General features: G+C 58.0%; 48 protein-coding genes, 2 tRNA genes and 3 rRNA genes (2 of these 53 only partly in view). 29 read left to right on the top strand and 24 right to left on the bottom strand.

The features are described 5' to 3' along the window. From ggt to B9H00_RS14875, 5 genes are all read left to right on the top strand, one after another. Positions 1-1,228, top strand: the 3' portion of a protein-coding gene (gene ggt / locus B9H00_RS14895) for a gamma-glutamyltransferase (protein WP_086901312.1). The gene continues 491 nt to the left of window position 1, outside the view; 1,228 of the gene's 1,719 nt are visible here — the last part of the coding sequence; its start codon lies beyond the left edge, outside the window; its stop codon occupies positions 1,226-1,228. A gap of 180 nt (positions 1,229-1,408) precedes the next feature. Beyond that, positions 1,409-2,428, top strand: coding sequence for a thiosulfate ABC transporter substrate-binding protein CysP (gene cysP / locus B9H00_RS14890; RefSeq protein ID WP_086901311.1), 1,020 nt, complete (start codon positions 1,409-1,411; stop codon positions 2,426-2,428). Then, positions 2,428-3,264: a sulfate ABC transporter permease subunit CysT gene (gene cysT / locus B9H00_RS14885; RefSeq protein WP_086620255.1), complete on the top strand. Its 837-nt coding sequence runs from the start codon at positions 2,428-2,430 to the stop codon at positions 3,262-3,264. Before cysP ends, cysT begins: the two co-directional genes overlap by 1 nt. Before the next feature lies 1 nt (position 3,265). Then, positions 3,266-4,093, top strand: a complete 828-nt coding sequence (gene cysW / locus B9H00_RS14880) for a sulfate ABC transporter permease subunit CysW (RefSeq protein WP_086620256.1) — start codon at positions 3,266-3,268, stop codon at positions 4,091-4,093. After that, positions 4,090-5,148 (top strand): sulfate/molybdate ABC transporter ATP-binding protein, encoded by a 1,059-nt coding sequence (locus B9H00_RS14875; protein WP_086901310.1) that lies wholly within the window; start codon positions 4,090-4,092, stop codon positions 5,146-5,148. The genes cysW and B9H00_RS14875 overlap by 4 nt, the downstream gene beginning before the upstream one ends. 79 nt (positions 5,149-5,227) lie before the next feature. On the opposite strand, the gene B9H00_RS14870 is transcribed toward B9H00_RS14875, so the two are convergent. The 3 genes from B9H00_RS14870 to B9H00_RS14860 all read right to left on the bottom strand — a co-directional run bounded on the left by B9H00_RS14870 (position 5,228) and on the right by B9H00_RS14860 (position 7,042). Continuing rightward, positions 5,228-5,902: a class I SAM-dependent methyltransferase gene (locus B9H00_RS14870; RefSeq protein WP_086901309.1), complete on the bottom strand. Its 675-nt coding sequence runs from the start codon at positions 5,900-5,902 to the stop codon at positions 5,228-5,230. A gap of 2 nt (positions 5,903-5,904) precedes the next feature. Further along, on the bottom strand, positions 5,905-6,516 hold the full coding sequence (locus B9H00_RS14865) for a TIGR04211 family SH3 domain-containing protein (RefSeq protein WP_086901308.1): 612 nt from the start codon (positions 6,514-6,516) through the stop codon (positions 5,905-5,907). Between the two features lie 199 nt (positions 6,517-6,715). Further along, on the bottom strand, positions 6,716-7,042 hold the full coding sequence (locus B9H00_RS14860) for a DUF1820 family protein (protein ID WP_086620260.1): 327 nt from the start codon (positions 7,040-7,042) through the stop codon (positions 6,716-6,718). A gap of 329 nt (positions 7,043-7,371) precedes the next feature. Between B9H00_RS14860 and miaB the strand changes: the two genes are divergently transcribed. From miaB to B9H00_RS14825, 7 genes are all read left to right on the top strand, one after another. Then, on the top strand, positions 7,372-8,721 hold the full coding sequence (gene miaB / locus B9H00_RS14855; protein ID WP_086901307.1) for a tRNA (N6-isopentenyl adenosine(37)-C2)-methylthiotransferase MiaB: 1,350 nt from the start codon (positions 7,372-7,374) through the stop codon (positions 8,719-8,721). 170 nt (positions 8,722-8,891) lie between these two features. After that, complete coding sequence (locus B9H00_RS14850) at positions 8,892-9,893, top strand: PhoH family protein (RefSeq protein WP_086901306.1); 1,002 nt, start codon at positions 8,892-8,894, stop codon at positions 9,891-9,893. Then, the gene (gene ybeY / locus B9H00_RS14845; RefSeq protein ID WP_086901305.1) at positions 9,890-10,417 is read left to right on the top strand and encodes an rRNA maturation RNase YbeY; all 528 of its coding nucleotides are present in this window, start codon (positions 9,890-9,892) and stop codon (positions 10,415-10,417) included. The genes B9H00_RS14850 and ybeY overlap by 4 nt, the downstream gene beginning before the upstream one ends. Beyond that, the gene (locus tag B9H00_RS14840; protein WP_086901304.1) at positions 10,414-11,307 is read left to right on the top strand and encodes an HlyC/CorC family transporter; all 894 of its coding nucleotides are present in this window, start codon (positions 10,414-10,416) and stop codon (positions 11,305-11,307) included. The genes ybeY and B9H00_RS14840 overlap by 4 nt, the downstream gene beginning before the upstream one ends. Before the next feature lie 94 nt (positions 11,308-11,401). Then, entirely contained in the window at positions 11,402-12,889 is a 1,488-nt protein-coding gene (gene lnt, locus B9H00_RS14835) for an apolipoprotein N-acyltransferase (protein WP_086901303.1), read from the top strand. A 29-nt stretch (positions 12,890-12,918) separates the two neighbouring features. Beyond that, complete coding sequence (locus B9H00_RS14830; protein WP_086901302.1) at positions 12,919-13,662, top strand: YdcF family protein; 744 nt, start codon at positions 12,919-12,921, stop codon at positions 13,660-13,662. A 221-nt stretch (positions 13,663-13,883) separates the two neighbouring features. Beyond that, positions 13,884-15,200 carry an MFS transporter gene (locus B9H00_RS14825; protein WP_086901301.1) on the top strand — a complete coding sequence of 439 codons (1,317 nt, stop codon included), beginning with the start codon at positions 13,884-13,886 and terminating at the stop codon, positions 15,198-15,200. A 4-nt stretch (positions 15,201-15,204) separates the two neighbouring features. On the opposite strand, the gene B9H00_RS14820 is transcribed toward B9H00_RS14825, so the two are convergent. Continuing rightward, a complete protein-coding gene (locus B9H00_RS14820; RefSeq protein ID WP_086901300.1) occupies positions 15,205-15,795 on the bottom strand; it encodes a zinc ribbon-containing protein in 591 nt (196 codons plus the stop codon). Between the two features lie 263 nt (positions 15,796-16,058). Here B9H00_RS14820 and leuS point away from each other — a divergent pair, with 263 nt between their 5' ends. The 6 genes from leuS (at position 16,059) to B9H00_RS14790 (ending at position 22,623) form a co-directional block, all read left to right on the top strand. Then, entirely contained in the window at positions 16,059-18,650 is a 2,592-nt protein-coding gene (leuS, locus tag B9H00_RS14815; protein WP_086901299.1) for a leucine--tRNA ligase, read from the top strand. 92 nt (positions 18,651-18,742) lie between these two features. Next, a complete protein-coding gene (locus B9H00_RS14810; RefSeq protein ID WP_086901298.1) occupies positions 18,743-19,288 on the top strand; it encodes an LPS-assembly lipoprotein LptE in 546 nt (181 codons plus the stop codon). Between the two features lie 13 nt (positions 19,289-19,301). Next, positions 19,302-20,375, top strand: a complete 1,074-nt coding sequence (gene holA, locus B9H00_RS14805; RefSeq protein ID WP_086901297.1) for a DNA polymerase III subunit delta — start codon at positions 19,302-19,304, stop codon at positions 20,373-20,375. A 6-nt stretch (positions 20,376-20,381) separates the two neighbouring features. Further along, positions 20,382-21,485, top strand: a complete 1,104-nt coding sequence (locus B9H00_RS14800; protein WP_086901296.1) for a DUF5924 family protein — start codon at positions 20,382-20,384, stop codon at positions 21,483-21,485. An 88-nt stretch (positions 21,486-21,573) separates the two neighbouring features. Then, positions 21,574-22,026, top strand: a complete 453-nt coding sequence (gene slyA / locus B9H00_RS14795) for a transcriptional regulator SlyA (protein WP_086901295.1) — start codon at positions 21,574-21,576, stop codon at positions 22,024-22,026. Between the two features lie 138 nt (positions 22,027-22,164). Next, positions 22,165-22,623: a universal stress protein gene (locus B9H00_RS14790; RefSeq protein WP_086901294.1), complete on the top strand. Its 459-nt coding sequence runs from the start codon at positions 22,165-22,167 to the stop codon at positions 22,621-22,623. Between the two features lie 140 nt (positions 22,624-22,763). On the opposite strand, the gene B9H00_RS14785 is transcribed toward B9H00_RS14790, so the two are convergent. Next, a complete protein-coding gene (locus B9H00_RS14785) occupies positions 22,764-24,683 on the bottom strand; it encodes an ATP-binding cassette domain-containing protein (RefSeq protein ID WP_086901921.1) in 1,920 nt (639 codons plus the stop codon). Between the two features lie 124 nt (positions 24,684-24,807). On the opposite strand from B9H00_RS14785, the gene B9H00_RS14780 reads away from it, so the two are divergent. Both B9H00_RS14780 and B9H00_RS14775 read left to right on the top strand, forming a co-directional pair. Next, complete coding sequence (locus B9H00_RS14780) at positions 24,808-25,659, top strand: TatD family hydrolase (RefSeq protein ID WP_236944302.1); 852 nt, start codon at positions 24,808-24,810, stop codon at positions 25,657-25,659. Between the two features lie 35 nt (positions 25,660-25,694). Further along, positions 25,695-26,210: a hypothetical protein gene (locus B9H00_RS14775; RefSeq protein ID WP_086901293.1), complete on the top strand. Its 516-nt coding sequence runs from the start codon at positions 25,695-25,697 to the stop codon at positions 26,208-26,210. Positions 26,211-26,227: 17 nt separating this feature from the next. Here the strand turns inward: B9H00_RS14775 and B9H00_RS14770 are convergent, their stop codons facing one another. Further along, positions 26,228-26,809, bottom strand: coding sequence for an elongation factor P hydroxylase (locus B9H00_RS14770; RefSeq protein ID WP_086901292.1), 582 nt, complete (start codon positions 26,807-26,809; stop codon positions 26,228-26,230). Positions 26,810-26,973: 164 nt separating this feature from the next. Here B9H00_RS14770 and B9H00_RS14765 point away from each other — a divergent pair, with 164 nt between their 5' ends. Both B9H00_RS14765 and B9H00_RS14760 read left to right on the top strand, forming a co-directional pair. Continuing rightward, positions 26,974-28,353, top strand: coding sequence for an MATE family efflux transporter (locus tag B9H00_RS14765; RefSeq protein WP_086901919.1), 1,380 nt, complete (start codon positions 26,974-26,976; stop codon positions 28,351-28,353). Between the two features lie 172 nt (positions 28,354-28,525). Further along, a complete protein-coding gene (locus B9H00_RS14760; RefSeq protein ID WP_086901291.1) occupies positions 28,526-29,218 on the top strand; it encodes a hypothetical protein in 693 nt (230 codons plus the stop codon). A gap of 2 nt (positions 29,219-29,220) precedes the next feature. On the opposite strand, the gene tusA is transcribed toward B9H00_RS14760, so the two are convergent. The 8 genes from tusA to B9H00_RS14720 all read right to left on the bottom strand — a co-directional run bounded on the left by tusA (position 29,221) and on the right by B9H00_RS14720 (position 37,168). After that, a complete protein-coding gene (gene tusA, locus B9H00_RS14755; protein ID WP_086901290.1) occupies positions 29,221-29,469 on the bottom strand; it encodes a sulfurtransferase TusA in 249 nt (82 codons plus the stop codon). A gap of 32 nt (positions 29,470-29,501) precedes the next feature. After that, positions 29,502-30,584 carry a 23S rRNA (cytidine(2498)-2'-O)-methyltransferase RlmM gene (gene rlmM / locus B9H00_RS14750; RefSeq protein ID WP_086901289.1) on the bottom strand — a complete coding sequence of 361 codons (1,083 nt, stop codon included), beginning with the start codon at positions 30,582-30,584 and terminating at the stop codon, positions 29,502-29,504. A gap of 190 nt (positions 30,585-30,774) precedes the next feature. After that, positions 30,775-30,890 (bottom strand): 5S ribosomal RNA (gene rrf / locus B9H00_RS14745). A gap of 101 nt (positions 30,891-30,991) precedes the next feature. Continuing rightward, positions 30,992-33,884, bottom strand: a 23S ribosomal RNA gene (locus B9H00_RS14740). A 275-nt stretch (positions 33,885-34,159) separates the two neighbouring features. After that, positions 34,160-34,235, bottom strand: a tRNA-Ala gene (locus B9H00_RS14735). A gap of 7 nt (positions 34,236-34,242) precedes the next feature. After that, positions 34,243-34,319, bottom strand: a tRNA-Ile gene (locus B9H00_RS14730). A gap of 68 nt (positions 34,320-34,387) precedes the next feature. Beyond that, a 16S ribosomal RNA gene (locus B9H00_RS14725) occupies positions 34,388-35,927 on the bottom strand. Together the 16S, 23S and 5S rRNA genes with 2 tRNA genes alongside form the textbook arrangement of a ribosomal RNA operon. A 488-nt stretch (positions 35,928-36,415) precedes the next feature. Continuing rightward, positions 36,416-37,168, bottom strand: a complete 753-nt coding sequence (locus B9H00_RS14720; RefSeq protein ID WP_086901288.1) for a GntR family transcriptional regulator — start codon at positions 37,166-37,168, stop codon at positions 36,416-36,418. Positions 37,169-37,329: 161 nt separating this feature from the next. Between B9H00_RS14720 and pabB the strand changes: the two genes are divergently transcribed. The 4 genes from pabB (at position 37,330) to B9H00_RS14700 (ending at position 41,398) form a co-directional block, all read left to right on the top strand. Then, complete coding sequence (pabB, locus tag B9H00_RS14715) at positions 37,330-38,697, top strand: aminodeoxychorismate synthase component I (protein ID WP_086901287.1); 1,368 nt, start codon at positions 37,330-37,332, stop codon at positions 38,695-38,697. Between the two features lie 110 nt (positions 38,698-38,807). Continuing rightward, the gene (locus B9H00_RS14710) at positions 38,808-39,872 is read left to right on the top strand and encodes a FecCD family ABC transporter permease (protein ID WP_086901286.1); all 1,065 of its coding nucleotides are present in this window, start codon (positions 38,808-38,810) and stop codon (positions 39,870-39,872) included. Next, a complete protein-coding gene (locus tag B9H00_RS14705) occupies positions 39,869-40,675 on the top strand; it encodes an ABC transporter ATP-binding protein (protein ID WP_086901285.1) in 807 nt (268 codons plus the stop codon). Before B9H00_RS14710 ends, B9H00_RS14705 begins: the two co-directional genes overlap by 4 nt. 102 nt (positions 40,676-40,777) lie before the next feature. Then, entirely contained in the window at positions 40,778-41,398 is a 621-nt protein-coding gene (locus B9H00_RS14700; protein ID WP_086901284.1) for a phosphoadenosine phosphosulfate reductase domain-containing protein, read from the top strand. A gap of 87 nt (positions 41,399-41,485) precedes the next feature. Here the strand turns inward: B9H00_RS14700 and cysB are convergent, their stop codons facing one another. Continuing rightward, positions 41,486-42,457, bottom strand: coding sequence for an HTH-type transcriptional regulator CysB (cysB, locus tag B9H00_RS14695; RefSeq protein ID WP_086901283.1), 972 nt, complete (start codon positions 42,455-42,457; stop codon positions 41,486-41,488). 169 nt (positions 42,458-42,626) lie between these two features. Between cysB and B9H00_RS14690 the strand changes: the two genes are divergently transcribed. Then, on the top strand, positions 42,627-43,406 hold the full coding sequence (locus tag B9H00_RS14690; protein WP_322788251.1) for a sulfite exporter TauE/SafE family protein: 780 nt from the start codon (positions 42,627-42,629) through the stop codon (positions 43,404-43,406). A 124-nt stretch (positions 43,407-43,530) separates the two neighbouring features. After that, the gene (trxA, locus tag B9H00_RS14685; RefSeq protein WP_086901282.1) at positions 43,531-43,854 is read left to right on the top strand and encodes a thioredoxin; all 324 of its coding nucleotides are present in this window, start codon (positions 43,531-43,533) and stop codon (positions 43,852-43,854) included. Positions 43,855-43,930: 76 nt separating this feature from the next. Here trxA and B9H00_RS14680 read toward each other — a convergent pair whose 3' ends face one another. The 7 genes from B9H00_RS14680 to B9H00_RS14650 all read right to left on the bottom strand — a co-directional run bounded on the left by B9H00_RS14680 (position 43,931) and on the right by B9H00_RS14650 (position 54,741). After that, the gene (locus tag B9H00_RS14680) at positions 43,931-45,016 is read right to left on the bottom strand and encodes an AI-2E family transporter (protein WP_086901281.1); all 1,086 of its coding nucleotides are present in this window, start codon (positions 45,014-45,016) and stop codon (positions 43,931-43,933) included. Between the two features lie 63 nt (positions 45,017-45,079). Next, positions 45,080-46,279, bottom strand: coding sequence for a Bcr/CflA family multidrug efflux MFS transporter (locus B9H00_RS14675; protein ID WP_086901280.1), 1,200 nt, complete (start codon positions 46,277-46,279; stop codon positions 45,080-45,082). Between the two features lie 63 nt (positions 46,280-46,342). Further along, positions 46,343-46,834 (bottom strand): STAS domain-containing protein, encoded by a 492-nt coding sequence (locus tag B9H00_RS14670; protein ID WP_086901917.1) that lies wholly within the window; start codon positions 46,832-46,834, stop codon positions 46,343-46,345. Next, positions 46,827-47,969, bottom strand: coding sequence for a PP2C family protein-serine/threonine phosphatase (locus tag B9H00_RS14665; RefSeq protein ID WP_086901279.1), 1,143 nt, complete (start codon positions 47,967-47,969; stop codon positions 46,827-46,829). The genes B9H00_RS14670 and B9H00_RS14665 overlap by 8 nt, the downstream gene beginning before the upstream one ends. 32 nt (positions 47,970-48,001) lie before the next feature. Then, positions 48,002-48,742 (bottom strand): MlaA family lipoprotein, encoded by a 741-nt coding sequence (locus B9H00_RS14660; protein WP_086901278.1) that lies wholly within the window; start codon positions 48,740-48,742, stop codon positions 48,002-48,004. Between the two features lie 183 nt (positions 48,743-48,925). Continuing rightward, a complete protein-coding gene (gene hrpA / locus B9H00_RS14655) occupies positions 48,926-52,909 on the bottom strand; it encodes an ATP-dependent RNA helicase HrpA (protein ID WP_086901277.1) in 3,984 nt (1,327 codons plus the stop codon). Between the two features lie 149 nt (positions 52,910-53,058). Then, positions 53,059-54,741 (bottom strand): AMP-binding protein, encoded by a 1,683-nt coding sequence (locus tag B9H00_RS14650; RefSeq protein WP_086901276.1) that lies wholly within the window; start codon positions 54,739-54,741, stop codon positions 53,059-53,061. A 186-nt stretch (positions 54,742-54,927) separates the two neighbouring features. Between B9H00_RS14650 and cysK the strand changes: the two genes are divergently transcribed. Continuing rightward, the gene (gene cysK / locus B9H00_RS14645) at positions 54,928-55,896 is read left to right on the top strand and encodes a cysteine synthase A (RefSeq protein ID WP_086901275.1); all 969 of its coding nucleotides are present in this window, start codon (positions 54,928-54,930) and stop codon (positions 55,894-55,896) included. A 90-nt stretch (positions 55,897-55,986) separates the two neighbouring features. Here cysK and B9H00_RS14640 read toward each other — a convergent pair whose 3' ends face one another. Together B9H00_RS14640 and B9H00_RS14635 are read right to left on the bottom strand one after the other, a co-directional pair. Beyond that, on the bottom strand, positions 55,987-56,775 hold the full coding sequence (locus B9H00_RS14640; RefSeq protein ID WP_086901274.1) for a class II glutamine amidotransferase: 789 nt from the start codon (positions 56,773-56,775) through the stop codon (positions 55,987-55,989). Then, on the bottom strand, positions 56,768-57,671 hold the 3' portion of the coding sequence (locus tag B9H00_RS14635; RefSeq protein WP_086901273.1) for a VWA domain-containing protein. 878 nt of this gene lie beyond the right edge of the window; only the last 904 of its 1,782 coding nucleotides appear in the window; the start codon falls outside the window, past its right edge; it ends in the stop codon at positions 56,768-56,770. The genes B9H00_RS14640 and B9H00_RS14635 overlap by 8 nt, the downstream gene beginning before the upstream one ends.

Below are 57,671 nucleotides of genomic sequence, written 5' to 3'. Positions count from 1 at the left end.
GCCGGCCATTCGACTGGCACACGACGGCTTCGCCATTCCAAAGCGTTTTGCCGATGGCCTGAATGGCAGTCGCGAGCAGCTGGAAAAAAACGAGGGCACGCGCCGTTTGTTCTACAAGGCCGATGGCAGTGACTGGCGTACCGGAGAGGTTTTTAAACAACCCGAGCTTGCAGCGACGCTGTCCCGCATTGCTCAAAACGGCCCGCGCGAATTCTATGAAGGCGAGACGGCCGACCATCTGATCGACACCATCAAGGCGCATGGCGGCATCATGACTCGACAGGACCTGGCTGATTATCGGGCTATCGAGCGTGCCCCGGTTCATGGCAGCTATCGAGGATATGACATTTACGCGATGGCGCCTCCCTCCTCCGGCGGCGTCCACATCGTGCAGATTTTGAACATGCTGGAAAACGATGACCTCACCGCCACGGGCTTTGGCTCCGCTGCCACCATGCACCTGATGAGCGAGGCGATGCGTCGCGCCTATGCCGACCGCTCAAAATACCTGGGTGATCCCGACTTTTTCGATGTCCCGGTCAATGCGCTGACGTCCAGGGCCTATGCCCATGAGCTTCGTCAGCAGATTTCTCTCGATCGAGCGACACCGTCAGAGGCCATCGGTCCGGGCAACATTACGCCCTATGAATCGAATGAAACCACGCACTACTCGGTCGCCGATGACTCGGGACTGGCGGTATCCAACACCTATACCCTCAACTTCAGCTACGGCTCCGGTATCGCCGTGGATGAAGCCGGCTTTCTGCTCAACAACGAAATGGATGATTTTTCGGCCAAACCGGGCGTCCCCAATGCCTACGGGCTGATTGGTGGCGAAGCCAATGCCGTGGAACCCGGCAAGCGCATGCTCTCCTCCATGACGCCGACCATCGTCAAACACGAAGGCAAAAACTTTCTGGTCACCGGCAGCCCCGGCGGTTCCCGCATCATTACCACCACACTTGGCGTCATCACCAATGTGATCGATCACGGCATGAACATTCAGTCGGCCGTCAGCGCACCGCGCTTTCACGATCAATGGCTACCCGATGAGCTGCGCATTGAAGACGGCTTTAGTCCGGATACCGTGCGCATTCTGGAAAACATGGGCCATCACGTGGTTCAGAAATCGGCCATGGGCGCCAGCCAGTCGATTCTGATCAACGACAACGGCTTTCATGGCGGTGCCGACCCACGCCGTGAAACGTCCTCGGCCCTCGGACTGTAATCCATACGGTGAGAGAGGGAATGCCTTCTCTCACCGACTAAACCCTAACCCCGGCTTAAAGAACAAAATGGCATAACCAGACAGATTGTCATTCCCTCAGGTTTTGTTTAGCCTCTACTCAATGCCAGACCCACTGGCTTTCGATAATAATCCTGCCGATCAGATGCCGGGGAACACGATATGTCCGTACGCTCGACCCTTTTACGTCGCGTGGTTGCCACCGCTGCGCTCAGCATGGCGCTGGCCAGCCCGCAGGCCTTCAGCGCCGACCGCGAGCTGCTCAACGCCTCCTATGATATTGCGCGAGAACTCTTTGCCGAGCTCAACCCGCAGTTCGTTGAACACTGGCAGGATGAGCACGGGGAGTCGGTCGAGATCAAGCAGACCCATGCCGGCTCTTCGACCCAGGCACGCGCCATTCTGCAGGGGCTTCGCGCTGATGTCGTCACCTTCAACCAGGTGACCGATGTCGATGTCCTGGCACAAAAGGGCCAACTAATTCCGACGGACTGGCAGTCAAGGCTGCCCAACTACAGCTCACCCTACTACTCGACCATGGCGTTTCTAGTCAGAAAGGGAAATCCGAAGGATATCCATGGCTGGTCGGACCTGGCCGGCGATGATGTGGCACTGGTCTTCCCCAACCCCAAGACGTCAGGCAACGGACGCTACACTTATCTGGCCGCCTGGGCGGCAAGCAATCACGACAATGGCGGTGATGACGCGGCTACCCGTGATTACATGAAAAAAATGCTGGCCAATGTCGAGGTCTTTGACACTGGCGGACGCGGCGCCACGACTACCTTTGCCGAGCGTGGCATTGGCGATGTTCTGATCACGTTTGAATCGGAAGCCAACAACATCCGCAATCAGTATGGCCCGGATGACTACGAGGTGGTGGTACCGCCGGTAGATGTCATGGCGGAATTCCCGGTCACCTGGATCGACAAGAACGTCGAACGCAACGGTACCGAGGATCTGGCCAAAGGCTATCTGGAATATCTCTACTCGCCTGAAGCGCAGCGCACGCTGGCGCAGTACTACTACCGCGTCAACAATGACGAGATCAGCGAGGAGTTTGCCGATCGCTTCCCGCAGACCACGCTGCTGCGCATCGAGGATGCCTTCGGAAGCTGGGAAAATGTGATGCAGACACATTTCGCCAGCGGGGGTGAACTCGACCAGCTGCAGCGACGTTAATGCGTGCCCGTGCTGCCCGGGTCCTGCCGGGCTTTTCGCTGTCGCTGGGTGTGACCCTGCTGTTCGTGTCGTTGATTCTGCTGCTGCCGATGACCAGCCTCATCGGCCAGCTGTCAACGCTGTCATGGTCGCAGTACTGGGCGGCCATCACCGACCCGCGTCTGATCGCAAGCTATCGGGTCACGATTCTGGCAGCACTGGCCGCCTCGCTGTTCAATGCGCTGTTCGGGCTTTTGATGGCCTGGGTACTGGCACGCTACACGTTTCCGGGCAAGCGCATCCTTGATGCGCTGATGGATCTGCCCTTCGCCCTGCCCACGGCCGTGGCCGGCATTACCCTGGCCACGCTCTACTCCCGCAATGGCGCCGTAGGCAGCCTGCTTGAACCGCTGGGGATCGAGGTCGCCTATACCTGGCTCGGGATTGCACTCGCCATGGCCTTTACCAGCGTGCCCTTTGTGGTGCGCACCGTACAGCCGGTACTTGAAGACCTGCCCGGTCAGGCCGATGAGGCCGCGCTGACGCTGGGGGCCAGCAACCTGTATGCCTTCCGCCGGGTCATCCTGCCCCACATCTGGCCGGCCGTGGTGACCGGCACCGGGCTCTCCTTCGCCCGATCGCTGGGCGAGTTCGGCGCGGTCATCTTTATTGCCGGTAACATGCCCTATCGCACCGAAGTGGTCTCTCTGATGATGGCCACCCGCCTTGAAGAGTATGACTACGCAGGCGCCGCCGCCATCGCCTCGCTGGTGATGCTGGTCTCCCTGCTGCTGTTGCTGGCCATCAATCTCTGGCAGGGGCGTTTTTATCGTCGTCTGCATGGCGGGAGGCACTGACATGAAGCGCATTGGTGATGGCACGGCCACACGCGTGGGACTGATCGGGCTTGCCGTGGTCTTGACGACGCTGTTTCTGGTCATACCGCTGGCCGGCATTTTCTACCAGGCGTTTGCCGAAGGTCTGGCGCCCTTCTGGCAGAACCTGACCAGCAGCTTTACCAGAGAAGCGATCGGACTGACGCTTCTGATCGCACTTTTGACCGTGCCGATCAACCTGATTTTCGGCATTTTTCTGGCCTGGCTGGTCACCCGTTTTGCTTTCCCCGGCCGGCGACTGCTGCAAACGCTGATCGATATTCCCTTTGCGGTATCCCCGGTCGTGGCAGGTCTGCTTTATCTACTGCTATACGGCCGTACCGGCTGGCTGGGCAGCATGCTGTCCGAACACGACGTGCAACTGATGTTTGCTTGGCCCGGCATGGTGCTGGTGACCGTTTTTGTCACCTGTCCGTTCGTGGCACGTGAACTGATTCCGCTAATGCAGGCACAGGGCAGTGCCGAAGAAGAGGCCGGCGTCACGCTGGGCGCCAGCGGCTGGACCCTGTTTAGACGCATCACCCTGCCCAATATTCGCTGGGCACTGGTGTACGGCGTCATTCTGACCAACGCCCGCGCCATCGGTGAGTTCGGCGCCGTCTCGGTGGTTTCGGGCAGCATTCGTGGCGAGACCATCAATCTGCCGTTGCAGGTGGAGCTTTTGTATCAGGATTACAACACGGTGGGCGCCTTCACCAGCGCTGCACTGCTGGCGGCACTTGCCATCGTGACGCTGATCATCAAGGCCGTGCTTGAGTGGCATACCCATCGTCGGGAGAAAACAGCATGAGCATTACCATAAGCGATGTCTCCAGACGTTTTGGCAGCACGACGGCCCTGCATCCGCTGTCACTGGAGATCAACCAGGGAGAAATGGTCGGGTTACTGGGGCCGTCAGGCTCCGGCAAGACCACGCTTTTGCGCATTATTGCCGGCCTCGAAGCCCCGGACAGTGGCTCGATTCATTTCGGTAATCGGGAGGTGACCCACGTCCATGTGCGCAAGCGCCGGGTCGGGTTTGTCTTTCAGCACTACGCACTTTTTCGTCACATGAGCGTGTTTGAAAACGTGGCTTTCGGGCTACGAGCACGACCGGCCAGCGAGCGGCCTTCCAATGCCGAGATTCGCGACCGGGTACAGCACCTGCTTGAGCGCGTTCGCCTGGACACCCTGGCCAAACGTCTGCCGGCACAGCTTTCCGGCGGGCAGCAGCAGCGAGTCGCTCTGGCCCGCGCGCTGGCCGTCGAACCCGAGGTGCTGCTGCTGGACGAGCCTTTCGGGGCCCTGGATGCCAAGGTACGACTCGAGCTGCGTCGCTGGCTCAGGCATCTGCATGAAGAGTTCGGCTTTACCAGCGTGTTCGTGACCCATGATCAGGAAGAAGCGCTTGAGCTTTCCGATCGCGTGGTCGTCATGAGCAACGGCCGCATCGAACAGATCGATACACCACAGGCGCTTTATCGCGCGCCGGCCAACCGGTTTGTCTTTTCGTTTCTGGGTGAAACCAACCGCTTTGGCGGCGAGTATCACAATGGGCGGCTGCAACAGGGTAACGCCTGGATTGCGCTGGAGCATTCGGAAACGGCGCCCGACGAGGTGCTTTTGCGGCCCCACGAACTGATGCTGACCACGGCGCCCGACGAGCGCGCGTATCTGCCGGTCACGGTAGATGCCGTATCACCGGTTGGCAGCGACGTTCGGGTCGAACTGATGGCCGACTGGATGGACGCCCCCTGGCTTGCCAGCATCACGCATCACGATTTCGATCGCCTGCTGCCGGCACGCGGTGACAGCTTCTATGTTGTTCCCTCGCGCTGGCATCGGTTTGCTCCCGAAACGACCTGACAGCACAAGCCCCGGTGATCACTCATGTTCACCGGGTGCTCGATATTCAAGCAGTTCTGCGCTCGACCCCTTCAGGGTTTCAGCATGAAAGCGGCGCCCTGCGACACAGGCGCCAGACGACTTCGGTCATGCCACGCTCATCGCGCCGATCCCCCAGTCGCTCCAGCATGAAATTGGGCGCAAACAGACGATGGACCTCGTCATCGGTGACCACATAGGGCGGTCCCTGATCGGGCTGCCCGTCACGAATCAACGAAATCAAAAGCCCTTCCACATTCGGCCGGCACAGCTCGGCCAGCTTGAGCGCATAGCGCTGACGCGCTGCTTCAGACAGTGCAATCAGCGCGGCCCGATCATAAAAGGCGTCAATGTCGTCACTCAAGGCGGCATCGAGGTGGAAAAAGTTACCCACATCGAAGGTCACGCCGGCACGCCCCACCCGTTCGGGGCTTTCGAAGCGATTAAAGTTCGTGCGGGCCACGGTCTCGGGCAATGCTTCGGCCTGATCCTTAAACCAGCTTCGAACCGCCTGTTCGACCAGCTCAACGCCCAGTACGGCATGGCCGCGCTGCGCCAGCCAGAGGATGTCGCCGCTTTTGCCGCACAACGGTAGAAGCACCCGCGCACCGGTCGAGACGCTCAGATGAGACCAGTAGCGCGCCAGCATGGGCTGGACGCTGTCACTGTGAAAGCCGATGCGTCCTTCCCGCCAGCGCTCAAACCACTGCTCATTACCCTGACCCGACGTCGCCACGATCAGAACCAGCGATCGCGCTTTTTACGTCGCCTTGGTAGATGCGGCACCAGCAGGCCGAGTACCAGACCGCCCCCGGCCACGCTGCCCCCATAGACAAAGTAGCGCATCAAAAGATCTTCACGCTCGGTATCCAGTCGTGCCTGATACTCTCGCATTTTCGACTGTGCCTGAGTGAGCTGGGCATTGAGATCATCGTTGGTGGTCTGAAGTTCGTTGACCCGTGACTGACTGCTTTGCAGCGAGCTTTTCATGTCGGCCACACGCTGATTCCACTCATCATCGATGCCTTCCAGACGCTGCGTCAGGGTCTGCACGCGCTCCTGCATGTCCGGCACCCTTTCCTGCACACTCTCCTGTGCCTGCAGATCATCACTGGGAATCCAGACAGTGTCACCGCTTTCGGTGCGAATACGGCTGTAGTTTCCCTGGGATTCGAGCAGCGTCACGCGCTGACCGGCGTCCACGGTTCCCACGATACGGTAGCTGTCTGTGGGGCCGCTTCGAACATAGGTCGACAGAGAATCACTGACCCAGCGGGCTTCTTCGGCGTGGGCGGTGCTGATACCGGCACCCAATAAAAGACCGACGCAGAGTTTTCCGATTGTTTTCATGATGGAGTCGTTGGTTCGTCGAAATTGTCATTACATCATGCAGCCTGAGTCGGGCGTAACGATTACCTGATACCCGATTCGATCGCTCATCCACAGTTTCTGTGGATAACCTACGGGACAACCTGATCACATGACGCACAAAGCGCCCGACTGGCAGGCCATGACACCATTTTGCTTAAAAAATATTCAATTTAAACGCCTACTCTTCACGGGGCGGCCAGTGCATGGCCCCCGGAAAGGCAGTGACGTTACCTTCGGCCTTCACCGCTCGCGGCGTGCCTTCACGCTCGACTTCATCAATGCGAACGATGGCATTCATCGGCAGATAGCTGCGCGAGACGCCTTCGAAGGTGCGGCGCAGCTTTTCAGCACCGGGGTCGACCACCACCTTCGTGTCATCACCAAAGACGACACCCTCGACTTCGATAAAGCCCCAGAGCTCACTTTGAAAGATATCGCGTGCGTAGAGCTCCCAGAGCTCACCCTGCTGCAGGAAACTGATTCTATAAAGGGGCCTTGCCGCCATGTACGCTCAATCCTCACTGTATTGCGCCAGACCGATGGTCATCACGGCCCCTTGAAAGGCCGCAACAAGCGCGGGAGTCTACCATAGGCTTTTATGCCAATGGCGTCTGTCGTGAGCCTGCTCACGTGTTGATACACAAAGACCATTTTTCACTACACAAGTGCCCACTGGCCTGTGCCTGTGGCCTTGCGTATAATTTCGCCATTCCATGTCGCTTCGCGACGGTTCATGACACTTCTCTCGATGGTAGGACGACTGAACGGCCGGTTTTGTGCCGTCATCGCTGGATCATCGTCTGACACCCATTTTCTTATATGTACCCAAGGCCCATGACGAAGAAACTCTTCATCAAGACCCACGGCTGCCAGATGAACGAGTACGACTCGGCTCGCATGGCCGACCTGCTGGGCGAATCCCATCAGCTTGAGCTGACAGACAACGAAAACGAAGCCGATGTCATCCTGCTCAACACCTGCTCGATTCGTGAAAAGGCGCAGGAGAAGGTCTTTCATCAGCTCGGGCGGTGGAAAAAGCTCAAGGCAGCCAATCCGGATCTGGTCATCGGTGTCGGCGGCTGTGTGGCAAGCCAGGAAGGCGACAACATTCAAAAGCGCGCGCCTCATGTCGACATGGTCTTCGGCCCGCAGACCCTGCACCGACTGCCGGACATGATGGACAACCGCAACGAGAGCGGAAACCTGATCTCGGTGGTGGATGTCACCTTTCCGGAAATCGAGAAATTCGATCGGCTGCCGGCCCCCAACTCCGATGGCGCCTCGTCATTTGTCTCGATCATGGAAGGCTGCTCGAAGTACTGCAGCTTCTGTGTGGTGCCTTACACCCGCGGCGAGGAAATTTCCCGGCCGTTCGAGGACGTTCTCGATGAAGTCGTCCATCTGGCCGAGCAGGGCGTACGCGAGATCAATCTTCTGGGCCAGAACGTCAATGCCTATCGCGGCATGGACGAGACCGGTGAAGAGATCGATCTGGCTGAAATGATCGCCGCCGTGGCTGCCGTGGATGGCATCGATCGTATCCGCTTCACAACGTCACATCCGGTCGAATTCACCGACAGCCTGATTGAAGCCTTCGGCGAGATCCCGGAGCTGGTGAGCCATCTTCACCTGCCGGTGCAGTCGGGTTCTGACGCCATTCTCAAGGCGATGAAGCGCGGCCACGGCCGTGAGGAATACATCGCCAAGATGGAGCGCATCCGTGAAAAGCGCCCGGACATCAGTTTCTCGTCCGATTTCATCATCGGTTTCCCCGGCGAGACCGAGCAGGACTTTCTGGACACGATGGATTTGATCGAGCGTATCGGTTTCGACCACTCGTTTTCATTCGTCTACTCCAAGCGCCCCGGCACACCGGCGTCTGATCTGCCTGATGACACTCCGGAACTGGTCAAGAAGCAGCGCCTTAAAATTCTTCAGGACCGCATCACTCAGAATGCGATCGGCATCTCCCGGCGCATGGTCGGCACGACCCAACGCATCCTGGTCTCGGGCTTCTCGCCAAAGGACCCCGGTGAGCTTTCAGGGCGAACCGAAAACAACCGCGTGGTCAACTTTCGCGCCGCCAACCCGATCGACCTGATTGGGTATTTCGTCGATGTTGAAATTGTGGAAGCTTTCCCCAATTCTCTCAGGGGTGAGCTGGTCTCTGGAGAGAAATACTGATTCGACAGACGCACGTTTGATGTCATGTCGCCTTTCATGGACCGGCACGCCATCGCAGGATATCTCCCGCGATGGCGTCTGTTTATTTTCGATTGAGCAATTGATGCTATTGTTCCCGTAAAGAACGAGATTCAGGCTGCCCTTCAACGACGCAACGACCGGACCCAACATTGACCCAGAAAACTGCCAACGCGCATCGTATTCTTCAGCTGTCGCTGGAACCCAATGACCCCATGCGGCTGGCCAATCTCAGCGGTCAGCAGGATGAACACCTTCATCTGATCGAGCAGCGTCTCGAGGTCACGGTACGCAACCGCGGCAACGAGTTTCAGCTGGCCGGCAACGCCGCGCGCGTCAAGGCGACGGCCAACGTGCTGGAACATCTCTATCGTGAGACCCAGACGCAGACCCTGTCGCCGGAAACCGTACATCTTTATCTGCAGGAATCGGGCCTTGAGTCGATTGCCGAGGATGAAGACGATGACATGCCGCGTGAAGGCGTCATCCTGCGAACGCCGCGTGCCGTCATCAAGCCTCGCGGGCAGAACCAGCAGCAGTACGTTGAACATATCCGAAACCACGACATCAACTTCGGCATTGGGCCTGCCGGTACCGGCAAGACCTATCTGGCCGTCGCCGCCGCGGTTGAAGCCCTGAACCAGCAGAGCGTTCGCCGTATTCTTCTGGTGCGACCGGCCGTGGAAGCCGGCGAAAAACTGGGCTTTCTGCCGGGTGATCTGGCCCAGAAGATCGATCCCTACCTGCGTCCGCTGTATGACGCACTCTACGAGATGCTGGGCTTTGAACAGGTCAACAAGCTGATCGAAAAGCAGGTCATCGAGATTGCGCCGCTGGCTTACATGCGCGGGCGAACGCTCAATAATGCCTTTGTCATTCTTGACGAGAGCCAGAACACCACGCGCGAACAGATGAAAATGTTTTTGACGCGTATAGGGTTTGGCTCCACGGCCGTGATCACCGGTGACGTGACTCAGGTGGATCTGCCGCGCGGCACCCATTCAGGCCTGATTCATGTGCTCAACGTCCTCAAGGATGTCGACGGCATCAGCATGACCCACTTTGCTTCCAAGGATGTGGTTCGCCACCCGCTGGTCGCACGGATCATCGATGCCTATGAAGCGCATGAATCCGAAGAGGATCGCCACTCATGAGCGATGCGGTCCATGTTGACTGCCAGGTGGCGGTCGATTTTGACGCACTTCCCGATGAGCAGGCTCTCGAGCACTGGTTCGCCACGGTGCTCAAGCATTTCCCCGGTGAGATTCGCCGGGAGATGACGGTCCGGTTTGCCAGCGAAGAAGAGAGCCGAAGCCTTAATCACGATTATCGCGGCCGCGACAAGTCGACCAACGTGCTCTCCTTTCCCTTCGAGGCGCCGCCGGAAGTTCCGCTTCCCCTGCTGGGGGATCTGGTGGTCAGCCCTCATGTAGTGGCCCGCGAGGCGCTCGAGCAGCAAAAGCGCCTCGAGGATCACTTCGCCCACATGATCGTGCATGGTACGCTGCACCTACTGGGTCTGGATCACATCGATGATGATGAGGCCGAGACCATGGAACAGCTCGAGCGGGACATCCTGTCCACGCTGGGCATTTCTGATCCCTATGCTGTTGCCCCTGAGGATTTCGGGGTGCGCGATAGCCATCAGGTATCCGAGGAGAAGAGAACCGACGCATGAGCGATGACCGACCGGCAAGTCAGCCATCCCGATCCTGGCTTGACAGAATAATCGGCGCTTTTTCCGGCGATAACGAAGAACCCAGCAGTCGCGATGAGCTGATCAGCTTTCTCAAGGAAGCTTCAACGCGACTGAGCCTCGATCAGGATGGACTGACCATCATCGAGGGGGCCTTCGATATCAGCACCATGCAGGCTCGTGAAGCCATGGTGCCTCGTTCCCAGATTGTGGCCATTCAGGCCGATCACTCTCCCGATCAATGCCTGCCTATCATCCGTGAGACCGCCCATTCACGTTATCCTGTCATTGATGACAATCTGGATGAAGTGGTGGGCGTGTTGCTGGTCAAGGACATGCTGCCGCTGATTCTTCAGGACAGCGAAGAGCGCGAGCGCTTCAAACTGCGTGAAGTATTAAGGCCGGCCCTGTTCATTCCGGAGTCCAAGCGCCTCAACAATCTGCTGCGCGAGTTTCGTGATACCCGCAATCATATGGCCATCGTCGTCGATGAATATGGTGGCACGGCGGGCATCATTACCATCGAGGATATCCTCGAGCAGATTGTGGGAGACATCGAGGACGAGCACGATATCGATGAAGAAGACGATATCCGCGACCTTGGCAACGGCACCTACGCCGTTAAGGCCCTCACGCCCATTGATGACTTTAACGAGCGCTTTGAAACCAGCTTTTCCGATGAAGAGTTCGATACGGTTGGCGGACTGGTGATGCAGCGCTTCGGCCATCTTCCGGCACGCAACGAGTCCACCGAGCTTGAACACTGGCGGTTTACGGTCATGAATGCTGACAGTCGCCGCATTCGCTGGTTACAGGCCGCCCGGACCGACACGAGCCCCCTCGCTGACGAAACTTCCCGGTCCGATCATTGATCCCCCTACTGGCAGGGCCAAACGTGTACCTGCATTGTGATCCCCATAACGGGCAGGCATGATCGCCTGCCCGTTTTCTGTCAGAGGATGCAGCATGGCCTCCCTTCTACAGCGTCGCGGCGTCAGTTCACTTCTGGCCCTGTTGGCCGGCGCACTCACGACACTGACCTTTGCCCCCTTTAACGTCTGGGGGCTTGGCCCCCTGGCGATGGCGGCATTTTATCTTGCCCTTCAGCACGTCAATGTGCGACAGGCACTGTGGCGCGGATGGTTATTTGGTGTGGGCCTGTTCGGCAGCGGCGCCTCATGGGTGTATGTCTCCATCCATGACTATGGCAATACCGGCGGGCCGCTTGCCATCGTTCTGACAGTGCTTTTTATCATCGCCATGGCGCTTTTTGTAATGCTGCCGGCACTGCTATACCGGCTTGCCGCCAACTCAAGGCTGGATGTAGTGGCCTTTGCCGGCGCATGGGCGTTGGGTGAGGCCTTTCGCAGCTGGGCCTTTACCGGTTTCCCCTGGCTCTTTCTGGGCAGTGCCCATGTCAGCTCGCCGCTGGCCAGTCTCGCGCCGCTGGGCGGGGTTTATCTGGTGTCATTGGCCGTGGCCCTGAGTGGCGCACTACTGGCCAGAGCCCTTCTGTCTCGTCGCTGGTGGCTTTTTGCACCACTCGCTGCGCTATGGCTGATCCCGATGATGCTGCCCACACAGTGGGCCAGGCCCACCGGCGATGACGTGACCGTATCCCTGGTACAGGGCGATCTTCCCCAGCTGAGTAAATGGACCCCCGACGGTCAGCGGGATGCGATCAATACCTACTTTGGCCTGACCCGCCAGCAGGGGCTGAACAGCGACCTGGTCATCTGGCCGGAAACCGCCCTTCCGATGCTGGAGCAGCAGGCCATGCCGTTTTTGCAGCGCGTACAGTCGACACTGCCGGCGGACAGCACATTGATGACCGGCATCATGCAACGCGATCAAACCGGCATGTTCTACAACAGCATGATTGCGCTTGGAGACACGCCGGGCCAGTACCGAAAGGCGCACCTGGTACCCTTCGGCGAATATTTACCACTGGAACCCCTGCTGGGCGGGTTGCTGAAGATATTTAATATCCCGATGGGCAATATCGGCGCCGGCGGCAACGATCAGCCGCCGCTTGAGGCTCACGGCCTGCGTCTGGGCGTCGCGATCTGTTATGAAATTGTCTATCCCGATCTGGTACGGCAGCGAGCCGAGAGTGCCAACGCGCTGGTCACCATTTCCAATGACACCTGGTTTGGACACTCCATAGGGCCGCTGCAGCATATGCAAATGGCACAACTCAGGGCGCTGGAAAACAACCGCTATTTACTCAGGGCCACCAATAATGGCATGACCGCCATCGTGGCACCGGATGGCACGGTTCAGGAAGAGGCTCCGCGCTTTGAGCCAGCCGTGCTCAACGGCACCGTTCGTGCAATGGAAGGTATGACACCCTTCACACGTACGGGCAGCTGGCCGACGCTACTCCTGGCACTGTTAATGTTGCTTTGCGGTGGTATCTTGCGCGCCGGGCAACACAACACTCACGCTCACTGATTTTTGATGCCCTGGCCGAGACTCTGACCATGCTGACGCTTTTAAAGATGTATCTTCTGCCGCCGGGCATCATTATTGTGGCGCTTTTGTTTACCCTGGTGGTCGTGTGGCACTGGCGACGACGCTGGGGGCGACGACTGAGCATCGCCGTCGTGCTGGTCTTCTGGGCGCTGTCGACCTCACGTGTGGCCACCCTGCTGATGGATCCGCTTGAAACCGAGGTGCCCATTGCCACTCAAAAACAGTGGGAACAGGCACAGGCGATTGTCATTCTCAGCGGTGGCCGGCTGTTCGGACAATCTCAGCTCAACGATTTTGACGACGTCACCCCCATGGCCATGCAGCGCCTGGCCGATGGTGCCCGCATCAAGCGCCAGACCGATCTGCCAGTGCTGATCAGTGGTGGCGGTGGCCGTCGCGGTACTCGACACCCGCCCGAAGCCGATCTCATGGCCTTTCGTTTTGAGAGCAGCTTTGGTCTGCCAACACGATGGCGTGAAGTTCAAAGCCACAATACGGAGCAGAACGCGCTCTACAGCGCCCGCATACTGCGCGATGACAATATCGATACCGTGATTCTGGTGACCAGTGCCTGGCACATGCCTCGTGCCAAGCGTGCCTTTGAAAACGAAGGCATCAATGTGCTGGCCGCACCGACCGGATTTACGGCACGGGCAGGCTTTGGACCACGTAGCTTCTCACCGGACATGACCGCGCTGGGCAACAGCTACTGGGCCCTGCATGAATACATCGGGTTACTGGTGGGGAGATAGGTTGGCGTTTCGGACAGGGTCGTCCCTGACAACGTGAAGGGCGCTTTAACAGGAGTAAATCGCCACGGCTGATGTCACACTGATGGGGCAGGCATCCTTCGTATGCTGATCACTCGTTCAGGAAAGCGACCATGTCCAATAACAATGACGCCAGCCTATCGAGCAGCGGGTCCCCCCGCTCTCCCCTGTCTGAACCCCTCTCGCCGGAAAGGCGCAAGGCAATGCATCAAGTGATCGTCGCCTCGGCGATCGGCAACTTCGTCGAGTGGTTCGATTTTGCCATCTATGGTTTTCTCGCCATCGTCATCGCCCAGCATTTCTTTCCACCGGGCGAGCCGGCACTCGCCCTGCTGCAGACCTTTGCCGTTTTTGCGGTGTCCTTTGCCCTGCGCCCGATTGGTGGGCTCTTTTTTGGCAAGTTAGGGGACCGCATCGGACGCAAGCGGGTACTGGCCATTACCATCCTGATGATGGCCGGGGCCACCGCGTTGATCGGGGTACTGCCCACCTATGGCGCCATTGGCATCGCTGCACCGCTTCTACTGGCCCTGGCGCGCTGCATTCAGGGCTTTTCGGCAGGTGGTGAATATGCCGGCGCCTGTACCTATGTGCTTGAGCATGCCCCAACGCATCAAAAGGCGCGCTACGGCAGCCTGATTCCGGTCTCTACCTTTATGGCCTTTGGCTGTGCTGCCGGATTGACCCTGCTGTTAAGCACCGTCATGTCGAACGGCACCATGGAGTCCTGGGGCTGGCGCATTCCGTTCCTGATCGCCGCTCCCCTCGGGCTGATCGGTTTGTACATGCGCTTGCACCTCGAAGAATCCCCCGCGTTTAAGGCGCTTCAGAAAACCCCCGAAACACCTCATGCCAGGGTCAGTGAAACGGTCAGAGCCCACGGCGCGACCATCGTCTGCCTCAGTGCCTTCATTTCTGCCACGGCGCTGTCGTTTTACATGTTCACGACCTATCTGGTGACCTATATGCAGGTGGCTGGTAACGCCACACGTGCCACGGCCTTGCTGGCGAGTCTGGGCGCACTGGTGTTTTCAGGGCTTTTGTGTCCTGTAATCGGCCGCCTGTCAGATCGTATCGGGCGTCGAAACACCATCCGCGCGGCCTGTATCTGTCTGATGGTGGCAGTCTTTCCGGCCTACTATCTGGCTGGCAGTGGCGAAATGTTGCCTGCCATGCTGGGGGCATCGCTGCTGGCCGTGGGCGCGGTCATGTGTGGCGTAGTGACGGCCGTTCTGCTGGCCGAACAGTTCCCGACCCGGGTGCGCTATACGGCGTCTGCGCTGTGCTACAACGTGGCCTATACCATCTTTGGAGGAACGGCACCGCTGATCGCGACATGGCTGATCGACCTGACCGGAAACTCTCTGGCGCCGGCCTTCTATCTGATCGCCATCGCATTGCTGGCTTTCGTGGGTGGATCACGTCTGCCGGAGTCCTCGCAGCGGGCGCTGGATGACAATGAAGCAGGCTGGCATGACCAGCCCGCACCAAAGCTGAAGGGAGCCACCATAGCTTCCTGATCGATCAGGACGGCGCGCGCTGAAAATAGCGATGGCCACACTGATGGCAGGGCTCAAGCAGCTGTCGATAATGCAGGATGACAGGATGCTCGCAGTGAACGCAGGACATGCGGCCCGGCGCCACCACTTCGCCTTCGGTATAGTCAGCGCGCGCCACCTCAAGCTCTTCTTCAAAACGGCGCTGATCCAGCGCCGTACGATCGGCCACGGACAGGAGGCCATGACGCAAGCGCTCGGACAGCATGCTCAGATCGATACCCAGAAAGCCCGCCAGACTCTCTCCGCCGCTGACCAGGTAGCGCCGAAATTCGCTGACATCGCGCTCCACCCAGGCTCGCAGAATGGCAAGCTCGTCACGGGTGAATTCTTCAACATCCGCCTCAAAGCTCAGCGCTTCATCGAGTTCCTCCTGTAGCCCCTCTCGTGACAGCGAGTCGCTTCGATTATTAAACCGCGCCACGATGCGCTCATAAGCCTCGGAAAGACGACCGGAACCGTGTTCGGCAGAGGACTCGGAAGACGTCTGCGGGGCATCCTGCGTGCGGATTGCAGGCTCGATATCATTGTCTCTTGAAGATTTATCATGCTCAGCCATGGCCCAGCTCCTTGCATATACGTTCGATGATATAAACCTCGCGGCTCGGGCCTACCTGTCACAGGCCGAGTCGGGTATCCTTGATCACCACCAGCGGCCGGATCGATGTCGTCGTTTCAAGCATTGACGGCTCAGGGCGCGCTGTCCAGAACGATGTTGATCACGTCATGACACCGTTCTGCTGCCTCGAAGACCGGTCATTCGACCCGCATACATTTCCAGGGCGTCGCCGCCCAACGGCCCAAGGCTTCAAGACGAACACGATGGACGCACAATACAACCCCTTCGAAATCGAACGCACCGCCCAGCAGTTCTGGGAAAAAAACCGCTGTTTCAAGGCGGTTGAAGATGCCAATCGCGAAAAGTATTACAGCCTGTGCATGTTTCCCTACCCCAGCGGCAAACTGCACATGGGGCATGTGCGTAACTATACCATCGGCGATGTCGTCTCCCGCTTTCAACGCATGAAGGGCAAAAACGTCCTGCAGCCCATGGGCTGGGATGCCTTTGGCATGCCGGCTGAAAATGCCGCGATCAAGAACCGGGTCGCCCCCGGTGACTGGACCCATCAAAACATCGACTATATGCGCGACCAGCTCAAGGCGCTTGGTTTTGCCTATGACTGGGACCGCGAATTTGCGACCTGTGACAGCGACTATTATCGCTGGGAACAGTGGTTTTTTGCGCGTCTGGTCGAAAAGGGACTGGTCTACAAGAAAAACTCCACAGTCAACTGGGATCCAGTGGATCAGACAGTGCTGGCCAATGAGCAGGTCATCGACGGCCGTGGCTGGCGCTCGGGCGCGCTGGTCGAACGTCGTGACATCCCGCTGTGGTTTCTAAAAATTACCGATTACGCCGAAGAACTGCTGGCAGACCTCGAGCATGTTGACTGGCCCGAACAGGTCAAGACCATGCAGCGCAACTGGATCGGCAAGTCACGCGGTCTGGAGTTGAGCTTTGATGTGGCAGAAGATGGCCCCGCGCTACCGGAAGGTAGCGAGGCGCTGACGGTATTCACGACCCGTCCGGATACCCTGATGGGCGTGACCTATCTGGCCGTCGCCGCCGACCATCCGCTGGCAGACGCCGCCAGCGCCCATGTCGAAGGCATGACGGCCTTTCGTCAGGAATGTCGCCAGGGTGGTACGTCGGAGGCCGACATGGCCACCATGGAGAAAAAGGGACTGGCCACCGGTTTTGAGGCCATTCACCCCATCAGTGGCGATTGCCTGCCCGTCTTCGTGGCCAACTTCGTTCTTATGGAGTACGGCACTGGCGCCGTCATGGCCGTGCCCGGGCACGACCAGCGTGACTGGGAATTTGCGACAAAATACGATCTGACCATTCGCCCGGTCATCGCTGATGGAAAAGGTAATGCCCCCGATCTGTCTGAGGGCGCCTTTACCGAGCACGGTACGCTGATCAATTCCGGTGAATATGACGGACTGGATTTTGATGCGGCCTTTTCCGCCATTTCCGCCCGGCTCGAGCAGGAAGGCCGCGGTGTGGTGAAAACCAACTTCCGCCTGCGTGACTGGGGGGTGGCCCGCCAGCGTTACTGGGGTGCACCGATTCCAGTCAAGTATGGCCCTGAAGGCCAGACGGTCCCGCTGACCGATGACGAGCTGCCGGTCGAACTGCCCCAGGAGGTCGAGTTTGACGCCACCGGCTCACCGCTGAAGAAAATGCCGGCCTTTTATGATCTGGGCGACGGCTGGGTTCGCGAAACCGATACCTTTGACACCTTCATGGAGTCGTCCTGGTACTACGCCCGCTTCTGCTGCGCCGATAACGATCAGGCCATGCTGGATGAGCGTGCCAATTACTGGCTGCCGGTGGACATCTACATCGGTGGCATTGAGCACGCCATTTTGCACCTGCTTTATGCGCGCTTCTTCCACAAGCTGATGCGCGACTTCGGTCTGGTCGAGAGCGACGAGCCCTTCAAGCGCCTGCTCACGCAGGGCATGGTGGTGGCTGAAACCTACTACCGCGAACTGCCCAATGGCGGCCGTGACTGGTTCAATCCGCTGGAGGTCACGGTAGATCGTGACGACCGTGGCCGCCCGCTCACTGCACGCCTGATCAGCGATGGTGAACCGGTTACCCCCGGCGGCATCGAGAAGATGTCGAAGTCGAAAAACAACGGCGTCGATCCGCAATCCATGATCGACCGCTTTGGTGCCGACACCGTTCGACTGTTCATGATGTTCGCCGCCCCGCCCGAGCAGTCGCTCGAATGGTCCGACTCCGGCGTTGAAGGCGCTCATCGTTTCCTCAAGCGTCTCTGGCGCCAGGTCATTGAACATGTCGAAAACGGTGCGCCGGCCGCTCTGGCAATCGAGAGTCTCACGGACGATCAGCGCACGCTGCGGCGCAAGACGCATGAAACCATTGCCAAGGCCAGCGACGATATCGGCCGACGCATTACGTTCAACACCGCCATTGCGGCCGTTATGGAGCTTTCCAACGCCGTCTCGCGTTTTGAGGATACCAGCCCTCAGGGACTGGCCGTGGTTCGCGAAGCACTGGAAGCCTGTGTGCTGCTGCTCGCGCCCATCACTCCACACGCCATGCATGCGCTCTGGCATCAGCTGGGCCACGACACGCCCGCCATTGATGCCGACTGGCCACAGATCGATGAGCAGGCGCTGACGCGTGACAGCGTCGAACTTGCCGTTCAGGTCAACGGCAAGCTTCGAGGCCGCATCAGCATGCCGGCCAGCGCCGAGCGGGATGACATCGAGCAGGCCGCCATGAAGGATGCCAACGTCGAACGTCATATTGAAGGCAAGACGGTACGCAAGGTCATCGTGGTACCCGGCAAGCTGATCAATATCGTGGTTGGCTGAGCCAGGGATTGCGGAACGCTTCCCGCCTTCAACCGGCGGGAAACCAGGACAATACTCTCCGCGCCGTCGTTACGGCGCACAAGGAGTTCAAGGTGAAAAGACGCTCGTTTATTGCAGGCCTGGCAGGCGCAGGCCTCATGCTGGCTCTGGCCGGCTGCGGTTTCCAGCTTCGCGGCACGGGGCCCGGCAGCACGCTTACTCTCGGTGAGCTGGCGCTGGAAAGTGCCGATGGCCCGACCAGCGCGCTGACTCGCCAGGTCACTCAGGAACTCAACAGCGCCGGTGTGACGCTTAACGACCAGGCACCCTTGCGCCTCAACCTGGGCTCCGAAGAATTTTTGGAGCGCGAACTGACGTTTGGTGATGCCGGCACGCAGGAGCGTCAGCTGACGCTGACCGTCCCCTGGTCGCTGCAGAGAGTCGACGACGGTGCCTATCTGGCCAGTCAGGAAAGCGTGGTCGTATCGGGGACCTTCTATACCAGCAGTGATCAGCTGCTGACCCGTGACGACGCGCGCGAGGCATTAAAGGATGAGCTTCATCAGGAAGCGGCCCGTCGTCTGATCGACCGACTGCAAACCTTCCAGCCGGACAGTGCCGGAACGGTTCACGCTTCATCGACGGCATCATCATCCTGAAGGACCGGACGGAATGAGGGTCTACCCTGACAAGCTGCACGAGCAGCTTGCGCGCAAGCTCTCGTCCATCTATATCGTGGCGGGCGAAGAGCCGCTGCTGCATATGGAAGCCTGTGATGCCATCCGCCATCGCGCCCGTGAAGCCGGTGTCGAGGAGCGAGAAATCCTGCAGGTCGAACAGGGATTTGGATGGCATCAGCTGATGGAGAGCACCAACAACCTGTCGCTGTTTGCCACATCTCGACTGATCGAGCTGCGACTGGGATCACAGTCACCCGGTCAGGAGGGCGCCCGTGCACTGGAGTCCTACGCGCAGCAGGCTGACAGTAGCAGCGATATCCTGCTGATCAGTGCCGGGCGCATGGAACGGCGCCTTTTGCAGAGCAAGTGGTTCAAAACGCTTGAAAGCAAGGGCGTCCATGTCCCGGTGTGGCCCATCGACCACCAGCGGCTGCACTTCTGGGTGCGTGACCGCGCCGGACGCCACGGGCTGGATCTGGATCAGGAGGCAGCCCGCCTGCTTGCCGAGCGCACCGAAGGCAATCTGCTGGCAGCAGATCAGGCGCTGATTCGTCTTGCGCTGGTTCATCCCGCCGGGGCAAGACTGAATGCGAAGGCGGTTGCTGCCGATACAGAAGATAGTGCTCGCTTTGATGTCTTCAACCTGACGGATGCCTGCCTGCGCGGTGAGCGCGACCGGGCAGTGCGAATCGTAACGGGTCTGAGAGAAGAAGGTATCGAGGCCCCCGTGGTGTTGTGGGCACTGACTCGTGAGCTGCGTACGCTGCTCTCCGTTCGGCAACACATGGATCAGGGCCAGAGCCTTGAACATGCCTGCAAGGCGCAAAGACCCATGATTCCCGAGAAGCGACGGCCTCAGTATCAGCAGGCCCTGAAACGACTACCTCTTAAAAGACTCCACAAGCTGTTGCTGCTGTCACAGCGCATTGATCAGGCCATCAAGGGTGCAGCCCCCCTGCCGACCTGGGCAAGCCTTGCCGATCTGGCTCTGACGCTTGCTGGTGGTCGGGGCATGCTGGCCGAAATGGCGGACAGCTATCGCATTACCCTGGCCGGGCGCGGGTAAACCAGAATGAACAGCGTCTCCGATCTCGTCCCTGCTCGGCTGGAACGTCTCTATCACTGGCTGCGTCGCTATTATTGGCTGTGGCCGCTGATCAGTTTTGGCAGCGGTATTTTCAGCTTTTTTTTGATCAGTCGTCAGCAGAGCCTGGGCGCATGGCTGGCGCTGGCGCTGATGATGACCTGGCTTTTGCTGTCGCTTGAAAGCCTCTGGAGCTGGTGGCATCGACACCGTGAACATTCATCACTGCCACGGCTGCTGGCGACCTTTTGCGCGCAGTTGACTCACCAGGAAACCCTGTTCTTCTGCCTGCCCTTTTTTCTGATCACCACCGTCTGGGACAGCGGTCAGGCCATCTTTACCGGACTGCTGGTGCTTTGCGCCATCGTCTCCATCATTGATCCCCTCTATTTCCAGATCGCCGAAAAGCGCCGCTGGCTCTATTTCAGCTATCACGCCCTGTGCGTGTTTGCCGTGCTGCTGGTGGTCGGCCCCCTGCTGCTGAGACTGTCTACCGGTACCAGTCTGCTGCTGGCCGCCATCGCCTTCCCGCTGGTAGCGCTGCCCAGCCTGATCAGTGTCCTGCGCCCCGATCGGGCCTGGCGCTGGCTGGTCTTGCTGGTACTGGCCATCGGCATCAGCGGCGGCGCCTGGGCCCTGCGAACCTTCATTCCGCCCGCCACGCTGTGGATCGATGCCAGCGCACTGTCGCCGTCCTTTGATGAGGCCGCGCGTGAACCCAGAGGCAGCATGGTGCTGACCTCCGACAATCTGCGTGCCCGGGGGCTTTATGCCTTTACGGCCATTCATGCGCCGCTGGGGCTCAATGAGCATATTCGCCACGTCTGGCGCCACGAGGGCAAGGTCGTGGACGAGATCGACCTGACCATTCAGGGCGGCAGGGATCAGGGCTATCGGGCATGGTCGCGCAAGCAGCACTTTGGTGCCGATGTTGCAGGAGACTGGCAGGTAGACGTGGTAACGGATGCCGGACAGCGGCTGGGCGTGATACGCTTTGAGGTGATCGACGATGTCGATCAGGCCCGCAAGGTCGATGGCCATCTTGAAAGAACGCCTGGTATCGGCTGGCTGCGCAGGCATCAGAAGGATTGATTCCTGCCTTATCGGACAAAAGTTAACCTGTATCGAGCGCGGTAGACAGTCACCACCAGCGCCCGATCCATCATGACCAACGGATAACATGCACGAATCTCTCTGCCTCAAGGTTTCGCGTGTACCGCGGCTGTGGCGCGCCGTTATCGACAAGCGGCTCGCTCCTCTTGGCATGACGCATACGCGTTGGGTCACGCTTTATCATCTATGGCGCTATGGAGATGGTCAGGCACAGTGTGATCTGGCACGCACGATTGGCGTCGAGGCGCCGTCGTTGGTGCGCACGCTGGATCAACTGGGTCAGCAGGGATTGATCGAGCGACGCCCCAGCGAAGAAGATCGTCGTACCAAGCTGGTATATCTCACGACTCAGGCCACGCCCTTGCTCGAAGAGATCGAAAGAGCCGTCAACGATGCGCGCAGTGACATGCTCAAGGACATCAGTGAAGAAGATCTCGAACATTTCGAGCGTGTTCTGACCCTGATCGAGAGCAACGGCAGCCACGAACTGGCGCTGCAGGACAGCGAGCCATCGGCGTGATTCGATAAGGCAGAGTCGGCCAGCCTCTTCCCTCCCCCTTCGTCAGCGGATAAATTAGGATCACGACGCTGACGAGGCATTGTCGACGGATCAAGCCACGAAGCCGGTCGCTTCGGAAAATGATGGGAGAACAGGAACATGAGCGAATATTATCAGCACGTACTGGTGGCCGTTGACCTGACACGTGACTCCGGTCTGGTTCTGGCGCGCGCCATTCGCATCGCACGGCGAAACCAGAATGCACGGGTCTCCATCATCCACACCCTCGAACCGCTGGGCTTTGCCTACGGCGGTGATATTCCCATGGACCTCACCAGCATTCAGGATCAGCTGGATGGTCATGCCCGGGATCGCCTGGCTGAAGTTGCCGACGAACACGGTATCCCGCGTGAAGATCAACATGTGGTAGTGGGCATGCCTGATGCCGAGATTCATCGTTTTGCCGGTGAGCGTGATGTGGATCTGATCGTGGTCGGCTCTCACGGCAGAACCGGGTTTGCCCTGCTGCTTGGCTCTACTTCCACCGGCGTGCTGCACGGCGCCAAATGCGATGTGCTGGCCGTACGTGTCGGTGCTGATGGCGAAGCTACCGAGTAATCCCGGCAGGGTCGACTCAGGATGTCGGTCGAAAACTGAAAGTACTGATTGAAAAAGGGGCAACGTCATCACGGTGCCCCTTTTGATTAACGGCCAATCCTGCGCATCCATTGCGCAGGATGTTGTCTCAAGCCGGACGATCAATCACTGTCGCTTTCCAGTTCGAGCCAGCGCTCCATCGCCTGCTCCAGCGCCTGCTGAGCGTTGCCATGATCGGCAAGCGTGGCGTTGATGGTGTCACTGTCCTGCTGATAGAAGCTGGCGGACCCAATGGTGGCTTCAAGCTCGGCAATACGCACTTCCAGCGCCTCGATCTGACCCGGCAGTTGCTCGAGCTCGCGCTGCAGCTTGTAGCTGAGCTTCTTTTTGGCCGGCGCGGCGGGACTGCCAGCTTTCTCTCTGGCAGGTGTTTTTTCAACGGTGGCCGTGTCGCTGCCCCCCGAGTCCCGTTCACGCATTTCGCCGGGTGCCGGCGGCAGCTTACCGCCCTGCCGTACCCAGTCGGTATAGCCACCGACATAGTCACGAATGACGCCATCACCTTCAAAGGCCAGAACGCTGGTGACGACGTTATCCATGAAGGCACGGTCGTGGCTGACCAGCAGCAGCGTGCCGTCAAAGTTGATCAGCAGTTCTTCAAGCAGCTCCAGCGTTTCGACATCCAGGTCATTGGTCGGCTCATCGAGCACCAGAACGTTGGCCGGCTGGGTGAACAGCTTGGCCAGCAGCAACCGGTTGGCTTCGCCGCCGGACAAGGCCCGCACCGGCTGACGCGCACGATCGGGTGAGAACAGGAAGTCCTGCAGGTAGCTCATGACATGCCGGTCACGTCCGTTGATGCTGACCTGATCGCGTCCGCCAGCCACGTTATCCAGCACGGTGGCCTCCATATCAAGACCTGCCCGCAGCTGGTCAAAATAGGCAACCTTGAGGTTGGTGCCTTCCCGAACACTGCCTTCCTGAGGCTCGAGCTGTCCCAGCAGGATTTTCAAAAGCGTGGTCTTGCCGGCGCCATTGCGGCCAATGAAACCGATACGATCGCCGCGCTGTATCTCGATGGACAGATCGCGTACGACCCAGTCCTGACCGAACCGGTGGCTGACGTTTTCAAGCTCTACCACACGCTTGCCGCTTCGCTCACCGCTGTCAACGTTGATGTTGGCATTGCCCTGACGCTCACGACGCTCGGCCCGCTCACTCCGAAGCTTCTCGAGCGCGCGTACGCGGCCTTCGTTACGGGTTCGACGCGCCTTGACCCCCTGACGAATCCATCGTTCTTCGGCTGCCAGCTTCTTGTCGAACTCATCACGCTCGCGGGATTCAATCTCGAGCTCATGCTGCTTCTGAGCCTGATACCTGTCGTAATCGCCCGGATAGCGTCCGAGACGACCGCGATCCAGCTCCAGAATGCCGGTGGCCAGACGCTTCAGGAAGGCGCGGTCGTGGGTAATGAACAATACCGAGCCATTGAACTGCAAAAGCTGCTCTTCCAGCCACTGGATGGTATCCAGATCCAGATGGTTGGTCGGCTCGTCAAGCAGCAGCACATCAGGATCCACCACCAGAGCACGTGCCAGCGCCACGCGCCGCCGCCAACCACCCGAGAGGCCTTCCATCATGGTAGCGGCCGGCAGCCCCAGACGGGTCAAAACGGTGTCGATACGCTGGTGATAGGACCAGCCATCCCTGGCCTCGATGGCCGTTTGCAGCGTGGCCAGCCGGTTCATGTCAGGATCATCAGACTCGATCAGATGCTGATATTGACTCAGTAGCTCACCGGTTTCGGGCAACCCTTCGGCAACCACATCAAAAATGGTGCGCCCTTCTGCCGGCGGCAGATGCTGCAGCAATGTGCCCACGCGAAGTCCCGGCATTCGCCAGATATTGCCGCCATCAGGAAGTGCCCGGCCCTCGATCAGGGACATCAAAGTCGACTTGCCGGTGCCGTTGCGGCCCACCAGTGCCAGACGCTCGCCCTTTTCCAGTACGAGGTCGGCGCCGTCGAGCAGCACATGAGTGCCATAGGCCAGTTGAAGCTGTTCCAGTCGTAAAAGCGTCATGGAGCTCTGCAAATTAGTGAAGGCATATGCGAAGGGCTCATTGTACCTCATGCGTCCGGGTTGTGGCTGCCGGGCGATGGGACATCCATGAACCGTGTGTCCTACAATGGCGGCCAGACTCATCATGACCCACGGAGACGGCATGCTGCCCGACGCCCTGTGCTTTCAATCCCCGGCCCCCCTGATCGATATCGGTGCCAACCTGACACACGAGAGCTTTCAAAAGGATCTGGACGACGTTCTCGAACGCGCCGCGCAGGCCAACCTGACCGCCATGGTGCTGACCGGAACGGATCGCGCCAGTATCGATGCCAGCGCTGAAATGACCCGACGCGATACCCCAGTGGCCCTCTACTCGACTGCCGGCCTGCATCCCCACCATGCCGGCGATTTCGATGATTCTCTCAGGCACTTTATTGAGGAATCCCTGACTCACCCTGGTGTTGTGGCCGTGGGAGAATGTGGGCTGGATTATCATCGTGATTTTTCTTCACCGGCAGATCAAAGGCGTGCCTTCGAAGCCCATCTTGAAATGGCGGCCAGGACCCGGAAACCGCTGTTTTTACATGAACGTGATGCCGGCAGTGACATGCTGGATATGCTCAGACAGTGGCGAGATGACATCGGCCCGGCAGTGGTTCACTGCTTCACTGGGGACAAACAGACACTGTATGGCTATCTGGATCTGGATCTGTATATCGGTCAGACCGGCTGGCTGTGCGATGAGCGGCGGGGACAGCATCTGCGTGAGCTGGTGGTCGACATCCCCGATCATCGCTTGATGATCGAGACCGACTGCCCCTATCTGCTGCCACGCAACCTGCCGGCCAAACTCAAGGGCAGGCGCCACGAACCGGCCCTGCTGCCATGGATCGCCCGCGAGATTGCGCTCTGTCGAGGCGTCGGTGAGGCCGACATCGCACGCAGTACCACCGCCAACGCTCAACGCTTCTTTGGCATTTCGGCTGCCACCTGATCGTTTCAGAACACCTATCTCAGGACACCATAGATATGCAGGATGATTACGAGTTTGCCAATACCGAGGATCTGAACCTTCCCGGCTTTATCGCGCTGGAAAGCGGTGATGGTGATGTGCCTGTGGCGATTGCCTGGACGCTATCGGATGGTCGCGTCAAGCACACCCTGATCCAGCCCGATGAGGCGTGGCTCGAAGACGATGTGGCCAGCCTGGGCGACTATCATGCCGATGAGCTGCTCACCATGGGCGTCAGCGTCAGCGATGTCATTCGTGAGCTGGAGGCCGATTACCACGGCAGCACCCTTTACAGCGCCAATCCAGAGCAGGATGAGGCGGCTCTGACCCGCATTTTTGAGGCGGTCGCCGGTAGTGCCTTCGTGTCCATCGTCGATGCGGGCACCCTCTACAACGACCCTGATGAGTGGCATCAGCAGCGCAGCGAAATGTTCAATGAAATGGGGCTTGAACCAGGTCGCGCAGAGCATGATCTGGAGACTTTGCTCAAGCTCCATGTTCGCTGGATGGAAGATGACATGCTCGCCGAGTAACCTCTTTTTGCGTCCGGTCAGCTCGTCTGCGCGTGCTGATCAAGCCAGTCGCCCGCGCAATGCCCTGCCTGCTCGGGTGATTGGCCTTCGATAAAAAGCCCCTTCAGTGCTCGCCGAAAGGCTTCTGCACGCACCGGAAGCCCCTCATTCAGATAGCGCTGCCGCCGCGCCTCAACTTTCGCAGCAAATGCGTCGCGATCCACGTCGGCACTGCCTTCAAGATTATCGATACTGACGTTGAAGTGTCGAGCACACGCCAGCGTCAGACTTTTTTCGACCGCCTGTGGGGCGATCTCAGCCGCCTCGAAAGCCTCCTGAGCACTGTCATCACGGCCATCCGGCATGTACCAGTAACCGTAATCCTCCAGTAGACGACGCCTCACACCGGCAATGCACCAGTGACTGATCTCATGCAGTGCACTGGCAAAGTAGCCATGAGCAAACACGATGCGGTGGTGAGCATGTTCTTCATCGGCAGGCAGGTAGATGGGTTCGTCATCACCGCGCACCAGAAGAGTCTGGTAACGCGATGAAAACACTTGATTGAAAAGCGTTATCAGCTGCTCGACCTGATAATGCTCCTGTTGCTGAGAGGTCACCGGTTTCTCCTGAGGTATACTTTTGGCGCGCCACTTTATCACGAGGTTCGAATCCAGAAGGCTTTGGCAGGACCACGCTTTGCTATAATGGCGCTTTCCTCTGGCTGGAGCCGGTCTTGCTACGCATCGATTTTACCGCCTGTCGCCTTGAAACCTCCGCATTGATGCGTCTGGCACTGCCGATTCTTGGTGCGCAGCTGGCGCAGGCCGCCATGAGTACTGTTGACGTCATGATGTCCGGCCATTCCAGCGCTACCGATCTGGCCGCCGTCTCGGTCGGTGCCAGTCTCTGGGTACCCTTGATGCTGTTCATGACGGGCACGCTGATGGGTCTTACTCCTATCGTTGCGCAGCATATGGGCGCGCGACAACAGGGCGCCATCAGGCCCTGTGTCCATCAGGCACTCTGGGTGGCCCTGCTGCTGGGTCTGGCGTCGTGCGCGCTGATCTGGCTGACGGCCGAACCGATCTTTGCCTATATGTCAGTGCCCGAAGCGGTGGCCACGTCCTCGACACAATATCTGCATGCCGTGGCCTTTGGCATGCCTGCCGTCGCGCTCTATCAGGCACTGCGCGCGTTTTCCGATGGGGTCAATCACACCCGTCCGGCGCTCTGGATCAGTCTGGTGGGGCTGGCCGTGAACATTCCTTTTAACTATTTACTGATTTTTGGCGGCGCAGGAGTTGTGTCTCTTACGGGCATCGACTTTCCTGTGCTGGGGGCATTGCCCGCCCTGGGCGCTACCGGTTGTGGCATTGCCACGGCCATTGCCATGTGGGTCATGTGTGGGTGCATGGCCGTCTATACCCGCCGCGCCAGAGTTTATGCACCGGTTCAGATCTGGCAGGGATTTAGCCGACCCAATTTGAAACTGACGGCAGAGCTTCTGCGCGTAGGGCTGCCAATCGGCGTGGCCATTTTCACGGAAGTGACCCTCTTTGCCCTGATTGCGCTTTTTGTCGCGAGTTTCGGCGAAATTGTGGTTGCAGCACACCAGGTAGCGTTGAATTTTACTTCGCTGCTTTTCATGCTCCCACTATCGCTGGGGATGGCTCTGACGGTCCGGGTTGGCAATACCCTGGGGCAGGGAGATACCAGACGCGCTCGTTTTATTGCGTGGAACGGCGTTGGCATGGCACTGGTGGCAGCACTTCTCATTGATATTGTACTGATTATCGCAGCCCACCCCATTGTCGCTCTCTATTCAAGCAACATGGAGGTACGATCTCTGGCGGCCAATCTTATTTTACTGGCAGCCATCTATCAGATTTCAGATGCGCTTCAGGTGAGCATGGCGGGTGCATTGAGAGGCTACAAGGACACACGCATCATCATGCTCATTACCCTGGCATCCTATTGGATCGTTGGCATGGGCGGCGGGCATCTGCTGGGCGGCGGCGTGCCGGCACTCTTCTCTGGCTGGGGCGTTTACGGCTATTGGCTGGGGCTGATTGCCGGACTCAGCGTGGCTTCCGTCCTGCTGGGCCTTCGCCTGTACCGCACGGCTCACGGCCATGCCCGGTCAATAACTGCTAAAGCATGAGATTTTCAGTGCTGACGACTGTTGTTTCCAGCCGCCGACCATGAAAGTATCAATGTTGGTATGACATTCATTGCTGCAGGTGTGCTAATAGTTAAAAAAGCGTCTTAATCACCGGACGCCAGCTTGATCGAGGATAAGGGATATACCGGACGAATAACCGGAGGGGCTAGCAATGAACACGATGTCGACTCATCATCGTATGCAGGTTATCGACCTGGACACCGTACGTCAGCAGCGGCGTAAAAGGCATCGCATCGTGCGCCTGGCACCCGAGCTTGATGGGCTTGAAATGCTGTATCAGCTTGCCAGCGACCCTCACTCCCTTTACGGCATGCCTGTGCTGGCATGGGGGTTACAGGAAGACGGCCATGTCGTGGGAATGGTGCCCTGGCTGGATTGCCTGACGCGCTGCGACACGCTTGAAGACCCGGAACAGGGTTGTTTTGTAGGCTATCGTGATCCGGAATCCGAGCTGATCATGGAGTCGCCACCGCTTCACAAGGTGGTCGAACTTGAACATGCCGCTGCCTACTTTGATTACGAATATGAAGACGAGCCCTGCATCCTTCAGCATCTGCCCGATACCCAGGGTACGCATGCCCTGTGCCATGCCCATGATGATAGCTGGCAGCTAAAACAGGTCCATGGCTGGCATCTCTACAGCAACGGCAATATTGAGGCACTTTTGCATGACGAGGAACAGGTCTGTGAAGAGCCGATTTTGCCTGGTGATGACTGCCTATATGCCGGACATTCCCGTCATGAAGCGCTTTATCTGTTTCAGCGACAGATCGCGAACCGTATTCGCAGCCAAGACCCCGCCACACTTGAGGCGCTATCGGTCATGATGGTGACTCAGGAATAACGTTACTGATCGGATGCCAGACGAATATAGTAACGCCATGTGCCGTCCTCTTCGCTCTGGCCAATCAGCTCATGCCCCAGAAAGGTACAGAACTTTGGGACATCTCTTGTGGTCGCCGGGTCGGTCGCAATAATCTCGAGCACCTGACCCGGTGCCATGTCTCTAACCCGGTTATGCATCATCATGATAGGCTCCGGGCAGTAGAGTCCAGATGTATCCAGTGTGTCATTGATGTCAGACTGTTCGGTCACTGACTCTCTCCCTCTAGTTGCTCAGGCGTACGTTAAACGATCGCCACATAAACGGTTACCTCTTCCCGATCATGGTAGAGATGACGACATCTGATGTGCGCATTGAAACCGGCATTCTCTACCGACTGATGCAGAAGCTCAAGGCAGTGGTCAACCTCCTGCCACCTCTGCTTCATTGGTAGTTTGAGGTTAAAGATGGCTCGACGCGTCCACCCCTTTTCAAGCCATGCCCCCATGAGTCTGGCGACTCTAACGGGCTGGTCCACCATATCGCATACCAGCCAGTCCAGCGGATGTGGAGGCTGCCAGCTATAGGCATCCTCACGCAGATGCTCAACCTGACCGGTATTCATCAATGATGCTTGCATGGGGCCATTATCAATGGCGTACACACTCATGCCACGCTTGACCAACTGCCAAGTCCAGCCACCAGGAGCGGCGCCCAGATCCGCCGCCCACATGTTTTCACCGAGCAATTCGTCCCACTGCCCTGCCGGAATAAAGGTATGCCAAGCTTCTTCAAGCTTGAGCGTCGAACGGCTAGGCGCATCATGTGGAAAACGAAGATGGCGAATACCATTGGGATACTCACTGCGATTGCCCGGAAAGCTGATCGCTACCTGTACCTGATCGCCAGCCGTCCAGAACAAATGCAGCCAGCGTTTGCCGGCCTTGCGGCGTAGCGCCCCACATTTGCGACTGGCACTTTCCAGAGCCTTTTGAATCGACTTGCCCAGTCCGGTCAGCGCCTTGCCGTCGTTGGTATCCGGAAGGTCCTGGCAAATATGTTCAAAGCTCCAGCCACTTTCACGAATCAGTGCCATGATGGGTGATATGCGGTCTTCACGATCAAGATTGGCAAGTGGGGGAAAGGCAACCAGCGTCTGTCGCGGAAACACTAGGGTCTCGAAAGAAAGCTGTCTCTGAAGCGTATGTACCGGTTGCTGATCGGCTAAAACATAGCGCACAAACCCAGTATTCGCAGCGGCAATCGGATAACCGTTGGCGCCGAACCCGGCCGCCTTTTGGGAAATTTCGGCGGCAAGGTCCGCCTCAAAGCCGGCTCGGCAATAAAGCAGTATCTCGCTGGCAACACGATCGGCATTTGCAGACATAGGGGAGGTATTTCCGGGAAGGCAGTACATGAAAGCCGATATTGTACATGATAGGTCAGAACGAAGCCCGCCCAGACACCGCCCTGCCCGGTCACGCCAGTGACCGGGCAGGGCCGGCCGGCTCACGGCCGGTTTTTATCAAGCACACATAAAAGAACCCCGGTCCATTGGACCGGGGTTCGGAAGGGGTGCCTGACGATGACCTACTCTCACATGGGGAGACCCCACACTACCATCGGCGCGGAGCCGTTTCACTACCGAGTTCGGGAAGGGATCGGGTGGTGCCGGCACGCTATGGTCGTCAGGCAATTCTGCAGACCGGCTGCTTTAAAGCAGCGGATCAAAATAGGGATCATGCTGATCATTACATCAACGTTTTCGTGTGATGCGAACCACTTGGGTGTTATATGGTCAAGCCTCACGGGCAATTAGTACGCGTCAGCTCAATGCATTGCTGCACTTACACACCGCGCCTATCGACCTCGTCGTCTTCGAGGGCCCTTCAGGGAGCTCGAGGCTCCAGGGAAGTTTCATCTTGAAGGGGGCTTCCCGCTTAGATGCCTTCAGCGGTTATCCCGTCCGCACATAGCTACCCGGCGGTGCCATTGGCATGACAACCGGTACACCAGCGGTGCGTCCACTCCGGTCCTCTCGTACTAGGAGCAGCACTTCTCAAACTTCCGACGCCCACGGCAGATAGGGACCGAACTGTCTCACGACGTTCTAAACCCAGCTCGCGTACCACTTTAAATGGCGAACAGCCATACCCTTGGGACCGACTTCAGCCCCAGGATGTGATGAGCCGACATCGAGGTGCCAAACACCGCCGTCGATATGAACTCTTGGGCGGTATCAGCCTGTTATCCCCGGAGTACCTTTTATCCGTTGAGCGATGGCCCTTCCATACAGAACCACCGGATCACTAGAACCTGCTTTCGCACCTGCTCGACATGTCCGTCTCGCAGTCAAGCACCCTTATGCTCTTGCACTCATTGCACGATTTCCAACCGTGCTGAGGGTACCTTAGTGCTCCTCCGTTACTCTTTGGGAGGAGACCGCCCCAGTCAAACTACCCACCACACACTGTCCTCACACCGGATCACGGTGCGGAGTTAGAACGCCGATGATACCAGGCTGGTATTTCAAGGTTGGCTCCACCCCGACTGGCGTCGGGGTTTCAAAGCCTCCCAGCTATCCTACACAAGTAACATCAGCGTCCAGTGTGAAGCTATAGTAAAGGTTCACGGGGTCTTTCCGTCTAGCCGCGGGTACACTGCATCTTCACAGCGATTTCAATTTCACTGAGTCTCGGGTGGAGACAGCGTGGCCATCATTACGCCATTCGTGCAGGTCGGAACTTACCCGACAAGGAATTTCGCTACCTTAGGACCGTTATAGTTACGGCCGCCGTTTACCGGGGCTTCGATCAAGAGCTTCGCCTTGCGGCTAACACCATCAATTAACCTTCCGGCACCGGGCAGGCGTCACACCCTATACGTCCGCTTACGCGTTGGCAGAGTGCTGTGTTTTTAATAAACAGTTGCAGCCACCTGGTCTCTTCGGCCGGTCAGGGCTAGGGGAGCAAGTCCCGTCACCCTGGCCGGCGCACCTTCTCCCGAAGTTACGGTGCCATTTTGCCTAGTTCCTTCACCCGAGTTCTCTCATACGCCTTGGTATTCTCTACCTGACCACCTGTGTCGGTTTGGGGTACGGTCGCATGTTATCTGAAGCTTAGAGGCTTTTCCCGGAAGCGTGGCATCAGTGACTTCCAGACCGTAGTCTGTTCGTCTCGCGTCTCGGCTTTATAGAGGACCGGATTTGCCTGATCCCCAGGCCTACTCGCTTTTACCAGGACAACCAACGCCTGGCTCACCTAGCCTTCTTCGTCCCCCCATCGCAATAACATCCGGTACGGGAATATTGACCCGTTTCCCATCGACTACGCTTTTCAGCCTCGCCTTAGGGGCCGACTCACCCTGCTCCGATTGACGTCGAACAGGAACCCTTGGTCTTCCGGCGGGGGAGGTTTTCACTCCCCTTGTCGTTACTCATGTCAGCATTCGCACTTGTGATACCTCCAGCATACCTCACGATACACCTTCGCAGGCTTACACAACGCTCCTCTACCGCGCATCCATAAGGATGCACCCGCAGCTTCGGTACCCGGTTTGAGCCCCGTTACATCTTCCGCGCAGGCCGACTCGACCAGTGAGCTATTACGCTTTCTTTAAAGGATGGCTGCTTCTAAGCCAACCTCCTGGCTGTCTGTGCCTTCCCACATCGTTTCCCACTTAACCGGGATTTTGGGACCTTGGCTGGCGGTCTGGGTTGTTTCCCTTTTCACAACGGACGTTAGCACCCGCTGTGTGTCTCCCACGCTGTACTCACCGGTATTCGGAGTTTGCCTCGGGTTGGTAAGCCGGGATGGCCCCCTAGCCGAAACAGTGCTCTACCCCCGGTGGTAATACGTGAGGCGCTACCTAAATAGCTTTCGAGGAGAACCAGCTATCTCCGAGCTTGATTAGCCTTTCACTCCGATCCACAGCTCATCTCAGCATTTTTCAACATACTTGAGTTCGGACCTCCAGTCAGTGTTACCTGACCTTCATCCTGGCCATGGATAGATCGCCCGGTTTCGGGTCTATTCCCAGCAACTAAGTCGCCCATTTAAGACTCGGTTTCCCTGCGCCTCCCCTATTCGGTTAAGCTCGCTACTGAGAATAAGTCGCTGACCCATTATACAAAAGGTACGCAGTCACAGAACAAGTCTGCTCCCACTGCTTGTACGCACACGGTTTCAGGATCTATTTCACTCCCCTCGCCGGGGTTCTTTTCGCCTTTCCCTCACGGTACTGGTTCACTATCGGTCAGTCAGGAGTATTTAGCCTTGGAGGATGGTCCCCCCATGTTCAGTCAGGGTTTCACGTGCCCCGACCTACTCGATTTCACAATGCTCGGATTTCGGCTACAGGACTATCACCTGCTATGGTCAGACTTCCCAGACTGTTCGCCTATCGGTTGCACTGCTTAAGGGCTGGTCCCCGTTCGCTCGCCGCTACTGGGGGAATCTCAATTGATGTCTTTTCCTCGGGGTACTTAGATGTTTCAGTTCTCCCGGTTCGCCTTCATGAGTTATGTATTGGCTCATGAATACTCATCTTGTGATGAGTGGGTTTCCCCATTCGGAAATCGCCGGGTCGCAGGTCATTTGCCACCTCACCGACGCTTATCGCAGGCTGTCACGTCCTTCATCGCCTCTGACTGCCTAGGCATCCACCGTGTGCGCTTAATCGCTTGACCATATAACCCCAAGGGGTCCGGTCTCACAATCACACGACATTTACTGAAATACATACGACATTATGTATCGCAGCAAATTTATACGTTGTCTGCCGGCCGGGTCACAACGCCCATCCGAAGATGAGGTGTTCACCGACCGACAGGTCAGCATGATCCACATTGTTAAAGAGCGTACTGTCAAAAAGACAGTCAGAAATCATGTCGATGATTGTCATCATCATGACTTTTGACTGTGGTTTCATCAGTATCGAGCGAGATTGTGACACCGAGCTGTATGGTGGAGCCTAGCGGGATCGAACCGCTGACCTCCTGCGTGCAAGGCAGGCGCTCTCCCAGCTGAGCTAAGGCCCCGACAGGTTGGTGGGTCTGGGCAGACTCGAACTGCCGACCTCACCCTTATCAGGGGTGCGCTCTAACCAACTGAGCTACAGACCCAGGCATCTTCGCTCTATCCGATCAGGCAATTTGTGTGGACGCGCTGGTTCGCGTGAGCACTTGTCGTTTAAGGAGGTGATCCAGCCGCAGGTTCCCCTACGGCTACCTTGTTACGACTTCACCCCAGTCATGAACCACACCGTGGTGATCGCTCTCCCGAAGGTTAAGCTAACCACTTCTGGTGCAGTCCACTCCCATGGTGTGACGGGCGGTGTGTACAAGGCCCGGGAACGTATTCACCGTGGCATTCTGATCCACGATTACTAGCGATTCCGACTTCACGGAGTCGAGTTGCAGACTCCGATCCGGACTGAGGCCGGCTTTATGGGATTGGCTTCACGTCGCCGCTTCGCAACCCTTTGTACCGGCCATTGTAGCACGTGTGTAGCCCTGCTCGTAAGGGCCATGATGACTTGACGTCGTCCCCACCTTCCTCCGGTTTGTCACCGGCAGTCTCCCTGAAGTTCCCGGCCGGACCGCTGGCAAAAAGGGATAGGGGTTGCGCTCGTTACGGGACTTAACCCAACATTTCACAACACGAGCTGACGACAGCCATGCAGCACCTGTCTCTGCGTTCCCGAAGGCACTCTCCCATCTCTGGGAGATTCGCAGGATGTCAAGAGCAGGTAAGGTTCTTCGCGTTGCATCGAATTAAACCACATGCTCCACCGCTTGTGCGGGCCCCCGTCAATTCATTTGAGTTTTAGCCTTGCGGCCGTACTCCCCAGGCGGTCGACTTATTGCGTTAACTGCGCCACCAAACCCTCAAGGGGTCCAACGGCTGGTCGACATCGTTTACGGCGTGGACTACCAGGGTATCTAATCCTGTTTGCTACCCACGCTTTCGCGCCTCAGCGTCAGTGTCAGTCCAGAAGGCCGCCTTCGCCACTGGTATTCCTCCCGATCTCTACGCATTTCACCGCTACACCGGGAATTCCACCTTCCTCTCCTGCACTCTAGCCTGCCAGTTCCGAATGCCGTTCCCGGGTTGAGCCCGGGGCTTTCACATCCGGCTTGGCAAGCCGCCTACGCGCCCTTTACGCCCAGTAATTCCGATTAACGCTTGCACCCTCCGTATTACCGCGGCTGCTGGCACGGAGTTAGCCGGTGCTTCTTCTGTGGGTGATGTCCTTCATGACGAGTATTAATCATCATGCCTTCTTCCCCACTGAAAGTGCTTTACAACCCTAAGGCCTTCTTCACACACGCGGCATGGCTGGATCAGGGTTTCCCCCATTGTCCAATATTCCCCACTGCTGCCTCCCGTAGGAGTCCGGGCCGTGTCTCAGTCCCGGTGTGGCTGATCATCCTCTCAGACCAGCTACGGATCGCAGCCTTGGTGAGCCTTTACCTCACCAACAAGCTAATCCGACATGGGCTCATCCGATAGCGCAAGGTCCGAAGATCCCCTGCTTTCTCCCGTAGGACGTATGCGGTATTAGCTCGGGTTTCCCCGAGTTATCCCCCACTATCGGGCAGATTCCCATGCATTACTCACCCGTCCGCCGCTCGTCAGCGGGTAGCAAGCTACCCCTGTTACCGCTCGACTTGCATGTGTTAGGCCTGCCGCCAGCGTTCAATCTGAGCCATGATCAAACTCTTCAGTTTATTTTGAAGCTTTGAGATTCTTTATCCGGCCCTGCAAAAGCAGTTCCGAAAGGCGAATCAATCCGGGCTCGAGGTCAAACTAGTACTCTTGACGAGTGTTCGTCTGCTCGATTATCTATGTGACTGGTGTCACACGAGCCAGACGCCCACACAAATTGCCTGATCGACTTGTTAAAGAGCGTCTCGAAGATGTTGCCTCAGTCGCCGTGGCGGCTGCTTCGAGAGAGTGGGCATTTTACAGCCCTGAATCGAAAAGTCAACCTCTTTTTTTCGATCCGGAAGTCGGCGGCTGGATTTGAAATCCTGATTGAGCGACCAAAACCTCAGTCAAAACAATCACCTGCAAACTTCCCCGCTGCCTCGTCGCCGTGTGCTCCGTGGCAGCGGATGCGTACTTTATAGATCAGACCCCGAGTGCGCAACCCCTTTCGTCAAAAAACTTCATTTTTTCTGTCTAGAAGCCGGAAAGCCTTATGGGTGATCGCCAATCATGTAGAAGGCGTACGACGCGACAGCACCTTTTTATTCCCCTTGGGCAACTCACGATCCTCATCAAGGGACATGGCATAACGTTCAGCCACTGTCTGTCTGGCTGCGATCACATGGCGACGCATTAGCTGCTCGGCAAGCTCTTCATCACCGGAAGCGATGGCATCCACAATTCGGTGGTGCTCTATAAAGGCACGCTGTGGCCGTCCGCCCCGGGCGCTATATTGGGTACGATAAAGCCTGACCAGATAGTAGAGGTCATCACACAGCGTGGTCATCAGCATCCGGTTGTGGCTACCGCGCACGATCAGATAATGAAAGTCGAGATCGCCTTCTCGCTGATAGTAGGCTTCTGCCTGATCCAGATCGCCCTGTTCCTCATGTGCGATCAATACATCCCGCAGCGCCTGGACTTCATCAGTGGTCATGTGTCGTGCTGCCAGGCGAGCCGCCATGCTTTCAAGTGCTTCTCGCATGTCAAAAAGCTCAAGCAGCTCTCGCATCGACAGCTTGACGACTCTGGCCCCTACATGAGGTTCGCGTTCAATAAGGCGATGCGCTTCCAATCGGCGCATTGCCTCACGCAGGGGGCCGCGTGAAATACCATAGGTCTGGGCAAGGCCCGGCTCGGTAATCTTGCTGCCAGCCGGCAGTTCGCCACGCACAATGGCATCCTGAAGCTGCTGAAAGACTCGCTCAGCAAGCGTTCGTGCCTCTAAAGGGATCTCGCCAGTAGAAGTCGTTGAAGTCATGGTTATTGTCAACAATCAGGGGAATGTCACCACAGTACGACATACGGCTGCCAAAGACCAAAGTTACACCATCACTTCGCCAATATGATCCGATAGAGAGCATCGGTTCCTCATATGGGCTGTTAAACTTCCCGCTCCGTTAAAGCCTGCGATACCTGATCATGTCTTTCTATCAACTGCTGATTCATCCCCTCCCCTACCATGCGGACCCGGCCGTCTGGTTTGAAAGACTGCGCCATCGGCGAGAGGCGATACTGCTGGATAACGGCCGTCCTTATACGCAGACCGGGCGCTTTGACATCATGAGCAGTGACCCCGTCGCCGTACTTGAAATAGATGCCATGGGGCAGTACCAATGCACGACAGCGCTTTCGGCCACGACGCCGCAGGCCGCCCAGCGAGAGCTTCTGGGTCAACTCAAGACGATTACACCGGAAACCGATGAGGACATCCCTTTTATTGGGGGACTCATGGGCTACTGGAGCTATGACTTTGGCCGCCTGATAGAACGCCTGGAAAGTCAGGCTATTGCCGATATCGATCTACCGTTGGCCAGACTCGGACTCCATGACTGGGCACTGATTCAGGATCACCATCGACAGCTCAGTTATCTTGTCGCCACTGCAGAGCGCCGTGATCAGGTACTGACATGGCTTGCCAGTTCTTCTGATCAGGAGGAGAAACCCTTTGCCCTGACCTCCCCCTTCACTGCCGATATTGATCGCGCGACCTATGGCGAGCGGTTTCAGCGAGTCACTGACTATCTACATGCCGGTGACTGCTATCAGGTCAACCTCGCCCAGCGCTTTCAGGCTCGATGCGAAGGAGAAAGCTGGGCGGCTTACGGCAAACTTCGTCATGCAATGCCCGCCCCTTTTGGCGCCTTCCTGTCATGGAGAGGAAGGGATGGCCGGGAACGCAGCATTTTATCGCTCTCCCCCGAGCGCTTTTTGCATCTTGAACGTCGGCAGCTGACCACCAGCCCCATCAAGGGCACGCGTCCGAGAGGTCAAACGGCCGAAGAAGACCAGCAGCTGGCTGATGAACTTCTCGGCAGTCTCAAGGATCGCACCGAAAACGTCATGATCGTGGATCTGTTGCGCAATGATCTTGGCCGGGTCTGTCGCGCAGGAACAGTGCACGTACCGGCATTGGCAGCGCTTGAGAGCTACCGCAACGTACATCATCTGGTCAGCACCATCACGGGTGAACTGGCGCTACCGCTCGATGCCATCGACGCGCTGACCGCCGCCTTTCCTGGTGGCTCCATCACCGGTGCACCGCGCATCCGCGCCATGGATATCATCGATGAGCTGGAGGGCACCCGCCGGGGCCCCTACTGCGGCAGCATCGGCTACATCGATCAGCGCGGCGGCATGCACACATCCATCACCATTCGTACGCTTTATAGAGAAGGCGACGCTCTTTATGTCTGGGGTGGCGGTGGGCTGGTCGCCGACTCTCATGAGGAAAGTGAATTCATTGAGACACTCGACAAGATTCGCCATCTGATGCGAGCGCTGACATAAACACGCCTGTACGCTCAGGCAGGCGATGTTTATGATTGATAACCATTCCAATCATCACGGGCACGTCCTGCCCGCTGCAAGAGAATGCCAATGAGCGCTGGTAGCCCTACATGACAGTCACCGTCCCTGCTACAGACACCAGTATCAACAAATATCTTCAACGGCGACGACGACACTACTGGCTATTGGCCATCACGGCAGTGCTGACGCTTTGCTCATTGATTGTCGATGTAGGCACCGGTCCCGGACATTACGGGCTGGGTGATATCCTGAATGCCATCTTCACCCCTGACGAAGCCCCTCGGGCGATTGCGGTCATCGTGTGGGAAATTCGCTTGCCGGTGGCACTGATGGCCGTGATGGTAGGCATGTCACTGGCCAGCGCCGGGGCCGAAATGCAGACCATCCTCAACAACCCGCTGGCCGACCCCTTCACATTGGGCATCTCGGCAGCGGCCAGCTTTGGGGCAGCGCTTGCCATCGTGCTTGGCGTGTCATTATTCCCTGCTGCCAGCGAACTGCTGACAACGCTGAACGCCTTTATCATGGCCATGGTGGCCTCACTGCTAATCTGGCTGGTCAGTCGCCTGCGCGGTGTCAGCGTCCAGACCATGGTGTTGATGGGCATCGCACTGATGTTCTTTTTCAACGCCACGCTTGGCATTCTGCAATATGTCGCCTCGGCGGAATCGCTGCAGCAGCTGGTGTTCTGGTCACTGGGGTCACTGTCGCGGGCCAGCTGGTCAAAGATCGGTATCGTGACGGCTGCGCTGGTGATTACGCTACCCATCTTCTTTTTCGCCGGCTGGCGCCTGACGGCGCTGCGCATGGGGGATTTGCAGGCGCGCGCCCTGGGCGTGAACGTGGGCCGACTGCGATTGACCGTACTGCTGTGCAGCTCGCTTCTGGCCGCCACAGCCGTGGCCTTTGTCGGCATCATCGGCTTTATCGGTCTGGTCGGCCCTCATATTGCACGCATGCTGGTCGGTGAAGACCAGCGCGTGTTTCTGCCCATGTCAGCGCTGACAGGCGCCCTTTTAATGTCGTTGACGTCCATTGTGTCCAAGACACTGGTGCCTGGCGTGCTGCTGCCGGTAGGCATCATTACCGCATTGATCGGCCTGCCGTTTTTTGTCTCGCTGATTCTTAAAAGCCGACGCGAGGTGTGGGGATGAGCCTCAGGGTTGAATCACTGTCTGTCCATTTGGGACGCACCCAAATCCTGAATCACGTCAGCGGCCTTGAAGCACGTCCGGGCGAGCTGACGGCACTGATCGGCCCCAACGGGGCCGGCAAATCCACACTATTGAAATCAATTGCGGGCATCGAGCGATCCACCGGCCAAATCAGCCTGGATGATACAGCGCTGAACACGCTGGATATCGCCCAGCGTGCCGGACAGGTGTATTACCTGCCTCAGGACATTACTTCCCGGGCCGCGCTTAGCGTATTTGAAGCCGTGCTGCTGGCACGTCGCACCACACACAGTAGCGATCGCCAGCAGGACCTGAAGCGTGTGCAACACACCCTGCAGACGCTGGAACTCGAGCAGTATGCCGAGCGCGACCTCGGTCAGCTTTCCGGCGGCCAGCGGCAGCGGGTGGCCATTGCCCAGGCGGTGGTCAGGGAGCCCAGGGTACTGATGCTCGATGAGCCCACCAGCGCACTGGACCTGCACCATCAACTACAGGTGCTCGAATGGCTGGTGGCGCTGGCCCGGGACCAGCAGATGATCATTGTCATTGCCATTCATGACCTGAGCCTGGCCGCGCGCTTTTCACGCCATATGTGGCTCATGGGGGCAGGCGGCAAGGTCTGTGCCGTAGGCGCGCCCGAGCAGGTGCTGACCGAAGAGCGCCTGCGGGAGGTGTATGCCATCAAGGCCCATGTTGAGTGGCCCGAAGGTGAACCGCCGCGGGTCACGCCGCTGGCCGCTACCCGCCAACTGGGTACACAGGGGCGCGGACAGGACTTCTAAACTTCAAACCAAATGATATTGGGGAGAAAGCCGGGTGATTTGCTATCGTGCTTGCCAAACGGCCCTTCCCGGGCCATCTGTCATTAAGGATGGAGCCACCGAATGTCGCTGAATATCGATGAGATCAATGCAAGGCTGGGCAATGATCCTCAGGCACTGGTGGAATGGGCACTGTCGCTCGACAAGCATCCCATTTGCACCACCAATTTCCGCCCCTTTGAAGCCGTCATCCTTCACATGGTGACGCAGGTTCGTCCCGACATTCCGATTGTCTGGATGGACTCCGGCTACAATACATCAGCCACCTACCAGTTTGCCGATAAGGTGAGCCAGAAGCTCGGCCTTAACCGCATCATCTATCTCCCGATGCGCACGCGCGCCCATCGAGAAGCCGTAGAGGGGCCGACGCCGGCTCTGGATGATCCACGCCATGAAGCCTTCACCCGAGAGGTCAAGCTCGAGCCCTTTGAGCGCGCTCTGCGTGAAACCAATCCCGGCGTATGGTTTACGGCCCTGCGCGCGTCGGACACGGCGAATCGTGCCCAGATGCAGCCGGTCAGCATCAACCAAGACGGCCTGATCAAGATAGCCCCGGTACTACACTGGAGCAGCAAGGACATGCATAACTATCTGGTCAAACACGACCTGCCCAACAACTTCGATTATTTTGATCCGACCAAGGGCGAAGAAACCCGCGAATGTGGGCTGCATTTGCAGCACTGAATTGCTCGGGTGACGAACGCTCAACGGTCGACACCAACAAAAAAGGCTCGCCAGAAACTGGCGAGCCTTTTTTATGCCTGACGATACTTACCTGACAGGCAGCTCAACATGCTCAAAGAGGGCGGTTTCGGCGTGCGGACTCGATTCAAGTGCGGCCTCGACCGTGTCACGGTCAAGGTGAGCGGCAAACTCATGGATAAAATCAAACATGTAATTGCGCATAAAGGTGCCGCGGCGGATGCCGATTCGAGTGACCGAACTTTCAAACAGGTGGCTTGCATCGATGGGTACCAGATCATGATCGGCGACCGGGTCCACTGCCATATGCGCCACGATGCCGACCCCCAGCCCCAGCCGCACATAGGTCTTGATGACATCAGAATCCGCCGCCGTCAGCACCACATTCGGCGTGATACCGTGCGACTTGAAGGCATCATCAAGCTGGGAGCGGCCTGTAAAGCCAAAGGTATAGGTGACCAGTGGAGACTCACCGAGCGCTTCAAGGGTCAGATTTTGCGTGCCTTCCAACGGATGCCCCCTGGGCACCAGTACACAGCGATTCCAGCGATAGCAGGGCAGCAAAATCAGATCATTGAATAGATCCAGTGACTCCGTGCAGATGGCAAAATCCGCCATGCCTTCACAGACCATCTGCGCAATCTGGCGTGGTGTGCCCTGCTGCATGTGCAGCGCCACATCCGGATAGCGCTGGGTGAATTCGCTGATCACGGCTGGCAGAGCGTATCGCGCCTGAGTGTGGGTTGTGGCGATGGAGAGACTGCCACGACGATCATCACTGAACTCCTGTGCCACATGGCGGATATCGTCCACCTTGCGCAGCACCTCACCGGCAAGCTCGACAATGGGCTTGCCGGCCGGTGTAATTCTTGTCAGATGTTTGCCACTTCGCGCAAAAATCTCGACGCCCAGCTCGTCTTCCAGCAGCCGGATCTGTTTGGAAATTCCGGGCTGCGATGTAAAGAGGCTCTGCGCCGTGGCAGAGACATTCAGATTATGCCGGGAAACTTCCCATATATAGCGAAGCTGCTGAAGTTTCAAGGCATTAACCTCCTGCAGAGCGGACCCGAAAACCGGTTAAAAGGGGACGTAAAAACGATCTCTAATGCTATCAGGGTCTAAAATAATGAACAATCATTCCTTTTCAGAATAAAAAATTATCCCTAGATTCCTGCAGCGCAATGCTCTTGCCAACGCCATGGGATTTAGCATGTCACTTATCGATTTTCTGCTTTATGTACTTGCCGGCGCAGGCGTCGGTATCGCAGTAGGGCTCTCTGGCATCGGCGGCGGCTCACTGATGACCCCCATTCTGCTGACCTTTGGATTTCCCCCGCACGTTGCCGTGGGCACGGATCTTCTATACGCGGCCTTTACCAAGATCAGCGGCATCTTCAGCCACCAGAAGCAGGGGCATATCGACTGGAAAGTCATGCTGAGATTGTCCGCCGGCAGTGTTCCGGCAGCGATCCTGACTGTTTTTGTGCTGAACCGCTTTTTCACCGGTGCACATGATTACAGCACGCTGATTACCACCACGCTTGGGATCATGCTGATCCTTACAGCGGCCGTATTGATCTTCAAGACACCGCTTCAGCGCTGGACCGGTCAGGGTGACCGCTGGGTCAATCGTCATGTTGCGCCGCTAACCGTGGCAGCGGGTATCGTGCTGGGCGTCTGCGTCACGCTCTCTTCGGTGGGCGCCGGTGTATTTGGCACTGCGGTATTGATGCTGCTTTATCCCTTCTTTTCTTCAGGGAAGGTTGTAGGCACTGATATCGCACATGCCGTGCCGTTGACACTGGTCGCCGGCGGCGGTCACCTGCTGCTGGGCAACGTTGATTTCGCCCTTTTGCTCGCGCTTCTCGTCGGTTCGGTCCCGGCCATTCATCTGGGCGCATGGCTTTCGAAATATCTGCCTGACAACCTGCTGCGAGGCATGCTGACACTGTTACTATTGAGCATGGGCATTCGATACGCGTTTTTTTGAACACAAACACGTCGTTAATCGCTTTGCTCAATGAGTACCATCGCAGAGACACATTTGCCTCGCTCACTGCTACCCGCTAACATCTTTCCCATACAGCCTGTACATGTAATCACTGGAGTAAATCATGGCTAACAATGTTGACGTTACCAGCGCCAATTTCGACCAGGAAGTCATGCAGGCTGACAAGCCTGTATTGCTGAAATTCTGGGCCCCGTGGTGTGGCCCCTGCAAAATGATGGCCCCGGTGGTCGACGAAGTCGCCGAAGAGAAGTCAGGCGAGCTCAAGGTGGTCAGCATCAATGTTGATGATGCTCAGGACATCGCTGCTGAACAGGGCGTCCGCGGTGTTCCGACGGTTATCATGTTCAAGGATGGTGCCAAGGTCGCTTCTCTAGTGGGTGCACAATCCAAGACTCAGCTGGTGCAGTTCATCGATCAAAACGCCTGATATGAGCGCGTTGGATCCATCAAAAACGCTCCCTCGGGAGCGTTTTTTTATGCCTGTCATATTGAAATGATCATGCTCAGCCTTCTGTCGGCATGCCTTCCCTCGCTCTCCGGCGACGTTCCCGGTTGGGACCCAGCAAAATTGAAATCCAGCGCGTATCCGGATGACTGTCGAGCAGGATCTTGAGGGACATGGTCAGCGGCACCGACAGAAAAAGCCCCACCGGACCAAAAATCCAGCCCCAGAAAACCAGTGACATGAAGGCTGCCAGCGTCGACATCCCCAGCGTCTGCCCCATGATGCGCGGCTCGATGAGATTGCCCAGCACAAAATTGATCGAGACATAAGCCCCACTGAGAATGGCCGCTTTGACAAAGCCTCCTTCTGGCATGATCAGCGTCAGAAGCACTGCCGGCACGGCTGCGATAATCGAGCCAATATTGGGAATAAAGTTCAGGAAAAAGCCCAGCACTCCCCACAGCAGCGCAAATTCAACATGAAGCACCAGACAGCAGATCGCAATCAGCGCCCCGGTGATGGCGCTGATAACCGTTTTAACCAGCAGATAACGCTGAAGTGTTCTGGAAAACTGGGTAAAGCGCGCAAGACTGCCATGGGGTTGCTCGACGGCTTGTGAAAGCTTGTAGGGAAAATCCAGCGTCTCATACAGGATAAAGACGATCAGAATAATAATGATGCCCAGCTGGGTAATGAAGTTGCCGATCCCCCCCAGAAGCGATGGCAGGGAATCCATGAGCATGCCGGGATCCAGAGCATCCTGTAACGCCTGCGCATCGAAGGGCAGCCCCAACGCATTAAACCACTTGAGAAGCCCGGCATAGTGATCCCCGAGCGACTGCTCCAGCGCCGGCAGCTGATTGACCAGATCTCCCAGCCGCGCCATCACCAGCCAGATCAGTAGCGCACTGGCCAGCGTCACGACAAGCAGCACACAAAGAATTGACAGGTTGACGCTCATGCCTCGTCCATGAAGCCATTTAACGGGACGAGAACATAAAATGGCGACAAACAGCGACAGCAGCACCGGGACAAAAAGCCCCGCGCCAAGCTTGAGACCGGTCACGATGATGACCAGTGAGGCAAAGGTAAGTATCAGGTGGTAGGGAAAATGGTGCTGATCCTGCTCCGGGTCGCTTTTCATGCCAGCCTCATGGATACCGTTGTCGGGCACTGTAACGACATACCCCGTCACACAGCGCGCATTTCACAATACTTCCCTTGCTCGAACAGATGGGGCCAGCACACGCAACAGCGTATTGGCGCAAAGACTGGCGCCTACCATACCCAGTACCATCGGCCAGATGCTCTCCATCTGGAGGCCGCTGACCAATGCCCCGGCAAGGCCGCCCGCCGTGAATTGTAGACTGCCCAGCACCGCGTTCGCCGTGGCACTCATGTCTGGAAAGTGATCCAGCATGGAAGAGACGGCATTGGGTGAAATGAGACCGTTGACCCCAACAAAAAACATGATCAGCACCACCATCCACCATAGTGCATCAAGACCTGCGAGTACCGATGCCACAATCAATGTACCGGCCGCCAGCTGAATGCCAAGCCCCAGTCTCAAAAGCTGCTGAGGTGAATATCGCGCCAAGAGCCGTATATTCAGGCGGTTGGAGAGTGCCATAACCACGATATTGGCCCCAAAGATGAATGGGTAAAGCTGACTGGACACCCCGTAATACTCCATATAGACATATGGAGAGCTGTTAATAAAACAGAACATGCCTGCAAAGGACAGAGACACGGCAGCAATGTAGCCCATGGCTTCGCGGTGTTTGAGCACCCGTACATAGTTGCGCAGGACCTGCCCTGCCCCGTGAGGCGAGCGCTTGTCAGGCGTTCGGGTTTCAGGCAGATAAGTGATGATCAGATACAGCAGAGCTGCGCCATACAGAGCCAGAAACAGGAAGATGGCCCACCAATCGACCAGCGTCAGCAGTACACTCCCGACCGTAGGTGCCACCAGTGGCGCCAGCATCAGGATCATGACCATCGTTGAAAGCACCCGCGCGGCCTCTCGCCCCGAGAAGCAGTCCCGCACGATGGCAGGTGAATTGACCACACAGGCCCCTCCACCCAGCGCCTGCAGAAACCGCAATATCATGAGGGGCCAGAACGCTTCGATCTGCGTCAGTAAAAGGCTGGAAAGCGTAAAGGTAATAATCCCTCCCAGCAGCACCGGCTTGCGCCCGACCCGATCCGACAGGGGGCCAAACACCAGCTGCCCCAGCGCCATCCCAAGTAAAAAGACACTGATTGAAAGCTCGGTCAGGTGAATATTGGCATCAATGTGCAGGGCAAGGGCAGGAATGGCTGGCAGGTAAGCATCAATGGCAAAGGGCGCCAGGGCCGTATTGGCGGCCACCAGCAAAGCCAGGCGTCTGGCTCCAATAATAGGCAAGTCGTTCTCCAGATCAGACCCCGGGCAGCGTGCGCTATGCGCTGGGACGCACGGTCTTCGGGGTCAGTGCTCTCGCTGGGATTCCAGCAATTCGATGAGCGGCTGAAATTCGATGCGATTGTATTCGCTCATCGCCGCCAGTGTACGGTGGGCTTCAAGAATTCGATCGCGCAGCTCTTCCTCACTGCTTTCCAGTGCGGGTAGATCGCTGAAATCGGCAGGCTCCGACCAGGGTATGTCGATGATATTGACGTACTTCTGAAACCCCATGACATCAAGCATGCGTCTGACATCGGGATGATCGACCGCTACCAGCGGCTGACCCGGAATGCGCTGACGCACGGCGAGCGCAATCTTGGCCAGAAATCCGAGCGCCGTGGAATCCATGTTGATCACCTGGCGCAGATCGATGACGACGCGCTCGAGCCCCGGAAGCCTTGCAAGAGGCTCCACCTGCTGGTCCAGGGTCGCACAGAGTGTCAGGCGCACATCTCCGGTCAGTCTGAGCACAAAGGTGCCCTTTTCAAAAGCCGCCTGAAGTCGTCCTTCATCCATCATTGAAACCGCTCAGGGTAAGAAAGGTAATGTCATCCGGTAACGCATCGGACAGGGCCAGCGATGATTTCAGATCACTGATGCTTCCTGCATTGCCGATATGCTCGCACAGCGCAGAAAGACGTTCTTCGATGTTATTACCAGGCAGACAGTCAAAGACCCCATCCGAGCATAGCCAGAGCCTGAACTGCTCTGGCAGCTCGCAATGGTAGGTCGGATATTCGACATCCGGAAACAGCCCAACCGCAGCCCCCTGCCCTTCAAGCTGACGCACACCGTCCTTCGTGGCCAGAATCGGCATGGGCATCTGTGCACCCAGCGAATAGTGCAGCGTTCGGGTCTGACAATCGATGACGCCGACCACGATGGCGGCATGCTTGCCGATTCCGGTGTCCAGCAGCTCCCGGTTAAGTCGGGCAAGCCATCTGGCCGGCAGATTTTCCGGCAAACGCGCATTCCAGCGTGACAGCCAGCGCTGAAACAGTGCCTTTAAAAGCACCGTCACAAAGGCCGATGAAGCGCCATGCCCGGCCACGTCCGCAAAACAGAACAACACATAACGGTCGCCATGAGCCTGATAGTCGAGAAAGTCGCCCGACAGATAAAGCGACGGCGCCATCCAGTAATCGCCTTCGATGCCGTTGAGTCTGGCACACGGCATGGGCTGCAGCCGACGCTGAATCTGCCCACCGGCCTGGAGGTCGGTACGCAACGTACTCAGATGCGTCTGAAGCTGTTCGTTGAGCTGTTCCAGTCGATCCCGATCGCGCAATGCCGAGGCATGAACACGTCGACAATCCAGCGCCCTGAGCATGAGCTGGGTCAAAAGCGATACCTGATCAACAGGGTCGATCAGATAATCGATCATGCCGGCCTGAACAGCCGCCAGCAATGCCTGGCTGTCGCGCGTCTGGCTGACGACCACAGTCGGCAGCCAATTGGCCAGTGACGTCCAGCGTGAAGCCGGCACAATATCTGCGTGCACGATCAGACCTTCCAGCCCTTCGGGCAACGCCTCGAGGCTGTCAAAGGCCACCAGCGTGAACCGGCCACACGCTGACAGCGCCCGGTAGAGCGCATCGCGACGCTCTCCGGGCTGATCGACAAGCGCTATCCTAGCCGTGTTGACAGGCATGAACGCTTTTCCGCCATGGTCGTTCGATGGATTTATTCCGCAAAGTCACTGTCATCGAATTCAAGATCGTCACTGCCGAAGGGATCCTTGCCGGACCGACCATCATTGATCAAAAACGCCCTGCGCTGCAGGTAGGCATCGCGAATGAACGAATAGCGATCGCCCTGAATCAGCTTTTCCTGACTCAGCAGTGAAGCGCGCGTCTGCACCAGATCGATAAAGCGTATGCTCCAGCGCGTCACGTCATGATCAACGTAGGTGACCGGGTCGGTATACCAGTCCACCGGCAGGCCGGCCGTATCACGCACCGTGCTTGGCCCGAGGAACGGCAGAACCAGATAGGGTCCTGACCCGACACCCCAGGTAGCCAGCGTCTGGCCAAAGTCTTCATCATGCTTCTCGATGCCCATGCGGGTGGCCGGATCAAGAAATCCGCCCAGACCCAGGGTGGTATTGATCAGCAGTCGACCGACCGAGGTGCCCGCATTGGTCAGCTTCCACTGCAGCAGACTGTTGAAGGAGTTGCCGATTTCACCAAGGTTGGAGAAGAAATTGCCTACGCCTTCCTGTACGGGTGTCGGCGTAATGTAATCATACCCCTGTGCGACCGGCTTGAGGGCATAGCGATCCAGCGTGTCGTTGAAGGAGTATACGCCCCGATTGAATCCTTCCCAGGGATCCTGAGGGTTACCATCCTGCGTCTGAGTGCCGGCACATCCTGCCAGCGTGACACAGGTAAAGGTTGCCGCGGCAATGTTCGTCCATGTTTTCATTCGTTCACCCTGTCCCTTGTTATCTGCAGCCCAAAAGCCGCTGCATCATGTTCTACTGCGGCAACCGCCTGCATTGTGCCTGCGTCCCGCGTCCAGCAATTTTAATAGCGCGCAAAGGACTCAAACGCCGCATTGTCAGCCGATTTCCGGTCACTGTACAGTCCAGCGACCATCAGCCCTGGGTCAGGAAGCCGTCAGCTCCTGCCACTGGCGCTCCAGCCGCTTGGCTGATACCGGTGCCAGCGTCCCCAGCTGCTGGGCAAAAAGCGACACGCGCAACTCTTCAAGCCACCAGCCAAACGTCTCCAGCGCCTGATCCTGAACGGTGCCAGCCCCCTGTCGGCGGCGTCTCTCTTCAAGGCGTCGTTGAAAGTCATTGACCTCCTCCATCGACAGCTGATCGCGACGTACCTCGCGCGGGGCCTTTTCAATCCGGATCCGGGCTGCCTCCATATAGCGCGGATACTGAGCCAGCCACTCTCCCGCCGCGCTGATAAAACCCGGATAAACCAGCCGCTGCATCTGGGCACGGACATCACTCCAGCTTAGTGCCAGATTGAAGGCCACCTTGCCCTTGAGCGCCTTGCTGACCTCGAGATGGCGCTTGAGGATGCGTTCCAGCAGCGCCACAAGCGACTCGGCGGTTTCATGCAGCCGCGAACGCTCGCTTTCAAGACGGGCTTCAAAGGCCGCCTGATCACGCGGCAGCGGATCAAAGGCAAATACGCTCAGGAACACGGCCTCGATGAAATCATCCACCAGATCCCGCCGCGTACCGACGTTGGCATAGAGAAGCATACAACGCTCCAGTCCGGGCAGATCGCGCGCCAGAAAACGAACCTGATCCGGCAGACGACGCATGGCCAGACGCTTGATGCCGTGACGATGCTGTACATAGGCCTTGTCCGGATGATCAAAGAGCGTCACCCCCAGCGTCTCGCCTTCATCGACCAGCGCCGGCCAGGCTTCGACACGAATGCCGGCCTGATCACGCACATGAGATTGCGGCAGCTCGCCTTTCGGAAACTGTGTCAGTCCCTGCTGCGACAATGCGTCACCCGCCATCGCCTTCGTACCCGCCTCGGCTTCACGCTCAAAGCGCTCGATCAGCGCATTAAGGTCACGCCCTTCTCCCAGCACCTGCCCTTCATGATTCACCACGCGGATGTTCATGACCAGGTGCGCCGGCAGCTGCTCCGGACGCCACTCATCGGCCGACAGTCGAATGCCCGTTTTCTGACGTAGAAACTCCGCCAGCGCAGAGGTCAACGAGACGTTGCCGGGCGTCAATGCCGACAGCGCCGCATCGGCCCAGTCAGGAATCGGCACCACCTGTCGGCGATACTGCTTGGGCAGAGACTTCATCAGCGCGATTACCTTGTCGCGACGAAGCCCCGGCACCAGCCACTCCAGCCGTTCTCCCGGCAGAGTGGAAAGCATGGAGGCCGGCACAGTGATCGTGACGCCGTCATCCGGCTCGTTGGGTGCAAAGTGATACGACAGCGGATAGCGAATACCGCCCCCCTGATAGCTCAACTCAAGCGTATCGGGGTACTGCTCGATGGTCACCTCACTGGCCTCACGCGCCAGTAGCGTCTCCATGTCCAGAAACAGCACACTGCTGTCCTGCTGCTCGGCGTGGCGACGCCAGCGCTCGAAACTCTTGCCGTTATAGATATCGACAGGAAGGCGCGCATCATAAAATTCAAACAGCGTTTGCTCATCGACCAGGATATCGCGGCGCCGGGCGCGATCCTCGAGATCCTCGACCTCCTCGATCAGCGCCCGGTTATGCTCGAAAAAGGCGCCGTTCGTCTGAAACTGTCCTTCCACCAGCGCATGACGAATGAACAGCTCCCGAGATTCCTCTGGCGCAATGGGGCCATAGTGCACCTTGCGATGCGCCACGATCGGCAACCCGAACAGCGTGACCTGCTCATGGGCCACAACCTGGGCTCGCTTCATTTCCCAGTGCGGTTCGCTATAGCTTCGCTTGGTCAGATGCTCTGCCAGCGGCTCGATCCACTCCGGGCGGATGGCCGCCACCTGACGGGCGAACAGCCGCGTGGTCTCTACCATCTCGCCCGCCATGATCCATTTAGGCGTACGCTTGGCGAGCCCTGAGCCCGGGTGGATCATGAACTTGCGATTGCGCGCGCCCAGATATTCCCTTGGGTCCTTGTCAGAACCGGCATGCAACCCCAGGTTGGACAAGAGCCCGGTCAGAAGCGCCTGATGGAGACGGGCAATGTCGGGCTCACCCTCGTTTTCGACCAGCGCCAGTTCGCGGGTGAGCTGCTTGAGCTGGCGATAGGTGTCATGCCACTCACGCAGGCGCAGATAGCTCAGGTAGTTGTCGCGACACCAGCGTCGCAGCTGATTGCCTGATAGTTCGGCACGACTGGCCTCAAAACCCTGCCACAGATTGATCCAGGCGGTGAAATCGGAGTCCTTGTCCAGCCACTGGCGATGCTTTTGGTCCGCCGCCTCGCGTTTCTCGGCCGGCCGCTCCCTGGGGTCCTGAATGGAAAGCGCGCTGACCACAATCAATGTCTCACGCAGGCTGCCGAACTCACTGGCGGCCAGCACCATTCGCGCCAGGCGCGGATCGATCGGCAGTCGTGCCAACTGCCGGCCGATTTTTGTCAGATGCTGGCGCTCGTCCACGGCACCCAGCTCGAACAGCAGACGAAAGCCATCCTTGATAAAGCGGCTATCCGGCACATCCACGAAAGGGAACCTGCCGATATCGCCGAGACCCAGCGACAGCATGGAAAGGATGACCGACGCCAGATTGGTCCGCTGAATCTCGGGCTCGGTATAGGCCGAACGCGACAGATAGTCCTCTTCGCTATAGAGGCGAATACACACACCTTCGGCGATACGGCCACAGCGTCCGCGACGCTGATCGGCACTGGCCTGACTGATCGGCTCGATCGGCAGGCGCTGCACCTTGGCGCGATAGCTGTAGCGACTGATACGCACCAGCCCCGGATCAATCACATACCGGATGCCGGGGACGGTCAATGAGGTTTCCGCAACGTTGGTGGACAGCACGATACGCCGCCCCGTGTGCGGGGCAAACACCCGGTTCTGCTCGCTGTTGGAGAGCCGCGCATACAGCGGCAGCACTTCCGTATCGCGCAATTCAAGCCGTCGCAGCGTGTCGGCCGTTTCACGAATTTCGCGCTCACCAGGCAGAAAGATCAAAATATCGCGCGGGCCGGTATACCAGCGTTTTTCACGCTCGATACGTCCGATCTCCTCGACGGCCGTCACGATGCCTTCCTGAAGCGTCTGGTCCTCCTCCTCACGCTCGTCACGCACCAGCGGGCGATAGTGCGTTTCCACGGGATAGGTCCGCCCGGAAACCTCGATGACCGGGGCGGGCGTTGTGGTGCCATCGTCATGATAATGGCCAAAGTGACGCGAAAAGCGCTCCACATCAATGGTGGCTGAGGTGATGATGACCTTGAGGTCGGGACGCTCCGCCAGCAGCCGCTTGAGATAGCCCATCAGGAAGTCGATGTTGAGGCTGCGTTCGTGCGCCTCATCAATGATGATCGCGTCATAGCGCAAAAGCTGCGGATCATGCTGGGTTTCCGCCAGCAAAATCCCGTCGGTCATCAGCTTGACCCGGGTGGTCGGGTCGGTCTGATCGGTAAAGCGCACCTGATAACCGATCGCACTGCCCAACGCGCTGCTGGTTTCCTGCGCCAGTCGCTGTGCCACGCTGCGAGCGGCCAGCCGGCGCGGCTGGGTATGGCCGATCAGTCCGCGAACGCCGAGCCCCAGTTCCAGACACATCTTGGGCAGCTGTGTGGTCTTGCCGGAACCGGTCTCACCGGCCACCACCACGACCTGATGATCACGGATGGCCTCCAGAATATCGTCATGACGCTCGGCAACCGGCAACTCGGGAGGATATTCAAGCGTTACGGGCTGGCCAAGACGTCCCTGAACCTGGGCCGCCGAGCGCGTCAGTCGGGCATCGATATCCTTTAGCGCCTTATCCACGGGCTGGCCGCGGCGAATGCGCCCGGTCAGCCGTTCCAGACGCTGCCCCTGCGTTACGGCATCGCTGATCAGCGCGTCATCAAGGCGGCGACGCAGTGATGCATGCACCTGCTGCGCCGACTCACCGGAGTCAGTCACGTTCTCGCTCAAGGTACCCTCTGGACTTTTGAAACCGCCAAGGCGGTAGTGACAACGGTCATGGCGTGGCCATGACCGCTCAATGGAAAGGTGTTCAACGACTCACAGCCGGAAGATTATTGTAGCGCCAATCTGGCCCTGGCGGCCAACCGCGCCATCGTTCAGGAGGCGTTCTGGCGATGGTCACCTGCCAGCTCATCACGCAGTGCGCGACGTAGCACCTTGCCGACGGTGCTGCGTGGTAGTTGATCGCGAAACTCAAAGCGTCTGGGCACCTTGTAACCGGTCAGCTCCTGCCGGCACCACTGCTTGAGCGCCGCGGCATCAAGATTTGCGCCGTTTCGCGGCACGATAAACGCCACCACGCTCTCCCCGGCGTCTTCATCCGGCACACCGATCACCGTGGCCTCGTGAATGTCCTCATGCCTTAAAAGCACATCCTCGACTTCATTGGGGTAAACGTTGAATCCGGAGCTGACGATCATGTCCTTCTTGCGGTCCACGATGCGTACAAAGCCATCCTTTTGCAGTACGGCGATATCGCCCGACCGGACCCAGCCATCCTCGGAGAGGGTTTTGGCGGTCTCTTCGGGCAGGTTCCAGTAGCCCTTCATGACCTGGGGACCCTGCACGCACAGTTCACCGGGCGTGTCATAGCCCAGCGGCTGATCGTTATCATCGAGTACCTTCAGGCGCGTGCCAGCCACCGGTCGACCGATGGCGCCCGGTTGAATCCGGTCAGGCGGATTGACACACACCACCGGGGAGGTCTCGGTCATGCCATAGCCTTCCAGCACGGCAGAGCCTGTCACCTCATACCAGCGATTGGCCGTGGTCGTATTGAGTGCCATGCCGCCCGAGACACTGAGCTTCAAATGGCTGAAATCCAGTTTTCTGAAATCATCACGCCGGCACAGGGCGGCAAACAGCGTATTAAGGCCGATAAACGCTGAAAAGGGCTGCTTGCCAAGCGTTTTGACGAAGCTGTCCAGATCCTTTGGGTTGGGAATCAGGATGCTGTGATTGCCGGTTTCACAGCCGAACATGCAGTTTACGGTGAACGTATAGATATGATAGACCGGCAGAGGCGCGATGATGGTTTCCTGCCCCCGGGTCACGGCGCCGCCCAGCACCTCACCGGTCTGGCGCATGTTGGCCACCAGATTGGCATGCGAGAGCATCGCCCCCTTGGGCGTACCGGTCGTCCCACCGGTGTACTGAAGAATGGCCAGGTCATCATCACGCCCCCAGCGACGGTCATCGACCTGGCCCTTCTGCTTGAGAATCTGACGCATGCTGATGGCATCGGGCAGATGATAGCGCGGCACCTGGCGGGCAATATAGCGTGCACCGAGATTGTATTTGAGACGTGATGGCAAGGGATGAAGATCCGCCACCTCGGTAATCACGACGTGGGCAATCGGCAAACGCTTGAGCACGGCTTCAAGCTTGTGGGCCATGTGCGCAAACACCACCACGCCGCTGATGCCGGCATCTGCAAACTGATGGTACATCTCGTCGGCGGTGTACAGGGGATTGGTATTGACGATGACCAGGCCGGCTTTCAGCGCCCCGAAGACGGCTACCGGATACTGCAAAAGGTTGGGCAGCACGATCGCCAGCCGGTCACCGGGCGACATGTCGGTCTGCTCAATGATCCAGTGCGCAAACCGATCCACCAGCGTCTTCATCTCCGCATAGGTCAGCGTACTGTCCATGCAGGTAAAGGCGGGGCGATGGGCATACTGCGCGCAGGCCTTTTCAAACACGTCGAGGATTGATCGGTAACCGTCGTCCCTTTCGAGTATTGGCCCTTCAAGCATTGCCGTTGTCGTCTCGCTCATGCCATCTCCCGATCATCATGCCGCTTGCGGCCAGGTACCGTTTCATGGAAAACCCCTAAAATAGCATGAAAGCCTGTCACCAGGGCTGGAACCCCGGGGCTCGACGAAGGTCGCGACCTCTCGGCACAATGGCGTAGGCCTTTTAACCTCTTCCCTATCAGACCGCTGACGGACACGGAGCACGCGATGAGCAATATTCTGGAAGACAACTCCCAGGCAATCGGACAAACACCACTGGTCAGGGTTCGACATCTGACGGACCATCCTCGCGTCTACGCCAAGCTCGAGTCGCGCAATCCGGCGCTATCGGTCAAGTGCCGTATCGGTGCCAACATGATCTGGGACGCCGAAAAGCGAGGCGTTTTAAAGCCGGGCATGGAAATCATCGAGCCCACCTCGGGTAATACCGGTATCGCGCTGGCCTTTGTGGGCGCAGCACGTGGCTATAAGGTCAAGCTGACCATGCCGGCCTCGATGAGTATCGAGCGCCGCAAGGTGCTCAAGGCGCTGGGTGCCGAACTGGTGCTGACCGAACCCGCTCGCGGCATGAAAGGTGCTGTGGAGCGTGCCACAGAGTTGCGCGATGCCGAACCCGAGCGCTATTTCATGCCGGCCCAGTTTGAAAATCCGGCCAACCCCGAAATTCATGAAAAGACCACTGGTCCCGAGCTTTGGGACGCCACCGATGGCGACCTCGATGTCCTGGTCGCGGGCGTTGGTACCGGCGGCACCATCACCGGTATCTCGCGCTATTTCGAGAAGACGAAGGGACGGGTGCTGCACAGCGTTGCCGTCGAGCCCGCGGAATCCCCGATCATCGGGCAACGTCTGCGCGGTGAGGAGATCACTCCCGCCGGCCACAAGATTCAGGGCATCGGCGCCAATTTCATTCCGGCCAACTTGGATCTGGACTATATCGATCAGGTCGAAGCCGTCACCAGTGAAGAGGCCATGGCCATGGCGCGTCGCCTCATGAGCGAGGAAGGCATGCTGGTCGGCATTTCCTGTGGCGCCGCCATGGTCGCTGCCCTGCGCCTGGCAGAAGACCCGGCCTATCGGGACAAGGCCATTGCCGTCATCCTGCCCGACAGCGGTGAGCGCTATCTCTCGACTGCCCTCTTTGAAGGCATGTTTACTGAAGAAGAGCTGAGCTGACAAAAACTGCGCTGTTAGCGAGAAACGCCGCGGACACCCTGAGTGTTCGCGGCGTTTTGGCATTTAAAGGGCTTTCAGGCCCTTCAGGCATCAGGACAGAACGGCTTCCGGTGAGCTGACATCACATCGCTCGCCGTTGCAAAAGGCCATCGCCTCGCCGGGATGCATGTCCTGCCAGCCAGACTCACTGGTCAGTGGGGTCGTGGCCAGCAGGGTGTAGACCGTAGTGCTGCCACAGCGACTGGCAAGATCGATATGTTCGCCGCTGTCCAGTGAGGTGACGGTGGCAAAAGGGGTACGACGAGTAAGCCAGCACATCTTCTTGCTGCAGTAGGTATAAAGGACCCGGCCGTCGCTGAGCATCATGTTGAAAACGCCCATCCGTGCCAGTCGGTCGCCACACTGGCGCAGCCTTTCGCACACCTCTGCGGAATCCTCGCAATCTGTTTCAGTGAGCTGATCCAGCAGCCAGCAAAAGGCATGCTCACCATCGGTGGTGCCCATCGGCGTGAAGCGACCGGACAGCTTGAGCACCTCGAATCCCTCAAGCTGACCCTGCATGATATAGCTCCAGCACTCTCCCCTTGTTTCACGGGTAAAGGGGTAGGTATTGCGAATATCGACGCTGCCCTCATTGGCCTGACGCAGATGTCCTAGCATGATCAGCGCCGGAATCTCGTCATCGCCAAGCAGCGTGGCCAGCGGAGACTCTATGGCCGGGCGCAGATCATGAAAATCGTGATAACCATCGTGGCGAAAAAAACCGACGCCGAACCCGTCTCTGTGAGGACCGTTGGCACCCCCGCGATGCCGAAAGCCGCGCCAGCTGAAGCCGGTACTGACCGGCTGATTGGCGTTCATGCCCAGTAGCTCACACACTCGGGTCTCTCCTTTGTCGAGGACGTTGACGTCGCAGGCGACGTCGTCGGTAGGCAAGCATCAAAAAGAGCAACAACAGCGCAGCGGCCACACCCCACGCTCGTGGATCCTGCGCCCAGTACACAATCCGGTCTCTGGTAGCAGGCCAGTGCTCCTGCGCCATATACCAGAGACGCTGTAGCGACCAGGACTGATCTTCATCGCTCTCTTCAGGGGAGGTCATCTTTTCGCCGTTGATCGCGTCCTGGTCGAACCGTGTCCCGGAAAGCCGGGTCGCGGCATCGCTATTGAGCACTACCGGCGGCAGGGGGATTTCGAGAATCCGATTATCAAGTCCTACCGTGGCGCTCAGATCAACCGAAATGGATTCGTCAGGCAGGCTATCGGACAGGGCCACCTGCCAGCGATCTTCCGCCAGCTGCCTGACCTCAAGGGGTTCTCCCAACAGATTGGCGTTGATACGAGTATTGTCACGCGTTAGACGAGGCCAGGCGGCATTCAGGATGATTCGTGACTGATCAGCAGAAAGCGTGGCATCGATGACCGGCACCACATTGACGCTGTGCGTGAGCAGGCGCGCAAACGACTCACCGCGCGCCTGCAGTGCCAGCTCGGCATTGCCCGTCTGATCGATACGTTCAAGACGCCCACGGTAATGCCCATCTGATTCGCGCTGCAAACGGGTACTGGTAATATCGCCCTGCGAACCTCGTAGAACCGCATCGACGGTGGGCTGCTGCGAAGGATCACTGCTCTGATCGCCCATGCCTTCCAGCCAGGCATCCAGCGGATGGTCGATATGGGCATACAGCGTGGCCGGGATGCCGGCGCTGCGCAACTGAAGGCTGGAGTCGATCAGAATACGAGAGCCGGCACCGACCGGCCCCTCGATCTGC

The organism is Kushneria marisflavi, assembly GCF_002157205.1.
GTDB classification, from domain to species: Bacteria; Pseudomonadota; Gammaproteobacteria; order Pseudomonadales; family Halomonadaceae; genus Kushneria; species Kushneria marisflavi.
The sequence above is the reverse complement of the archived record's forward strand: the minus strand, read 5'-3'. Positions and strand labels throughout refer to the sequence as shown.

What these genes read in the sequence shown, in the direction of transcription:
- B9H00_RS14700 (WP_086901284.1), top strand. Translation starts at nt 40,778, where the DNA reads ATGTCGCTGAATATCGATGAGATCAATGCAAGGCTGGGCAATGATCCT.
- cysW (WP_086620256.1), top strand. Translation starts at nt 3,266, where the DNA reads ATGAAGCGCATTGGTGATGGCACGGCCACACGCGTGGGACTGATCGGG.
- B9H00_RS14680 (WP_086901281.1), bottom strand. Translation starts at nt 45,016, where the DNA reads ATGAAAAGCGACCCGGAGCAGGATCAGCACCATTTTCCCTACCACCTG.
- B9H00_RS14865 (WP_086901308.1), bottom strand. Translation starts at nt 6,516, where the DNA reads ATGAAAACAATCGGAAAACTCTGCGTCGGTCTTTTATTGGGTGCCGGT.
- B9H00_RS14875 (WP_086901310.1), top strand. Translation starts at nt 4,090, where the DNA reads ATGAGCATTACCATAAGCGATGTCTCCAGACGTTTTGGCAGCACGACG.
- lnt (WP_086901303.1), top strand. Translation starts at nt 11,402, where the DNA reads ATGGCCTCCCTTCTACAGCGTCGCGGCGTCAGTTCACTTCTGGCCCTG.
- B9H00_RS14650 (WP_086901276.1), bottom strand. Translation starts at nt 54,741, where the DNA reads ATGAGCGAGACGACAACGGCAATGCTTGAAGGGCCAATACTCGAAAGG.
- B9H00_RS14760 (WP_086901291.1), top strand. Translation starts at nt 28,526, where the DNA reads ATGAACACGATGTCGACTCATCATCGTATGCAGGTTATCGACCTGGAC.
- B9H00_RS14670 (WP_086901917.1), bottom strand. Translation starts at nt 46,834, where the DNA reads ATGGATGAAGGACGACTTCAGGCGGCTTTTGAAAAGGGCACCTTTGTG.
- B9H00_RS14665 (WP_086901279.1), bottom strand. Translation starts at nt 47,969, where the DNA reads ATGCCTGTCAACACGGCTAGGATAGCGCTTGTCGATCAGCCCGGAGAG.
- cysT (WP_086620255.1), top strand. Translation starts at nt 2,428, where the DNA reads ATGCGTGCCCGTGCTGCCCGGGTCCTGCCGGGCTTTTCGCTGTCGCTG.
- leuS (WP_086901299.1), top strand. Translation starts at nt 16,059, where the DNA reads ATGGACGCACAATACAACCCCTTCGAAATCGAACGCACCGCCCAGCAG.
- rlmM (WP_086901289.1), bottom strand. Translation starts at nt 30,584, where the DNA reads ATGTCTGCAAATGCCGATCGTGTTGCCAGCGAGATACTGCTTTATTGC.
- B9H00_RS14765 (WP_086901919.1), top strand. Translation starts at nt 26,974, where the DNA reads ATGCGTCTGGCACTGCCGATTCTTGGTGCGCAGCTGGCGCAGGCCGCC.
- cysP (WP_086901311.1), top strand. Translation starts at nt 1,409, where the DNA reads ATGTCCGTACGCTCGACCCTTTTACGTCGCGTGGTTGCCACCGCTGCG.
- B9H00_RS14785 (WP_086901921.1), bottom strand. Translation starts at nt 24,683, where the DNA reads ATGACGCTTTTACGACTGGAACAGCTTCAACTGGCCTATGGCACTCAT.
- B9H00_RS14790 (WP_086901294.1), top strand. Translation starts at nt 22,165, where the DNA reads ATGAGCGAATATTATCAGCACGTACTGGTGGCCGTTGACCTGACACGT.
- slyA (WP_086901295.1), top strand. Translation starts at nt 21,574, where the DNA reads ATGCACGAATCTCTCTGCCTCAAGGTTTCGCGTGTACCGCGGCTGTGG.
- B9H00_RS14710 (WP_086901286.1), top strand. Translation starts at nt 38,808, where the DNA reads ATGACAGTCACCGTCCCTGCTACAGACACCAGTATCAACAAATATCTT.
- B9H00_RS14690 (WP_322788251.1), top strand. Translation starts at nt 42,627, where the DNA reads ATGTCACTTATCGATTTTCTGCTTTATGTACTTGCCGGCGCAGGCGTC.
- B9H00_RS14830 (WP_086901302.1), top strand. Translation starts at nt 12,919, where the DNA reads ATGCTGACGCTTTTAAAGATGTATCTTCTGCCGCCGGGCATCATTATT.
- ybeY (WP_086901305.1), top strand. Translation starts at nt 9,890, where the DNA reads ATGAGCGATGCGGTCCATGTTGACTGCCAGGTGGCGGTCGATTTTGAC.
- B9H00_RS14720 (WP_086901288.1), bottom strand. Translation starts at nt 37,168, where the DNA reads ATGACTTCAACGACTTCTACTGGCGAGATCCCTTTAGAGGCACGAACG.
- holA (WP_086901297.1), top strand. Translation starts at nt 19,302, where the DNA reads ATGAGGGTCTACCCTGACAAGCTGCACGAGCAGCTTGCGCGCAAGCTC.
- miaB (WP_086901307.1), top strand. Translation starts at nt 7,372, where the DNA reads ATGACGAAGAAACTCTTCATCAAGACCCACGGCTGCCAGATGAACGAG.
- pabB (WP_086901287.1), top strand. Translation starts at nt 37,330, where the DNA reads ATGTCTTTCTATCAACTGCTGATTCATCCCCTCCCCTACCATGCGGAC.
- B9H00_RS14860 (WP_086620260.1), bottom strand. Translation starts at nt 7,042, where the DNA reads ATGGCGGCAAGGCCCCTTTATAGAATCAGTTTCCTGCAGCAGGGTGAG.
- B9H00_RS14775 (WP_086901293.1), top strand. Translation starts at nt 25,695, where the DNA reads ATGCAGGATGATTACGAGTTTGCCAATACCGAGGATCTGAACCTTCCC.
- trxA (WP_086901282.1), top strand. Translation starts at nt 43,531, where the DNA reads ATGGCTAACAATGTTGACGTTACCAGCGCCAATTTCGACCAGGAAGTC.
- cysK (WP_086901275.1), top strand. Translation starts at nt 54,928, where the DNA reads ATGAGCAATATTCTGGAAGACAACTCCCAGGCAATCGGACAAACACCA.
- B9H00_RS14820 (WP_086901300.1), bottom strand. Translation starts at nt 15,795, where the DNA reads ATGGCTGAGCATGATAAATCTTCAAGAGACAATGATATCGAGCCTGCA.
- B9H00_RS14705 (WP_086901285.1), top strand. Translation starts at nt 39,869, where the DNA reads ATGAGCCTCAGGGTTGAATCACTGTCTGTCCATTTGGGACGCACCCAA.
- B9H00_RS14780 (WP_236944302.1), top strand. Translation starts at nt 24,808, where the DNA reads ATGACCCACGGAGACGGCATGCTGCCCGACGCCCTGTGCTTTCAATCC.
- B9H00_RS14800 (WP_086901296.1), top strand. Translation starts at nt 20,382, where the DNA reads ATGAACAGCGTCTCCGATCTCGTCCCTGCTCGGCTGGAACGTCTCTAT.
- B9H00_RS14840 (WP_086901304.1), top strand. Translation starts at nt 10,414, where the DNA reads ATGAGCGATGACCGACCGGCAAGTCAGCCATCCCGATCCTGGCTTGAC.
- B9H00_RS14825 (WP_086901301.1), top strand. Translation starts at nt 13,884, where the DNA reads ATGCATCAAGTGATCGTCGCCTCGGCGATCGGCAACTTCGTCGAGTGG.
- B9H00_RS14660 (WP_086901278.1), bottom strand. Translation starts at nt 48,742, where the DNA reads ATGAAAACATGGACGAACATTGCCGCGGCAACCTTTACCTGTGTCACG.